This window comes from Bifidobacterium platyrrhinorum (genome assembly GCF_010667645.1).
In the GTDB taxonomy this organism is placed as follows: Bacteria; Actinomycetota; Actinomycetes; order Actinomycetales; family Bifidobacteriaceae; genus Bifidobacterium; species Bifidobacterium platyrrhinorum.
The window spans coordinates 1-53,270 of record NZ_WHZV01000005.1; the positions used below are offsets into that span (position 1 = coordinate 1).

General features: G+C 62.0%; 73 protein-coding genes and 1 CRISPR repeat array. Of the genes, 48 read left to right on the plus strand and 25 right to left on the minus strand.

The features are described 5' to 3' along the window. The 6 genes from GFD21_RS06340 to GFD21_RS06365 all read right to left on the minus strand — a co-directional run. Window positions 1–458 (minus strand): transposase-like zinc-binding domain-containing protein (locus GFD21_RS06340; RefSeq protein ID WP_449727612.1); only part of this gene is annotated, 458 nt, incomplete at its 3' end. Between the two features lie 183 nt (window positions 459–641). Then, window positions 642–3,435: a CRISPR direct-repeat array (repeat unit 29 nt; unit sequence GGAATCATCCCCGCGTAGGCGGGGAGCAC). 239 nt (window positions 3,436–3,674) lie between these two features. Beyond that, window positions 3,675–5,213: a glutamate synthase subunit beta gene (locus tag GFD21_RS06345; RefSeq protein WP_163197098.1), complete on the minus strand. Its 1,539-nt coding sequence runs from the start codon at window positions 5,211–5,213 to the stop codon at window positions 3,675–3,677. A gap of 2 nt (window positions 5,214–5,215) precedes the next feature. Beyond that, window positions 5,216–9,787 (minus strand): glutamate synthase large subunit, encoded by a 4,572-nt coding sequence (gltB, locus tag GFD21_RS06350; RefSeq protein WP_163197099.1) that lies wholly within the window; start codon window positions 9,785–9,787, stop codon window positions 5,216–5,218. Window positions 9,788–10,015: 228 nt separating this feature from the next. Further along, window positions 10,016–11,053, minus strand: coding sequence for a LacI family DNA-binding transcriptional regulator (locus GFD21_RS06355; protein WP_163197100.1), 1,038 nt, complete (start codon window positions 11,051–11,053; stop codon window positions 10,016–10,018). 127 nt (window positions 11,054–11,180) lie between these two features. Next, entirely contained in the window at window positions 11,181–14,534 is a 3,354-nt protein-coding gene (locus tag GFD21_RS06360; RefSeq protein WP_163197101.1) for an ABC transporter permease, read from the minus strand. A gap of 2 nt (window positions 14,535–14,536) precedes the next feature. Beyond that, window positions 14,537–15,238: an ABC transporter ATP-binding protein gene (locus tag GFD21_RS06365; RefSeq protein ID WP_163197102.1), complete on the minus strand. Its 702-nt coding sequence runs from the start codon at window positions 15,236–15,238 to the stop codon at window positions 14,537–14,539. 274 nt (window positions 15,239–15,512) lie between these two features. On the opposite strand from GFD21_RS06365, the gene GFD21_RS06370 reads away from it, so the two are divergent. Continuing rightward, entirely contained in the window at window positions 15,513–16,127 is a 615-nt protein-coding gene (locus GFD21_RS06370; protein WP_163197103.1) for a TetR/AcrR family transcriptional regulator, read from the plus strand. A 60-nt stretch (window positions 16,128–16,187) separates the two neighbouring features. Here the strand turns inward: GFD21_RS06370 and GFD21_RS06375 are convergent, their stop codons facing one another. Beyond that, the gene (locus GFD21_RS06375; RefSeq protein ID WP_163197104.1) at window positions 16,188–17,456 is read right to left on the minus strand and encodes an NADH:flavin oxidoreductase/NADH oxidase family protein; all 1,269 of its coding nucleotides are present in this window, start codon (window positions 17,454–17,456) and stop codon (window positions 16,188–16,190) included. A gap of 99 nt (window positions 17,457–17,555) precedes the next feature. Here GFD21_RS06375 and GFD21_RS06380 point away from each other — a divergent pair, with 99 nt between their 5' ends. After that, entirely contained in the window at window positions 17,556–18,128 is a 573-nt protein-coding gene (locus GFD21_RS06380; protein WP_163197105.1) for a TetR/AcrR family transcriptional regulator, read from the plus strand. Between the two features lie 39 nt (window positions 18,129–18,167). Here GFD21_RS06380 and GFD21_RS06385 read toward each other — a convergent pair whose 3' ends face one another. The 5 genes from GFD21_RS06385 to GFD21_RS06405 all read right to left on the minus strand — a co-directional run bounded on the left by GFD21_RS06385 (window position 18,168) and on the right by GFD21_RS06405 (window position 24,003). After that, the gene (locus tag GFD21_RS06385; RefSeq protein ID WP_163197106.1) at window positions 18,168–19,589 is read right to left on the minus strand and encodes a DHA2 family efflux MFS transporter permease subunit; all 1,422 of its coding nucleotides are present in this window, start codon (window positions 19,587–19,589) and stop codon (window positions 18,168–18,170) included. A 31-nt stretch (window positions 19,590–19,620) separates the two neighbouring features. Continuing rightward, the gene (hemW, locus tag GFD21_RS06390) at window positions 19,621–20,859 is read right to left on the minus strand and encodes a radical SAM family heme chaperone HemW (protein WP_163197107.1); all 1,239 of its coding nucleotides are present in this window, start codon (window positions 20,857–20,859) and stop codon (window positions 19,621–19,623) included. Next, window positions 20,859–22,739, minus strand: a complete 1,881-nt coding sequence (lepA, locus tag GFD21_RS06395; RefSeq protein ID WP_163197108.1) for a translation elongation factor 4 — start codon at window positions 22,737–22,739, stop codon at window positions 20,859–20,861. Before lepA ends, hemW begins: the two co-directional genes overlap by 1 nt. A 125-nt stretch (window positions 22,740–22,864) precedes the next feature. After that, on the minus strand, window positions 22,865–23,125 hold the full coding sequence (gene rpsT, locus GFD21_RS06400) for a 30S ribosomal protein S20 (protein WP_163197109.1): 261 nt from the start codon (window positions 23,123–23,125) through the stop codon (window positions 22,865–22,867). Between the two features lie 104 nt (window positions 23,126–23,229). Next, window positions 23,230–24,003: a trimeric intracellular cation channel family protein gene (locus tag GFD21_RS06405; protein ID WP_163197110.1), complete on the minus strand. Its 774-nt coding sequence runs from the start codon at window positions 24,001–24,003 to the stop codon at window positions 23,230–23,232. A gap of 259 nt (window positions 24,004–24,262) precedes the next feature. On the opposite strand from GFD21_RS06405, the gene GFD21_RS06410 reads away from it, so the two are divergent. From GFD21_RS06410 to GFD21_RS06435, 6 genes are all read left to right on the plus strand, one after another. Continuing rightward, on the plus strand, window positions 24,263–25,690 hold the full coding sequence (locus GFD21_RS06410) for a tyrosine-type recombinase/integrase (RefSeq protein ID WP_163197111.1): 1,428 nt from the start codon (window positions 24,263–24,265) through the stop codon (window positions 25,688–25,690). Continuing rightward, window positions 25,687–26,109 carry a hypothetical protein gene (locus tag GFD21_RS06415; RefSeq protein WP_163197112.1) on the plus strand — a complete coding sequence of 141 codons (423 nt, stop codon included), beginning with the start codon at window positions 25,687–25,689 and terminating at the stop codon, window positions 26,107–26,109. The genes GFD21_RS06410 and GFD21_RS06415 overlap by 4 nt, the downstream gene beginning before the upstream one ends. A 196-nt stretch (window positions 26,110–26,305) precedes the next feature. Next, window positions 26,306–26,758, plus strand: a complete 453-nt coding sequence (locus GFD21_RS06420) for a hypothetical protein (RefSeq protein WP_163197113.1) — start codon at window positions 26,306–26,308, stop codon at window positions 26,756–26,758. After that, complete coding sequence (locus tag GFD21_RS06425) at window positions 26,755–27,183, plus strand: hypothetical protein (protein ID WP_163197114.1); 429 nt, start codon at window positions 26,755–26,757, stop codon at window positions 27,181–27,183. Before GFD21_RS06420 ends, GFD21_RS06425 begins: the two co-directional genes overlap by 4 nt. A gap of 740 nt (window positions 27,184–27,923) precedes the next feature. Continuing rightward, window positions 27,924–28,208: a hypothetical protein gene (locus GFD21_RS06430; RefSeq protein ID WP_163197115.1), complete on the plus strand. Its 285-nt coding sequence runs from the start codon at window positions 27,924–27,926 to the stop codon at window positions 28,206–28,208. A gap of 784 nt (window positions 28,209–28,992) precedes the next feature. Next, a complete protein-coding gene (locus GFD21_RS06435) occupies window positions 28,993–29,169 on the plus strand; it encodes a hypothetical protein (protein ID WP_163197116.1) in 177 nt (58 codons plus the stop codon). On the opposite strand, the gene GFD21_RS06440 is transcribed toward GFD21_RS06435, so the two are convergent. Continuing rightward, window positions 29,163–29,384 (minus strand): hypothetical protein, encoded by a 222-nt coding sequence (locus GFD21_RS06440; RefSeq protein WP_163197117.1) that lies wholly within the window; start codon window positions 29,382–29,384, stop codon window positions 29,163–29,165. The genes GFD21_RS06435 and GFD21_RS06440 overlap by 7 nt on opposite strands. Before the next feature lie 286 nt (window positions 29,385–29,670). Between GFD21_RS06440 and GFD21_RS06445 the strand changes: the two genes are divergently transcribed. From GFD21_RS06445 to GFD21_RS06640, 40 genes are all read left to right on the plus strand, one after another. After that, the gene (locus GFD21_RS06445) at window positions 29,671–29,910 is read left to right on the plus strand and encodes a hypothetical protein (protein ID WP_163197118.1); all 240 of its coding nucleotides are present in this window, start codon (window positions 29,671–29,673) and stop codon (window positions 29,908–29,910) included. Beyond that, complete coding sequence (locus tag GFD21_RS06450; RefSeq protein WP_163197119.1) at window positions 29,907–30,809, plus strand: prohibitin family protein; 903 nt, start codon at window positions 29,907–29,909, stop codon at window positions 30,807–30,809. The genes GFD21_RS06445 and GFD21_RS06450 overlap by 4 nt, the downstream gene beginning before the upstream one ends. Before the next feature lie 425 nt (window positions 30,810–31,234). After that, window positions 31,235–31,540, plus strand: a complete 306-nt coding sequence (locus tag GFD21_RS06455) for a hypothetical protein (protein WP_163197120.1) — start codon at window positions 31,235–31,237, stop codon at window positions 31,538–31,540. Then, window positions 31,530–31,793, plus strand: a complete 264-nt coding sequence (locus tag GFD21_RS06460) for a hypothetical protein (RefSeq protein WP_163197121.1) — start codon at window positions 31,530–31,532, stop codon at window positions 31,791–31,793. The genes GFD21_RS06455 and GFD21_RS06460 overlap by 11 nt, the downstream gene beginning before the upstream one ends. After that, the gene (locus GFD21_RS11335; RefSeq protein WP_163197122.1) at window positions 31,786–31,980 is read left to right on the plus strand and encodes a DivIVA domain-containing protein; all 195 of its coding nucleotides are present in this window, start codon (window positions 31,786–31,788) and stop codon (window positions 31,978–31,980) included. The genes GFD21_RS06460 and GFD21_RS11335 overlap by 8 nt, the downstream gene beginning before the upstream one ends. Further along, entirely contained in the window at window positions 31,964–32,788 is an 825-nt protein-coding gene (locus GFD21_RS06470) for a PD-(D/E)XK nuclease-like domain-containing protein (RefSeq protein WP_163197123.1), read from the plus strand. The genes GFD21_RS11335 and GFD21_RS06470 overlap by 17 nt, the downstream gene beginning before the upstream one ends. A gap of 17 nt (window positions 32,789–32,805) precedes the next feature. Further along, on the plus strand, window positions 32,806–33,411 hold the full coding sequence (locus GFD21_RS06475; protein ID WP_163197124.1) for a hypothetical protein: 606 nt from the start codon (window positions 32,806–32,808) through the stop codon (window positions 33,409–33,411). Next, entirely contained in the window at window positions 33,392–34,186 is a 795-nt protein-coding gene (locus tag GFD21_RS06480; protein ID WP_163197125.1) for a hypothetical protein, read from the plus strand. Before GFD21_RS06475 ends, GFD21_RS06480 begins: the two co-directional genes overlap by 20 nt. Before the next feature lie 172 nt (window positions 34,187–34,358). Next, window positions 34,359–34,868, plus strand: coding sequence for a single stranded DNA-binding domain-containing protein (locus tag GFD21_RS06485; protein ID WP_163197126.1), 510 nt, complete (start codon window positions 34,359–34,361; stop codon window positions 34,866–34,868). A 339-nt stretch (window positions 34,869–35,207) separates the two neighbouring features. Further along, on the plus strand, window positions 35,208–35,414 hold the full coding sequence (locus GFD21_RS06490; protein WP_163197127.1) for a hypothetical protein: 207 nt from the start codon (window positions 35,208–35,210) through the stop codon (window positions 35,412–35,414). Next, on the plus strand, window positions 35,411–35,605 hold the full coding sequence (locus tag GFD21_RS06495; RefSeq protein WP_163197128.1) for a hypothetical protein: 195 nt from the start codon (window positions 35,411–35,413) through the stop codon (window positions 35,603–35,605). Before GFD21_RS06490 ends, GFD21_RS06495 begins: the two co-directional genes overlap by 4 nt. 17 nt (window positions 35,606–35,622) lie before the next feature. Beyond that, window positions 35,623–36,219, plus strand: coding sequence for a hypothetical protein (locus tag GFD21_RS06500; RefSeq protein WP_163197129.1), 597 nt, complete (start codon window positions 35,623–35,625; stop codon window positions 36,217–36,219). After that, window positions 36,212–36,370 carry a hypothetical protein gene (locus GFD21_RS06505; protein ID WP_163197130.1) on the plus strand — a complete coding sequence of 53 codons (159 nt, stop codon included), beginning with the start codon at window positions 36,212–36,214 and terminating at the stop codon, window positions 36,368–36,370. The genes GFD21_RS06500 and GFD21_RS06505 overlap by 8 nt, the downstream gene beginning before the upstream one ends. Beyond that, entirely contained in the window at window positions 36,367–36,648 is a 282-nt protein-coding gene (locus GFD21_RS06510; protein WP_163197131.1) for a tight junction protein ZO-3, read from the plus strand. The genes GFD21_RS06505 and GFD21_RS06510 overlap by 4 nt, the downstream gene beginning before the upstream one ends. Beyond that, window positions 36,645–36,803 carry a hypothetical protein gene (locus GFD21_RS06515; RefSeq protein ID WP_163197132.1) on the plus strand — a complete coding sequence of 53 codons (159 nt, stop codon included), beginning with the start codon at window positions 36,645–36,647 and terminating at the stop codon, window positions 36,801–36,803. Before GFD21_RS06510 ends, GFD21_RS06515 begins: the two co-directional genes overlap by 4 nt. A 142-nt stretch (window positions 36,804–36,945) precedes the next feature. Continuing rightward, on the plus strand, window positions 36,946–37,341 hold the full coding sequence (locus GFD21_RS06520) for a RusA family crossover junction endodeoxyribonuclease (RefSeq protein WP_163197133.1): 396 nt from the start codon (window positions 36,946–36,948) through the stop codon (window positions 37,339–37,341). 5 nt (window positions 37,342–37,346) lie between these two features. Continuing rightward, window positions 37,347–37,586 carry a hypothetical protein gene (locus GFD21_RS06525; protein WP_163197134.1) on the plus strand — a complete coding sequence of 80 codons (240 nt, stop codon included), beginning with the start codon at window positions 37,347–37,349 and terminating at the stop codon, window positions 37,584–37,586. Continuing rightward, on the plus strand, window positions 37,583–37,984 hold the full coding sequence (locus GFD21_RS06530; protein WP_163197135.1) for a hypothetical protein: 402 nt from the start codon (window positions 37,583–37,585) through the stop codon (window positions 37,982–37,984). Before GFD21_RS06525 ends, GFD21_RS06530 begins: the two co-directional genes overlap by 4 nt. Continuing rightward, window positions 37,981–38,247, plus strand: a complete 267-nt coding sequence (locus tag GFD21_RS06535; RefSeq protein WP_163197136.1) for a hypothetical protein — start codon at window positions 37,981–37,983, stop codon at window positions 38,245–38,247. Before GFD21_RS06530 ends, GFD21_RS06535 begins: the two co-directional genes overlap by 4 nt. A gap of 2 nt (window positions 38,248–38,249) precedes the next feature. Beyond that, window positions 38,250–38,501, plus strand: coding sequence for a hypothetical protein (locus GFD21_RS06540; RefSeq protein ID WP_163197137.1), 252 nt, complete (start codon window positions 38,250–38,252; stop codon window positions 38,499–38,501). Continuing rightward, on the plus strand, window positions 38,498–39,169 hold the full coding sequence (locus tag GFD21_RS06545; RefSeq protein WP_163197138.1) for a hypothetical protein: 672 nt from the start codon (window positions 38,498–38,500) through the stop codon (window positions 39,167–39,169). Before GFD21_RS06540 ends, GFD21_RS06545 begins: the two co-directional genes overlap by 4 nt. Then, window positions 39,159–39,320, plus strand: a complete 162-nt coding sequence (locus tag GFD21_RS06550) for a hypothetical protein (protein WP_163197139.1) — start codon at window positions 39,159–39,161, stop codon at window positions 39,318–39,320. Before GFD21_RS06545 ends, GFD21_RS06550 begins: the two co-directional genes overlap by 11 nt. Then, on the plus strand, window positions 39,317–39,511 hold the full coding sequence (locus tag GFD21_RS06555) for a hypothetical protein (RefSeq protein ID WP_163197140.1): 195 nt from the start codon (window positions 39,317–39,319) through the stop codon (window positions 39,509–39,511). Before GFD21_RS06550 ends, GFD21_RS06555 begins: the two co-directional genes overlap by 4 nt. Before the next feature lie 21 nt (window positions 39,512–39,532). After that, window positions 39,533–39,727: a hypothetical protein gene (locus tag GFD21_RS06560; protein WP_163197141.1), complete on the plus strand. Its 195-nt coding sequence runs from the start codon at window positions 39,533–39,535 to the stop codon at window positions 39,725–39,727. A 227-nt stretch (window positions 39,728–39,954) separates the two neighbouring features. Further along, window positions 39,955–40,362, plus strand: coding sequence for a DUF3310 domain-containing protein (locus tag GFD21_RS06565; protein ID WP_163197142.1), 408 nt, complete (start codon window positions 39,955–39,957; stop codon window positions 40,360–40,362). Next, a complete protein-coding gene (locus GFD21_RS06570; protein WP_163197143.1) occupies window positions 40,359–40,586 on the plus strand; it encodes a hypothetical protein in 228 nt (75 codons plus the stop codon). Before GFD21_RS06565 ends, GFD21_RS06570 begins: the two co-directional genes overlap by 4 nt. A gap of 56 nt (window positions 40,587–40,642) precedes the next feature. After that, complete coding sequence (locus GFD21_RS06575) at window positions 40,643–41,593, plus strand: hypothetical protein (RefSeq protein WP_163197144.1); 951 nt, start codon at window positions 40,643–40,645, stop codon at window positions 41,591–41,593. After that, window positions 41,590–42,156 (plus strand): hypothetical protein, encoded by a 567-nt coding sequence (locus GFD21_RS06580; protein WP_163197145.1) that lies wholly within the window; start codon window positions 41,590–41,592, stop codon window positions 42,154–42,156. Before GFD21_RS06575 ends, GFD21_RS06580 begins: the two co-directional genes overlap by 4 nt. 70 nt (window positions 42,157–42,226) lie before the next feature. Next, complete coding sequence (locus GFD21_RS06585; RefSeq protein WP_163197146.1) at window positions 42,227–43,123, plus strand: hypothetical protein; 897 nt, start codon at window positions 42,227–42,229, stop codon at window positions 43,121–43,123. Further along, window positions 43,120–43,986 (plus strand): phage antirepressor N-terminal domain-containing protein, encoded by an 867-nt coding sequence (locus tag GFD21_RS06590; RefSeq protein WP_163197147.1) that lies wholly within the window; start codon window positions 43,120–43,122, stop codon window positions 43,984–43,986. Before GFD21_RS06585 ends, GFD21_RS06590 begins: the two co-directional genes overlap by 4 nt. Window positions 43,987–43,999: 13 nt before the next feature. Beyond that, window positions 44,000–44,242, plus strand: coding sequence for a hypothetical protein (locus GFD21_RS06595; protein WP_163197148.1), 243 nt, complete (start codon window positions 44,000–44,002; stop codon window positions 44,240–44,242). Then, complete coding sequence (locus GFD21_RS06600) at window positions 44,239–44,472, plus strand: hypothetical protein (protein WP_163197149.1); 234 nt, start codon at window positions 44,239–44,241, stop codon at window positions 44,470–44,472. Before GFD21_RS06595 ends, GFD21_RS06600 begins: the two co-directional genes overlap by 4 nt. Further along, complete coding sequence (locus GFD21_RS06605) at window positions 44,469–44,636, plus strand: hypothetical protein (protein ID WP_163197150.1); 168 nt, start codon at window positions 44,469–44,471, stop codon at window positions 44,634–44,636. Before GFD21_RS06600 ends, GFD21_RS06605 begins: the two co-directional genes overlap by 4 nt. 3 nt (window positions 44,637–44,639) lie before the next feature. After that, window positions 44,640–44,858, plus strand: a complete 219-nt coding sequence (locus GFD21_RS06610; RefSeq protein WP_163197151.1) for a hypothetical protein — start codon at window positions 44,640–44,642, stop codon at window positions 44,856–44,858. Further along, window positions 44,858–45,085 carry a hypothetical protein gene (locus tag GFD21_RS06615; RefSeq protein ID WP_163197152.1) on the plus strand — a complete coding sequence of 76 codons (228 nt, stop codon included), beginning with the start codon at window positions 44,858–44,860 and terminating at the stop codon, window positions 45,083–45,085. Before GFD21_RS06610 ends, GFD21_RS06615 begins: the two co-directional genes overlap by 1 nt. Before the next feature lie 493 nt (window positions 45,086–45,578). Beyond that, complete coding sequence (locus GFD21_RS06620; RefSeq protein WP_163197153.1) at window positions 45,579–46,082, plus strand: hypothetical protein; 504 nt, start codon at window positions 45,579–45,581, stop codon at window positions 46,080–46,082. Further along, the gene (locus tag GFD21_RS06625; RefSeq protein WP_163197154.1) at window positions 46,079–46,342 is read left to right on the plus strand and encodes a hypothetical protein; all 264 of its coding nucleotides are present in this window, start codon (window positions 46,079–46,081) and stop codon (window positions 46,340–46,342) included. The genes GFD21_RS06620 and GFD21_RS06625 overlap by 4 nt, the downstream gene beginning before the upstream one ends. 270 nt (window positions 46,343–46,612) lie before the next feature. Next, a complete protein-coding gene (locus tag GFD21_RS06630; RefSeq protein ID WP_163197155.1) occupies window positions 46,613–46,879 on the plus strand; it encodes a hypothetical protein in 267 nt (88 codons plus the stop codon). Next, a complete protein-coding gene (locus GFD21_RS06635; protein ID WP_163197156.1) occupies window positions 46,876–47,349 on the plus strand; it encodes a hypothetical protein in 474 nt (157 codons plus the stop codon). Before GFD21_RS06630 ends, GFD21_RS06635 begins: the two co-directional genes overlap by 4 nt. Continuing rightward, window positions 47,346–47,735 (plus strand): DUF2513 domain-containing protein, encoded by a 390-nt coding sequence (locus GFD21_RS06640; protein WP_163197157.1) that lies wholly within the window; start codon window positions 47,346–47,348, stop codon window positions 47,733–47,735. Before GFD21_RS06635 ends, GFD21_RS06640 begins: the two co-directional genes overlap by 4 nt. Before the next feature lie 122 nt (window positions 47,736–47,857). Here GFD21_RS06640 and GFD21_RS06645 read toward each other — a convergent pair whose 3' ends face one another. The 12 genes from GFD21_RS06645 to GFD21_RS06700 all read right to left on the minus strand — a co-directional run bounded on the left by GFD21_RS06645 (window position 47,858) and on the right by GFD21_RS06700 (window position 53,257). Then, window positions 47,858–48,214, minus strand: a complete 357-nt coding sequence (locus GFD21_RS06645; protein WP_163197159.1) for a hypothetical protein — start codon at window positions 48,212–48,214, stop codon at window positions 47,858–47,860. Next, a complete protein-coding gene (locus tag GFD21_RS06650; protein ID WP_163197160.1) occupies window positions 48,208–48,651 on the minus strand; it encodes a hypothetical protein in 444 nt (147 codons plus the stop codon). Before GFD21_RS06650 ends, GFD21_RS06645 begins: the two co-directional genes overlap by 7 nt. Window positions 48,652–48,892: 241 nt before the next feature. Further along, window positions 48,893–49,231, minus strand: a complete 339-nt coding sequence (locus GFD21_RS06655) for a hypothetical protein (protein WP_163197162.1) — start codon at window positions 49,229–49,231, stop codon at window positions 48,893–48,895. 97 nt (window positions 49,232–49,328) lie between these two features. After that, entirely contained in the window at window positions 49,329–49,505 is a 177-nt protein-coding gene (locus GFD21_RS06660) for a hypothetical protein (protein WP_163197164.1), read from the minus strand. Continuing rightward, the gene (locus tag GFD21_RS06665; protein ID WP_163197166.1) at window positions 49,505–50,041 is read right to left on the minus strand and encodes a hypothetical protein; all 537 of its coding nucleotides are present in this window, start codon (window positions 50,039–50,041) and stop codon (window positions 49,505–49,507) included. Before GFD21_RS06665 ends, GFD21_RS06660 begins: the two co-directional genes overlap by 1 nt. Before the next feature lie 147 nt (window positions 50,042–50,188). Further along, window positions 50,189–50,497, minus strand: a complete 309-nt coding sequence (locus GFD21_RS06670) for a type II toxin-antitoxin system YafQ family toxin (protein WP_318643739.1) — start codon at window positions 50,495–50,497, stop codon at window positions 50,189–50,191. Continuing rightward, entirely contained in the window at window positions 50,494–50,802 is a 309-nt protein-coding gene (locus GFD21_RS06675) for a type II toxin-antitoxin system RelB/DinJ family antitoxin (protein WP_163197170.1), read from the minus strand. Before GFD21_RS06675 ends, GFD21_RS06670 begins: the two co-directional genes overlap by 4 nt. A 291-nt stretch (window positions 50,803–51,093) precedes the next feature. Continuing rightward, window positions 51,094–51,420, minus strand: coding sequence for a hypothetical protein (locus tag GFD21_RS06680; protein ID WP_163197171.1), 327 nt, complete (start codon window positions 51,418–51,420; stop codon window positions 51,094–51,096). 16 nt (window positions 51,421–51,436) lie between these two features. Next, the gene (locus GFD21_RS06685) at window positions 51,437–52,255 is read right to left on the minus strand and encodes a hypothetical protein (protein WP_163197173.1); all 819 of its coding nucleotides are present in this window, start codon (window positions 52,253–52,255) and stop codon (window positions 51,437–51,439) included. Window positions 52,256–52,425: 170 nt separating this feature from the next. Further along, a complete protein-coding gene (locus GFD21_RS06690; RefSeq protein ID WP_225431712.1) occupies window positions 52,426–52,770 on the minus strand; it encodes a hypothetical protein in 345 nt (114 codons plus the stop codon). Further along, complete coding sequence (locus GFD21_RS06695; RefSeq protein WP_163197175.1) at window positions 52,767–52,964, minus strand: hypothetical protein; 198 nt, start codon at window positions 52,962–52,964, stop codon at window positions 52,767–52,769. The genes GFD21_RS06690 and GFD21_RS06695 overlap by 4 nt, the downstream gene beginning before the upstream one ends. Beyond that, the gene (locus tag GFD21_RS06700; protein ID WP_163197177.1) at window positions 52,964–53,257 is read right to left on the minus strand and encodes a hypothetical protein; all 294 of its coding nucleotides are present in this window, start codon (window positions 53,255–53,257) and stop codon (window positions 52,964–52,966) included. Before GFD21_RS06700 ends, GFD21_RS06695 begins: the two co-directional genes overlap by 1 nt. Window positions 53,258–53,270 lie beyond the last annotated feature (13 nt).

Genomic DNA, 53,270 nt, shown 5'->3' on the forward strand with positions numbered 1-53,270 from the left:
GTGATGAGCACGTCGGGCGCGGGGATGCGTGAGAACAGCGCCGTGTACGCGGCCTTCGACTCGTGCTCGCACCACTGGAGGCCCAGCACCTCGCCGGTCCCGCCGTCGATCGCGATGATCAGGCACCAATCATGGTTCATGTACGTGCCGTCCGCCATCACCGTGTGATGCCTCACCGCGCACGGCGGAATCACGGGTCGGATGTTCCAGCACCATTGGATGCGTTTGCGGAACGCGCGCGGCCCCGGACCCATGTCACCCTGCGTCCTGCCGGAAAGCAGCCAGTCGAGGAAGGCCCGCAGGTCGGCGTCATGCTTCCTGTCCGTCCTGGGCGCGGTGGCCCCCAGTGAGCAATCCACGCACTTCCAGCGTTGGGAGCCGGCGGCCGTCCTCCCGTTCTTCCTCATCGGTTTTCCGCATACCGGGCACAGCCGGTCCCTCTTCGACTTCGTCCTCATGCACCCATCGAACAGGCACCGGACGGCCGGACCGGCGGTCTTTAACACGACATCGTGTTAAAACCACCCCGACACGCCTACTGCCACAAGGCCAAACCCCAGTCATAAACACCACGTTTGGTTCCTATAGCCCCGCGTAGGCGGGGAGCACTTTACATTTTTATCACCATGCTTCGCGGAAGCGGGATCATCCCCGCGTAGGCGGGGAGCACATGGTGAAGGTCTCTCGTTGCCTTGGCGTGACGGGATCATCCCCGCGTAGGCGGGGAGCACGATCGCATCGACTCGCAGTCGTCGAAGAGCGCGGGATCATCCCCGCGTAGGCGGGGAGCACCACGTGAGCGACATCATCCAGTCGGAGAAGTGGGAATCATCCCCGCGTAGGCGGGGAGCACTTGTTGGCTTCGGCCGGCCCGTACGACAGGAGGGAATCATCCCCGCGTAGGCGGGGAGCACCCTACCGCTGCGCTGATGACGTTCACGATGCCGGAATCATCCCCGCGTAGGCGGGGAGCACTCTACCGGAATCCAATTGTAGACGACCCCATTGGAATCATCCCCGCGTAGGCGGGGAGCACGACTACACGCCCGACGACATCGTCCACTGCAAGGAATCATCCCCGCGTAGGCGGGGAGCACCTTCGTCCGGAGGCGATGAGCCAGCTGCCGGCGGAATCATCCCCGCGTAGGCGGGGAGCACGGGATGAGCCTGGCGATGGTGAGTTCGAAGTCGGAATCATCCCCGCGTAGGCGGGGAGCACGACGCGAAGTATGGTCGTTCGTTCCTGAACGCGGAATCATCCCCGCGTAGGCGGGGAGCACCTAACCCCTGTGAAGCTGAACGCGCACGACGTGGAATCATCCCCGCGTAGGCGGGGAGCACCCGGCCTCGACGTGCCCGTCGAGGAAATTGTCGGAATCATCCCCGCGTAGGCGGGGAGCACTGTTCGACCGCGCTGTTGGTCTCGCCCTTGACGGAATCATCCCCGCGTAGGCGGGGAGCACGAGGCGAGGTCGGCGCCGAGCCCGATGAGCTCGGAATCATCCCCGCGTAGGCGGGGAGCACTGATGGCCGCGACGGCGCCGATGACGCCGACGAGCGGGGTGAGCCACGACGAGGAATCATCCCCGCGTAGGCGGGGAGCACTTATTCGTTCGCGACGGCGAGGACCGCGAACGGGAATCATCCCCGCGTAGGCGGGGAGCACGCGCCGTTCGGCCTTGTGTCCTTCGCGCTTATGGAATCATCCCCGCGTAGGCGGGGAGCACTCGACGTGCCCTTGATGACGACCAGGCTGCATGGAATCATCCCCGCGTAGGCGGGGAGCACCCATCCGCGCCGGCGATGCAACCTTGTCCATCGGAATCATCCCCGCGTAGGCGGGGAGCACTAGACGGTGCGACGCCCGTCGTCGTCCTCCACGAATCATCCCCGCGTAGGCGGGGAGCACTTTCCGCGCCCTGCTCGTACTGTCTGGTATCGAGAATCATCCCCGCGTAGGCGGGGAGCACGAACTGCCCAGCCTCGACATGAGCCCCTACTGGGAATCATCCCCGCGTAGGCGGGGAGCACGCCGCGTCCAAGTCAGCCCATGCGAGGATTGCAGAATCATCCCCGCGTAGGCGGGGAGCACAGGCGCTCGGTCATGGTAGGCTAGACACTGACGGAATCATCCCCGCGTAGGCGGGGAGCACCACCTGTGTCATACTGTCTCCTTACTTCAAATGGGAATCATCCCCGCGTAGGCGGGGAGCACCTGCCTTCGGTCAGGGTGATTGTCCATAGGCGGGAATCATCCCCGCGTAGGCGGGGAGCACTCATGGACGCAATGGACGACGGTCAGAAGGAGCGAATCATCCCCGCGTAGGCGGGGAGCACTATCGCCGTTGGACAGTCCACCGACGACGACGAGAATCATCCCCGCGTAGGCGGGGAGCACGCGAAGTTCGACGCCCGACCGTTCCTCGTCGGGGAATCATCCCCGCGTAGGCGGGGAGCACGCCGTTGAGTTGGTTCTGTTTATCTCCGGCTGGGAATCATCCCCGCGTAGGCGGGGAGCACATCGGGCCGAGACCGCGCAGGCGGCCGGGCACGGAATCATCCCCGCGTAGGCGGGGAGCACGCTGACGGTCTGGGTTGGCACAGCGGGTTCGGGGAATCATCCCCGCGTAGGCGGGGAGCACCACGAGGCCGTGGCCGCGGCTTGGGACAGGTCGGAATCATCCCCGCGTAGGCGGGGAGCACGTCCAGGGCGACATGGTCACCCTCGACGAGGCGGAATCATCCCCGCGTAGGCGGGGAGCACCGCCCCCAACTGCTCACCATCATCGGCAGCCGGGAATCATCCCCGCGTAGGCGGGGAGCACGCTGGCGAGTATTTGGACGTTGCACCATCCAAGGAATCATCCCCGCGTAGGCGGGGAGCACTCCGAACACGGTTTCCACGCCGCCCACGGACTGGAATCATCCCCGCGTAGGCGGGGAGCACCTTACCGCCGGCGTCAATGCTTTCGTCGACGCGGAATCATCCCCGCGTAGGCGGGGAGCACCTCACGAGGCTTGCGGCGAAGCTCGTGACCTGGGAATCATCCCCGCGTAGGCGGGGAGCACGATGATGTAGCCCTGCGTGCCGGCGGTCAGCTGGAATCATCCCCGCGTAGGCGGGGAGCACCGCTGTAGTCGCTTAGTCCTACTGCCGCTTAGGGAATCATCCCCGCGTAGGCGGGGAGCACACCACGGCGATGTCGGCGCCGGCGTGCAAGGCGGAATCATCCCCGCGTAGGCGGGGAGCACCCTGGGGTGGGGCTTAGATGGTGGTGAGCCACGGAATCATCCCCGCGTAGGCGGGGAGCACCTGGTTGTCGGTCAACCGGTCCGCCATCAACAGGAATCATCCCCGCGTAGGCGGGGAGCACCCGGACACGACCCAATCCAACCGGCTTGTTTCGGAATCATCCCCGCGTAGGCGGGGAGCACACTTGAAAATCCCTTATATACCAATGATATGGTACATGGCTTGCGGATTTTTCATTCGGTTTCGGCGCGCCTGGAGCTGCGGGAGGCTCTCCGGGAAACCTCACCTCATATGCAACGGGGTCTCCCGACACCGGTTTTACATAGTGTCGGGAGACCCCGAAACGACTCAGCCTCCAAGCAGATGTTCACCGTCGACGCAACGGACGAATTCCTCTTATCCGGCCAATATCAGTCAAGCATCAACGCGGCAGCATCATCGGACGCGTGCTCGCCTTGATTGGCGCCGGCAGCTCGCTGGTGTGCTCGCTGGACAGGTACTCGTCGACGGCGGCCGCGCAGGAGCGGCCTTCGGCGATGGCCCACACGACGAGGCTCTGGCCTCGGCCGGCGTCGCCGCACACGAACACGCCGTCCTGCGAGGTGGCGAACTTGTCGTTGCGGGCGATGTTGCCGCGCTTGTCGAGTTCGACGGGCAGCTGGTCGACGATGGTCGTGGTGTCCGGGTGGAGGAAGCCCACGGAGATGAGCACCAGGTCGGCGGGCAGCACACGTTCGGTGCCGGGCTGGCGGGTGAACGGGCCGTTCTCGCCGGGCGCGACGGACACGACCTTGAGGCCGGTCACATGGCCGTGCTCGTCCGCCACGAAGCCTTCCGCAGTGGTGGAGTTCTCGATGTGGATACGCTCCTGCTCCTCGTCGGAACCGATGAAGTTCACCGAATCCGTGGAGTACAGGTACTCGCCGCCCTCGGCCATCGACGTGGTCTTCTGGTAGAGACGGGCGAACGTCGGCCACGGCTGGTTGTCGGGACGTGTCGAAGGCTCCTTCGGCATGATCTGCAGCACGGTGACGTCCTTCGCGCCCTGGCGGATGGACGTGCCGAGGCAGTCGGAGCCGGTGTCGCCGCCGCCGATGACGATGACGTGCTTGTCCTTGGCGGTGATGTCGTGTTCGAGCGGGGCGCCGTAGATGCGACGGGTCGCGTCGGGCAGGAAGTCCATCGCGAAGTGGATGCCGTCGAGCTCACGGCCGGGGATCTTCATGTCGCGCGGCACGCGGGAGCCGATGGCGACCACGACCGCATCGTACCGGTCGCGCAGGTCGTCCCAGCTGATGTCCTTGCCGATCTCCACGCCGGTCTCGAAGCGGGTGCCTTCGGCCTCCATCTGCTTGACGCGTCGGTCGAGCAGCGTCTTCTCGAGCTTGAAGTTCGGGATGCCGTAGCGCATGAGGCCGCCCAGCGCGTCGTCCTTCTCGTAGACGACGACGGTGTGGCCGGCACGGGTGAGCTGCTGCGCGGCGGACAGACCGGCGGGGCCGGAGCCGACGACGGCGACGGTCTGGTCGGTGAGTCGCTGCGGAGGCATCGGCTTGACGTAGTCGAGATCCCATGCCTGGTCGATGATCGTGCACTCGTCGTTCTTGATCATCGTCGGCGGCTGGTGGATGCCGAGCACGCACGCCTGCTCGCACAGGGCCGGGCAGATGCGTCCGGTCACTTCGGGGAAGTTGTTGGTCAGGCTCAGACGCTGGTAGGCGTCCTCCCACTGCTCCTGGCGGACCAGATCGTTGAATTCGGGGATGAGGTTGCCCAGCGGGCAGCCGGTCATGCAGAACGGGGTGCCGCAATCCATGCAGCGGGCCGCCTGTTCGGTGGTCCATGACTGCAGACCGGATTCGGCGTGCACGTCGAACCAGTCCTTGATGCGCTGCTCGACCGGACGCTCGGCCAGCTCGCGGCGGGTGCGGACTTTCAGGAATCCTCTCGGGTCGCCCATGTTCAGCGCGCTCCTTCCATGACGTGCTCGTACACCTGCTCCCAGGCGCCGGGCGTATTGAAATCGATGTGTGCGGCTTCCGCGTCGGCCATGGCCTTCTCCATGGCGATGAAGTGCTTCGGCACGACGTGCGTGAAGCGCTTGGCGTTCTCGTCCCAGTTCTCGAGCAGCGAGGCCGCGAACTCGGAGCCGGTCTCCTCGGCATGCTTCTTGACGAGCGCGCGCACGAGGTCGGAGGTCTCCGCGTCGAGCGGCTCGAACAGCAGCGCGCCGGACTCGACGCCCTCCGGGTTGACCTGCTTCATGTCGAGGTCGAGCACGTACGTGTTGCCGCCGGAGAAGCCGGCGCCGAAGTTGCGGCCGGTGGGTCCGAGCACGACGACGGTGCCGCCGGTCATGTACTCGCAGCCGTGGTCGCCGACTCCCTCGACCACGAAGGTCGCGCCGGAGTTGCGCACGGCGAAGCGTTCGCCGGCGCGGCCCGCGACGAACATCTCGCCGGAGGTGGCGCCGAAGCCGGTCACGTTGCCCGCGATCACGTTCTCGTGTCGGTCGAAGGTGACGCCGTCCTCGGCGCGGACGATGAGGCGTCCGCCGGACAGGCCCTTGCCGGCGTAGTCGTTGACCTCGCCGTACACGCGGATGGTCTCGCCGCGCGGGATGAACGCGCCGATGGACTGGCCGCCGGAACCGTGCAGGGTCATGTCGATGGTGTCGTCGGGCAGGCCGGCGGCGCCGTAACGGCGGGTGATCTCGTAGCCGACCATCGTGCCGACGGTGCGGTTGACGTTGCGGATCGGCACGTCGATGCGCACCGGTTCCTTCTCCTCCAACGCCGGCCGGGCGAGTTCGATGAGGCGGTTGTCGAGCGCCTTCTCGAGCTCGTGGTTCTGCGGCTCGGTGTTGTGCAGGATGGTGCCGGGCACCGGGCCGGCCTGCTTGAGCACGTTGGACAGGTCGATGCCGTCCGCCTTCCAGCGCTTGATGGCCTCGTCCTGGTCGAGGCACTCGACGTGGCCGACGGCCTCCTCGAGCGTGCGGAAGCCGAGCTGGGCGAGGATCTCGCGCACCTCCTCGGCGATGAACATGAAGAAGTTGACCACGTGCTCGGGCTTGCCACGGAAGCGGGCGCGCAGCTCCGGATCCTGGGTGGCGATGCCCTGCGGGCAGGTGTTCTTCTGGCAGGCGCGCATCATGACGCAGCCTTCGACGATCAGCGCCGCGGTGGCGAAGCCGAATTCCTCGGCGCCGAGCAGGGCGGCGATGACGACGTCGCGGCCGGTCTTGAGCTCGCCGTCGCACTGGACGACGATGCGGGAGCGCAGGCCGTTGAGGATCAGCGTCTGCTGCGTCTCGGACAGACCGATCTCCCACGGGGTGCCCGCGTGGCGGATCGCGTTGAGCGGGGCCGCGCCGGTGCCGCCGTCATAGCCGGAGATGAGCACCACGTCGGCATGGCACTTGGCCACGCCGGCGGCGATGGTGCCGACGCCGAACTCGGAGACGAGCTTGACGTGGACGCGGGCCTTCGGGTTCGCCATCTTCGCATCGTTGATCAGCTGCTTGAGATCCTCGATGGAGTAGATGTCGTGGTGCGGCGGCGGGGAGATGAGCTCCACGCCCGGCGTCGCGTGACGCACGGTGGCGATCCACGGCGGGACCTTCGCTCCCGGCAGGTGGCCGCCCTCGCCAGGCTTGGCGCCCTGGGCGAGCTTGATCTGCAGGTCGGTGGCGTGCACGAGGTAGTCGGAGGTGACGCCGAAGCGCGCGGAGGCGATCTGCTTGATGCGGCTGTAGCGCAGCGGATCCTCGATGCGGTCGTCGGATTCGCCGCCCTCACCGGAGTTGGAGCGTGCGCCGATCTTGTTCATGGCGATGGCGAGCGTCTCGTGCGCCTCCTGGGAGATGGAGCCATAGCTCATCGCGCCGGTGGAGAAACGCTTGACGATCTCGCTGGCCGGCTCGACCTCGGAGATGTCGATCGGCTTGCGGTTGTGGTTGAACTTCATCAGGCCGCGCAGCGTCATCAGACGGTTGGAGGTGTCGTCGATGTGGTGCGTGTACTTCTTGAACATGCCGTAATCGCCGCGCTGGGTGGACTGCTGCAGCAGGAAGATGGCCTCCGGGTCGTTGAGGTGGTCCTCGCCGGTGCGGCGCCACTTGTACAGACCGCCGGTGCGCAGGTTGCGGTGCGGGGATGCGGTCCACTGGTTCGGGTAGGCGACGCGGTGGCGGGAGGCGACTTCCTCGGCGATCTCGTCGAGGCCGACTCCGCCCACGCGGGTGGTGGTGCCGGTGAAGTACTCGTCGACGACATCCTGGCTCAGGCCCACAGCCTCGAACAGCTGGGCGCCGCGGTAGCTCATGATGGTGGAGACGCCCATCTTCGCCATGATCTTGAGCACGCCGATGGACAGGGCCTTGGTGAGGTTCTTCACGGCGGTGGCCGGGTCGACCTTCACGTAGCCTTCGCGCGACAGGTTCTCGACGGATTCGAACGCGAGGTACGGGTTCACGCAGGCCGCGCCGTAGGCGATGAGCAGCGCCACATGGTGGATCTCGCGCACGTCGCCGGCCTCGACGGCCATGGAGATCTGCGTACGGGTGTGACGGCGCAGCAGGTGGTGCTGCACCGCGGAGGTGAGCAGCAGCGACGGGATCGGACCCCACGTGTGGTTGGAATCGCGGTCGGACAGCACGATGAAGTTGCTGCCGTTCTCGATGGCCTCGTCGATCTCGGCGAAGATCTCGTCCAGACGCTCCTTGAGCGCCGCACCGCCGCCGGCCACCTGGTAGAGGCCCTTGACGACGTACGGACGGTAGTAGCCGCCGAGGATGCGCGCCTTGTCGAGGCGCTTGAGCTGCGCCATCTCGTCGGAGTCGATGACGGGCAGCGGGATGAGGATCTTCTTCGCATGCAGTTCGGAGTCGGCGAGCAGGTTCGGCTCGGGGCCGATCGCGGATTCAAGGCAGGTGACGATCTCCTCGCGCTCCCAGTCGAGCGGCGGGTTGGTCACCTGGGCGAACTTCTGGTGGAAGTAGTCGAAGAGCATGCGCGGACGCTTGGAGAGCGCGGGCAGCGGGGTGTCGTTGCCCATGGAGCCGAGCGGCTCCTTGCCGGTGTTGGCCATCGGGGTGAGGACGATCTTGAGATCCTCCTCGGTGTAGCCGAAGGCGCGCTGGCGGCGCTGCACGGACTGGCCGGAGTGGTTGACGTGCTCGCGGGCGGGCAGGTCGCTCATCTCCACGGAATTGCCCTCGACCCACTTGCGGTACGGATGCTGGGCGGCGAGGGACTTCTTGATCTCCTCGTCCGGGACGATGCGGCCTTCGGCCGTGTCGACCAGGAACATCTTGCCGGGCTCGAGACGGCCCTTGGCGACGATGTGCTCCTGCTCGGTCTCGGGCAGGACGCCCGCCTCGGAGGCGAGCACAAGGTAGCCGTCGTCGGTGAGCTGCCAGCGGCCGGGGCGGAAGCCGTTGCGGTCGAGCAGTGCGCCCACCTGGGTGCCGTCGGTGAAGACGATGTCGGCCGGGCCGTCCCACGGCTCGATGAGCGTGTTGTTGTACTCGTAGAACGCCTTGAGATCGGGGTCGAGATCGTCGTTCTTCTCCCAGGCCGGCGGCAGCATCATGCAGATGGCGTGCGGCAGGGAGCGGCCGGCGAGGTGCAGCAGTTCGAGGCACTCGTCGAAGGTGCCGGAATCGGAGTAGCCGGGCGTGGTGATCGGCAGCAGCGGCTTGAATTCGCCGAGCAGTTCGGAGCTCAGGCGCCCCTCGCGCGCGGACAGCCAGTTGCGGTTGCCCTGGATGGTGTTGATCTCGCCGTTGTGGGCGAGCAGGCGGAACGGCTGGGCGAGCGGCCAGCTCGGGAACGTGTTCGTTGAGAAGCGGGAGTGGACGATGGCGATGGTGGCCTTCATGCGCTCGTCGACCAGATCCGGGAAGAAGTGGGTCAGCTGCATGGTGGTCAGCATGCCCTTGTACGTGATGGTCCGGGCGGACAGGGAGGCGAAGTACACGCCCACCTCGTGTTCGACGCGCTTGCGGATGCGGAACGTCCTGCGGTCGAGTTCGATGCCGGCGAGGCCTCCTTCCGGATCGGCCAGGACGAGCGTCTTGAAGCTCGGCATGGCGGCGAGGGCCTGAAGGCCGAGCCCGTCCGGGTTGGTGGGCACGACGCGCCAGGCGAGGACCTCGAGGCCCTCCTCGCGGGCGATCTTCGCGATGGCCTGCTCCTGCTGGCCGGAGGTCTCGATGTCTCGGTCGAGGAACGCGATGCCGGCGGCGTAGTGGCCGGCGGCGGGCAGCTCGGCCGGCACGGTGGCGCGCATGAACTCGTCCGGCATGCTCATCAGGATGCCGGCGCCGTCGCCTGTGTTCTCCTCGGCGCCGACCGCGCCGCGGTGGTCGAGGTTGACCAGCACCTCGATGGCGTCCTTGACGATCTTGTGTTCGGGGCGCTTGTTGAGCGTGGTGACCATGCCCACACCGCAGGCGTCATGCTCGTTGGAGGGGTCGTACATTCCATCCGGAGCGTGGACCGTGAGATCAAGCGGGGCTTTGAATGTCACCGAAATCACCTCAATTGGTATCGGGCGCGCGGAAACGCGCCACTTGGGTCAGTTGCTGTTGACAGCGTAGCGTCGCGTTATGTCCGCGGCGTTTCGCTGTCCATATACCGAGTTGTGAGAAAAGTCAATACCCAATTTTAGCCATTTCGGCAGACCGGTCCGTCGGATGCGGGTTGACGGTGTGTCACCTGCGTTGACGGGACACCGTCCGACCCCGAGGGGCCTTCGTCAGCGCCACGGCACGTATACGGTTTCGGAGGCTCGCAGGGCCGGCTGTCCCTCGACCACCTCCACGCGGGGGTCCGGCGGTTCGACGCCGTCGCGCTTGGCCTTCACCTGCTCGTAGAGCATGCGGAAGGCGCGCTGCCCCATTTCGAGGTAGTTCTGGCCGTAGCTGGTGAGTGCGGGCGACCACATGGAGGCGAAGTTCCTGTCGTCGAAGCCTACGACGCTGACATCGTCCGGCACCTGCCGTTCCTGTTCCTTCAATCCGCGGATGACGGCGATGGCGGTCTCGTCGTCGCCGGCGAAGACCGCGGTCACGTCGTCGCGCTCCCCCAGCCTGCGACCGGCCTCGACGGCCTCCTCGAGGTCGCGCGACACGACGATCGGCTCGTGGATGACGGCTCCGCGCTCCTTGAGCGCGTCATGCCAACCATCGGTGCGGGTGTTGTCGGTCGGCCCTTTCGGACGGGTCACATGGAAGACGGTCTCGTGGCCCATGTCGAGCAGGTGCATGGTCATCCAACGCCCGGCCTCGCGTTCGGCATTGACGATCTGGCGGTCGGCGTCGCCGAACCCGCCTCCGACGACGACCAGCGGCAGGTCCTTCGGCAGGTAGTCGAGCGCCTTGATGCCGGCGCGGTCGTACTGGTAGACGATGGCGCCGGCCGGGCGCACGGACAGGCCCATCCTGACGCGCGCCTCGACCGAATCCATGTCGGATTCGTCCAAGGAGACGATGTTCATGAGGAACCGGCATGCACGCGCCGCCCTCTCCACACCGTGATTGGTCTCGGAGGTGGAGAACGCCTCCGGATTGGCCGCGAAGACCACCACCGTGTCCATTTCCCGGTTGGACAGGGCGCGCGCGACGACGCTCGGCTCGTAGCCGAGCTCCTCGATGGCCTTGGCGATGCGCGCGCGTTTCTCCTCGGAGACCTTCACGGTGCCGTTGAGATAGCGGGAGACGGTGGGAGCGGAGACGCCGGCGAGTTTGGCGACGTCCTTGATCACCGGACGGGAATGCCCCGTGCTCCTCGCCATGCGCGTCTCCTCCCGCCGTGCTCTCTCGTATACAACGCCCTAGTTAAGGGGGCGAACCGGACATAGGGGCGAACCGGAGAACCGTGGAGGGCGCCCCGGGTCCGCCCCGGTCCTCCCCGCCCGGCCCTCACTCCACCGATTTGAGCGCGGCGAGCATGTCCACGTCCCTGAGTCTGCGGTAGACGACCGCCCCCAGCACGGCGAGCACCATGCCGACCACCACGACCGGCGCGACGAACGCCGGCCACCCGAGCGCCGGGTCGAACATGACCTCGTCGGGCGGCACCTCGGTGATGATGTACCGGTGCAGCCCCGCGCCGATCCCGTATCCGGCGAGGATGCCGACCGCGGAGAGCACGATGGTCTCCCGGTAGATGTACATGGTCGTCTCGTTCGAGTGGAAGCCGAGCACCTTGACGGTGGACAGTTCGCGGATGCGTTCGGACACGTTGAGGTTGGTGAGGTTATAGAGGATCACCACGGCAAGGAGCGCGGCCACGAGGATGAGCACCTCCATGATCTGGTCGAGCGAATCGACGATCGTGGCCACCTGGTTCTTCGCGGTGATGTTCTGCACCACTCCCCTGACGCCGTCGTCGCGCATGAACGAGGCGCCGACGCGTCCGGCGTTCTCCGTGCCCGGATCCTTGAGCCGGACCATGTACGCGTTCGCCCGCCAGTTCCCGCCGAACACGCGCTCGTAGCCGCCGGACGACATGAACATGAAATGTCCGATGTACATCTCGGTCACGCCGTCCACGCGCACCGTGCGCCGCGCGCCTTCCGCGTCGGTGACGGTCACCGTGTCTCCCTCCTTCACGCCGAGCATCGAGGCCATGCGTTCGGAGATGACGGCGCCCCGGTCGGTGAGCGTCTGCGGCTGGTGGCCGGAGCGGGATCGCAGCGTCATGTACCGGACGAAGCTGTACGCGTCGTCGGTGGCGATCATCGTGATGTCCTGCTTGTCGCCCTGCCTGCCGCCGGTCGTCGTGACCTCCTCGTAGCGGATCGGCGTGGAGGAGGCGACGGCGTCGCGTTTCATCATCCGCTTCACGGATGCGCGCTGCTCGTCGTTGTTGTCGCTTTTCTCCGCGACGATGAGGTCGTAGTGGACGATCTCGTCGAACTGTCGTTCGCTGATCTGCCCGATCGATCCCTGCACGCCGAGGCCGGCGGTGAGCAGGGAGACCGCGCCGGCCACACCGAGGATCGTCATGAGCCCGCGGGACTTGTAGCGGAACAGGTTGCGCGCGGTCACCTTGCGGGTGAAGCTCAACCGGTTCCATAACGGCGTGAACCGTTCGAGCAGGATCTTCGAGCCCTTGGCCGGAGGCTTGGGCAGGAGCAACGCGGCCGGCTTCTCCCTCAGCTCGCGCATGGCGGCCAAGGTGGCGGGCACGACGGCGCTCACCCATGCGAGCAGGAACGCGACCGCGGTGACGGCGGGGTGGAACGCCAATGCGATGCGCGGCATCGTGAACCCGTCGGAGTAGGCGTGGTCGACGATGAGCGGCAGCAGCGTGTGGCCGGCGATGACGCCGACGACCGTGCCCAGCGTGGAGGCGAGGAATCCGTAGCAGGTGAACTTCCTGAGGATGTCCGCGTCGCCGTAGCCGAGCGCCTTGAGCGTGCCGGAGTTGACGCGTTCCTCGTCGACCATGCGGCCCATCGTGGTGAAGGTGACGAGCGCGGCCACGAGGTAGAGGAACACGGGGAAGATCGCGGCGAGTTTCTCCACGATGTTCGCGATGATCTCGTACACGCGGTAGCCGTTCGAGGTCAGTCCTTCGCGTCGGCCGTCGATCGAATAGGCTGGCACTTCGAGCGTGTCGATCTTCTCGCGGGCGAGGGCGATGTCGCGTTCGGCCTTTTCGATCTTCTTCTCGGCCGCGGGTTTGGCGGCGTTGAATTCGGCGAGTTTCGCGTCGTACTCGTCCTGCGCCTTCTCGAGACTGCGCTGGCCTTCGACGAGTCGGGAAACGCCGGATCCCGTCCCGTCGGAGCCGCTGCCGGCCAACGTGGATACGGCCGCGCCGAGTTCGCTTTGCTTGGCGGCGAGCTGGTTGCGCGCGGCCGCGATGGCGGCGGCGTTGTCTTGGTATTCCTGCGATCCTTGTTCGAGCCGCGACGCCCCGTCGTTCCATTGCGCGAGCGCGGCGTTGTAGTCGGCGAGTTTCGCGTTATACTGCGCGACGGCGTCGTTGTAGGCGGCGAGCGCCTTGTCGTACTGCGCCTTGGCGCTGTCGTACGCGCCGCCGGTCAGGCCGCTCGATTCCCATTGCGCGAGGAGCGCGCCTATCTTGTCGAGTACGGCTTTGGCGGCGTCGAGCTGGGTGCGCGCCTGGTCGAGTCGGCTTTTCGCCTGGACGAGCCCGGTCCATGATTCGTCGAGTCGGCCTTGGCCTTGGGCGAGTTGTTGGGCTCCGGCGGCGAGCGCGGTCTGCGCGGCGTCGAGCTGGGAGTCGGCGGAGGCGATCTGCGCGGTCGCTCCGGCGAGTTCGGCCACGGCGGCGGATGCCTGGTCGGTGGCTTGGATGGTGCCGTCGGCGAGTTGGTCCTTGCCGTTTTCGATCCGGGTTTTCGCGTCGTCGAGTTGTTGCTGCGTGTCGGCGAGCTGCTGTTTGGCGTCGTCGACCTTGTGTTGCGCCTTGTCGATCTGCGCGCGTCTCTCCTCGCGGATGGAGGCGGCGCGTGCGTCGGGTTGGTTGGCGAGACGTTTGGCCAGTATGGTCTTGTGCGCGTTCACCCGGTCGCGGTAGTCGGCGGTCCAGTAGTCGACGCCGCGGGTGTCGCGGAAGGTGACGCGGCCGATCATCGTCACGTCGGAGTCGAATACGGTTTTCGTGACGACCGCGTAGCCGTCGAGTTCGCCGGTGCCGGCGGTGGATTGGCCCATATTGAGGTTGGAGACGGTGTCGCTGGCGTCGACGAATCCGACGACGGTGAAGCCGCTGCGCTTGAGTACGGTGTCGCCGGCGATGTCGGGGCGTTCGGTGAGTTTGATGGTGCTGCCGACCGCGTATGTGTCGCGTTCCGCCCGGTCGAGCGCGATTTCGTTCGCGTGTTCGGGTAGACGGCCTTCGATCACCTCGTAGGTGGAGACCTTGTCGGGTTTCGAGGCGACGCGCAGGCTGTGGTCGGAGCCCCGGATGACGACGTCCTTGAAGTAGCCGAATTCGGCCTGTGCGACGCCGTCGGTCGCGCGGATGATCCTCTCGTCCTCGCGGCTCAGTCCGTAGTCGCTGATGACGGTGACGTCGGCGAGGTTGTGGCGGTCGTAGAAGTCGGTGCCGGCGATGCGCATGTCGGGTCCGGTGACGAACAGTCCGACGAGCGCGAACGAGCCAAGGGCCATGAGGCTCACGATGGAGAGGAACCGGCCTTTGGACTTGCGCAGGGTGATGCGGATGTCCTTCCACAGCATCCGTTTGCGCGGTTGCGCCGCGCGGCGCTTGCGGCGTGTGCGGGAACGGTATGCCATGCTCACCACTCCAGATCCTCGATGTCCATCGGATGCGCGTTGGTCTCGATGGATTTGACGCGTGCGTCGTGCATGTGGATGACGCGGTCGGCGATCGGCGCGATGGCCGAGTTGTGGGTGACGATGACGACGGTGGCGCCTTTCTCGCGGCTCTGGTCCTGCAGGATCCTCAGGACCTGTTTGCCGGTGTTGTAGTCGAGCGCGCCGGTGGGTTCGTCGCACAGGAGGATCTTCGGGTTCTTGGCGACGGCGCGGGCGATGGCGACGCGCTGCTGTTCGCCGCCGGAGAGCTGCGCCGGGAAGTTGTCGATGCGGTGTTGGAGGCCGACGTCGACGAGCGCCTGCACCGGGTCCTGCGCGTCACGCACGATCTCGGAGGCGAGTTCCACGTTCTCGCGCGCGGTGAGGTTGGCGACGAGGTTGTAGAACTGGAATACGAAGCCGATGTCGTAACGGCGGTAGTCGGTGAGCTGATGGGCGGTGTAGTTCGAGATGTCCTTGCCGTCGATGATCACCTGTCCCTCGGAGTTGGTGTCCATGCCGCCGAGGATGTTGAGCACCGTCGATTTGCCGGCGCCGGATGCGCCGAGGATGATAGCGAGTTCGCCTTTCCCGATGCCGAAGCTCACGTCGTTGTTGGCCGTGATCGTGGTGTCTCCCATGTGGTACCGCTTGAAGCTGTGCACCATTTCGATGTATGCCATCGTCCGCCTTTCCCGTGTTCCCTCGGTTTCCCTTGTCGGGGGCTGTCGGCGAAGCCGGCCGAGGGGTAGTCGCAGGTCGTCGCCTGCGCTACATGAATGAACAACGTGTTGATTGTGTTGTCACGATGGTAGGGACGCATGGGAACGGCGGTCAATGAACGATTCCCCCGATTCCGTTCAGATTGGACACATCGGCGGAAAGTGGTGATTCACCACCTATATCGACAACACGTTGATATAATTCGACATAAGGTTCAACGAGGATGGGAGGGGCATGGCGGGCAAACGTCACACGAAGACGGAGTCGAAGATCAAGGCGGCGTTCACCACGCTCGTGCAGTCGAAGGGATTCGACGCGATGACGGTGAGCGACATCGCCCGCACGGCCGGCATCAACCGCGGCACGTTCTACATGCACTATCTCGACAAGTTCGATCTGCGCCAGCAGCTCATCGACGACACGATCGCCGACCTGACGGCCATCCTCGTCGACAACGGCGATGCCGGGGCCCGTACCGTATCCGGCGCCACGGGCCGGGCGATCTGCGACGCGTTCCGGACCGAGTCGATCTCCGCCGCGTTGCGCTACGTGCGCGACGACTACGCGTTCTTCAACGCGATCTCCCGCTCCGGCAACGACATGCAGCTCTACGACAAGCTGAAGAAGGTGCTGAAGCAGCTGATCGTCACGCAGGCGCAACGGCTCGGCGCCGACCCGCAGTCCGCGTACAACGGCATCCCGGCGGACTACGCGATGGAGATCCTCGTCTCCGCCGTCTCCTCGATCATCTGGCTGTGGATCCGCCGCGGCTGCAAGGAGACGCCCGAGGAGATCTGCCGCATCATCGAGAAGAACAAGACCACCGCCCCCATCGACGTGCTGTGGTGACGCGCCAGCCCATCGCCGCAACCATGCAGGAACGCATCGCCGGCATGCCGGGCACGGTCGTCACCGCCGGCCCTTGCGACGACGCGGGGTGAGGGCGGCGGGGCCATGCCGCTTGATGGCGAACATGAGCGCCCTGAGTCCGCCGATGCGCAGGTCGGGGCGTTCGCCCCGCGCGATGCGGTTCATCTGCAGTTCGAACCAGCTGATGACGAGGATGCCGCCGAACGCCTTGTCGAGCGGCTTGATGCCGGTCGTCACGCGCGGCAGGTCGACGGACCCGTCCCACCGGTCGCGGATGATGCGGTTCGGCAGGTCGGGCACGAGCGCCAGAGGGCGGGCGATGCCGATCATCTGCGTGATGCCTTCGTCCAGCGCGTGTTCCATGTCGCGCGCGTTGCGGAAGCCGCCGGTCAGGGCGACCGGCACGGTCAGTTCGCCTTTGACGAGGCGTGCGAAATCGGTGAAGTAGACGCCGCGGCGGCGGTCCTCCGCAGCGCCGCCGTTGGTCCGGATGACCGGCCTGGCGTAGGTACCGCCGGAGATGTCGATGAGATCGACGCCGCGTCTCTCCAGCTGCTTCATGACCCAGATGGATTCCTCCTCGCTGAAGCCGCCCGGCATGCCGTCCTGCGCATTGAGCTTGACGGCCACGGGGAAATCGGGGCCGACCGTCTCGCGCACCGCGTCGAACACGTCGAACAGGAACCGGGCGCGGTTTTCGAGACCGCCGCCGTATTCGTCGGCACGCCGGTTGTCGAGCGGCGAGAGGAACTGGTTGATGAGGTAACCGTGCGCCGCGTGGATCTCTACGCCGGTGAAGCCCGCCTTCTTCGCGATGCGCGCCGTGGCGGCGAACCGACGCACGATGTCGCGGATCCGCTCGTGGGTCAGCTCGGTCGGTTCGGCGAAGAACCTGCCGTATTCGCCGTCGACGCCGCCGGCGCTCGGGGCGAGCGGATGCGGGTTGACGGTGATGGGCGACTGGCGGCCGGGATGGTTGATCTGCATCCAGCAGTGCGCGCCATGCTCGGTGCCGGCGGCCGCCCATCGGCGCAGCATGTTCAGGTCGCGTTCGTCCTCGACAGCCACGTTGCCGGGTTCGCCGAGCTGGTTGCGGTCAACCATCACGTTGCCGGTGACGAGCACGCCGGCCCCTCCCCTCGCCCACGTGCGGTAGAGGTGCACATGGGCTTCGGTCGGCGCGCAGTCGCGGCCGGCGAGCGCCTCGTTCATCGCGGACTTGTAGAACCGGTTCTTCACTCTCACGCCGCAGGGCAGGGTCAACGGTTCGGCGATCGGCGTCGCGATCGCGGTCTTGTCGTTCGTCATGACTCCAACTTTCCATACGTCCATGTTTGTACAGTTGTCTAAGTTATCATAAAGTTTGACATCTGCAAAATTATGGACGATAGGCTATGCTGGATTGCCATGAAGAAGGACCTCAACGCCAAACTCACCCGTGGCACGCAACGAACGCTCGACGCGTTCTTCGACGCGATGACCGCCTTGCTTACCGAAAAGCCGTTCACCGGCATCAGCGTCAACGCGCTGTGCGAACGGGCCGGTTATCCGCGCGCCACGTTCTACAACTATTTCGAGGACCGCGACGACCTGCTCGACTACTGCTGGATGGCGTTGTCCAGGCAGGCGAATCTCTCCGATCTCTCGTCATCGGACCCGGAGCATCGAGTGGATACGGCGCTCGACGCGATGGCCGGCCTATTGGAGTCCAACGCGGACATGCTGCGCGCGGTGCTGGAGCATAATCCGCCCGAAGGTCCCCTGTTCTCCAGTCTGCACATGTTCATCGAACGGAAGGCCCACGAGATCATGCGCACCTGCGTCGACCGAGACCGGTTCGACCTGCCGGCCGACCTGATCGCCGACCATTACGCGAACACGGTGATGCTCGTCCTTGATTGGGCGTATCTGCGCGGTCATACGCTCACCCGCGAACAACTGCATGACTATACGCACACGCTGCTGGGCGGCGTGGAGTGAACACGTCCGACCATCATCGATGCCGACGAACGCGAATCGTCAGGCGGCGCGACGCCCGCCCTCCCCGCCGCGTAGGAACACGAGCGGGATGATGATCAGCGGGACGGCGCACGCGCCCATGGCCAGATACGTCAGGTTCAGGCCGTGCATGTCCGCCGCGGCCATGGCCATGCCGCCGACGTGCGCGGATGCAGCCAGCGCGGTCATCATCCCGACGAACACGGCTTGTCCAATCGCGCCGGCTATGGTGCGCAACGCGGTGAGCAGCGCGTTCGCGTCGGCGAGACGCCCCTCGCCCGCGGCGCTCGTGCCCCATGTGACCAACGGCATCATCAGACAGCCGATCGCCAGCGAACGCGCCACGTTGACCGTGGCGGCCACCCAGATCGACGCCGACAACGGAAGCAGCCCCATGCACAGGTTGCTGGCGGTCAGGCAGATGCCGCCCAAGAGGAACAGCCGCTTCACGCCGAACCGGTCGTAGAGGCGGCCGGCCATCGGGCTGATGATGGCCATGGCGAGCGAGCCGGGCAGGCTCACCAATCCGGCCATCGACGCCGAACCGCCTTTGATGGTCTGCACGTAGAGCGGCAGCATCACCGACGACCCCATCATCGCGAAGTACAGCAGCATGCTGCCGATTACGCTCAATGCGAATCCGCGGTGACATAGGATACGCATGTCGAGGAACGGGCGCTCGCGCTTCAGCTGCAGCATCACGAACCATATGGACGCCGCGATGCCGAGTACCAACGGCGGCAGGACCATCATGCTCGTGAACGGCATGGAGCCGATGTTGCCGACGCCGAGCGTCACGCCGCCGAACGCGACGATGCCCACCGCGAACGACAGCATGTCGAAGGACCGTTCGGACGTTTTGAGTAGGTCGCCGAACACGAGGCACGCGGCGGCCAGCGACACCGCCATCACGCCGATCACCAGGTAGAAGATGGAACGCCAGCCGAACGCGTCGACCATCAGACCGGACAGCGTGGGCGCGATCACCGGCGTGACGCCGACGGCGAGGCCATACCAGCCCATGACCGTGCCGCGATTGTCCGGGTAGATGGTCATGAGCACGACCTGCGCCATCGACATGAGCAGTCCGTTGCCGCACGCCTGTACGACGCGGCCGACCATGATGACGGCGAACGGCACCGGGGCCACGCAGACCAGCGAGCCGACGATGAACAGCACGGCGCCCACGAGATACAGCGGCTTGGTCGGGAACCGGGTGATGAGGAACGCGGTCAGCGGCATGACGATGCCCATGGCGAGCGAATAGCCGCTGGTGAGCCATTGGCCGGTCTGCATGGTGACGCCTAGATCGTGCACGATGGGCGGCAGGGCCGTGGTGAGCGCCGTGGCCATGATGGTCGTGGCGATGCACGAGAGCATGATGTTGACGAAGATGAGCGCGCGACGGCGGTCGCTTAGCGAGGTAGGTTCAAGATAAGACATGACGTTGTCTCGTATGGTTCCGTTCCGGGGTTCACACGCCGGCGAGGTCGAAGACGCGTTCGATGACGGCGTCGTTGAGCAGACGCCCCTTGCGCGTGGGGACGATGCGGGTATGGTTCCTTGCGTCGGATTCGATGACGACGAGCCCTTCCTCGACCATCGGCAGCAATTGCGCGGCGTCAATGGGACGCAGGGGCATGGAGCCGTCCACCCCGCGCGCGGAGGCGATGGCCCCGTTGATGCGGCCCAGGTCGAGACCCTCTCGGATGCGCAGGCCGAGCATGATGAGCTCCTCGAGGTTCTCCCCCGGCGTGATCTCCTCACTGCCGCCCCACGGGACGCGACCTTCGTTGATGGCGGTACCCCACAAGCGCGGATGGGCGATGTCCCACGCACGCAAGGCATGCTCCGCGGCGTCGTCCCCGGAGGAGACGGCGTTGTAGTGCGAGTGCGCGCCGGGGCCGAGTCCGGCCCAGTCGACGTTGCGCCAGTAGCCGAGGTTATGTCGGCTCTCATAGCCGGGTTTCGCCCAGTTGGAGACCTCATACCATGCGAGTCCGGCGGCCGTGAGCAGTTCGTCTGCGATTTCGTATTTGGCGGCCTCGTCGTCATCATCCGGCTTGGGCAGGGTGCCGGCCGCAATCCGACGGCCCATCTTGGTGGTTGGTTCGACGGTGAGTGCGTAGGCGGAGATGTGGTTGACGCCGAGATTGACGGCGGTACGCACCGACGTGCGCCAATCGTCGAGGCTCTCCCCGGGCGCGCCGTAGATGAGGTCGACGCTGGAACGCAGGCCGGCCTTGTCCGCCGCATGCACGCCGGCCTCGACGTTTGCGGGCGTATGCGTACGGTCAAGGGTCCTCAGCACATGCGGTACGGCGGACTGCATGCCGAAGGAGATGCGAGTGAAACCACCTTCGGCGAGACGGTTGATGTAATACTCGTTGACGGTGTCCGGATTGGCTTCGGTGGTGATCTCCGCGTCCGGCATGACGCCCCAGATGCGGCGAATCGCATCCAGCATGGTCACAAGATCATCGGCGGACAGAATGGTGGGTGTGCCGCCGCCGAAGAACACGGTGTCCACCGACGGCTCCTCGATGCCGTGCGCGAGCTGCCATTCATGTGTGAGTTCCATCTCGCGCACGACCATGTTCGCGTAGTTGCCGCGCGATGCGCCCGCTCCGAGGTCGCGCGCGGTGTACGTATTGAAATCGCAGTACCCGCAGCGCCGCATGCAGAACGGCACGTGGACGTAGACCTCGAACATCAGCCTTCGGTCTTCTGGGCGGCGCGGATCTTGTCCTTGGTGTCGCGGTCGTTCGCGTCCTCGCCGGTGGACAGGGCGGCGATGAACGCCTCCTGCGGCACCTCGACATGGCCGAGCATCTTCATGCGCTTCTTGCCGGCCTTCTGCTTTTCGAGAAGCTTGCGCTTACGCGTGATGTCGCCGCCGTAGCACTTGGCGAGCACGTCCTTCCTGAGCGCGCGGATGTTCTCGCGCGCGATGATGCGCGAGCCGATCGCCGCCTGGATCGGGATCTCGAACTGCTGGCGCGGGATGAGCTCACGCAGCTTCTTCGTCATCATCACGCCGTAGCCGTACGCCTTGTCGCGGTGCACGATGGCGCTGAACGCGTCCACCTTCTCGCCCTGGATGAGGATGTCCACCTTGACGAGGTCGGCCGACTGCTCGCCGTCCTCGTGGTAGTCGAGCGAGGCGTAGCCCTTGGTGCGGGACTTGAGCTGATCGAAGAAGTCGAACACGATCTCCGCCAGGGGGATGCGGTAGTGCATCTCCACGCGGTCGGTGGAGATGTACTCCATCGTGCCCATCTGGCCGCGGTGGTCCTGGCACAGGTCCATGACCGCACCGATGAACTCCTTCGGCGTGATGATGTCGGCAGCGACCATCGGCTCGACGATCCTCTTGATCTTGCCGTCCGGGAACTCGCTCGGGTTGGTGACATGGTGTTCGCTGCCGTCCTCGCTGGTCACCTCGTAGGTGACGTTCGGCGCGGTCTGGATGAGGTCGAGGCCGAACTCGCGGCTGAGACGCTCGGAGACGATCTCCATGTGCAGCAGGCCGAGGAAGCCGCAGCGGAAGCCGAATCCCAGCGCCACGGACGTCTCCGGCGTGTAGACGAGGGCGGCGTCGTTGAGCTTGAGCTTGTCGAGCGCCTCGCGCAGTTCGGGGAACTGGGCGTTGTCGATCGGGAACAGGCCGGAGTAGACCATCGGCTTCGGGTCGCGGTAGCCGGGCAACGGCTCCGTGGCGGGACGCACGGCGGAGGTCAGGGTGTCGCCGACCTTCGACTGGCTCACGTCCTTCGCGCCGGTGATGATGTAGCCGACTTCGCCGGCGCCGAGCGCCTTCGTCGGCGTCATGTCCGGGCTGATCACGCCGATCTCGATGGGCTCGTGCGTCATGCCGATGCCCATCATGTGCACCTTCTCACGGCTGTGGAGCTCGCCGTCCTCCATGCGGATATAGGTGACGATGCCGCGGTAGGAGTCGTACACGGAGTCGAAGATGAGGGCGCGGGCGGGCGCCTCGGGGTCGCCTTCCGGCGCGGGCACCTCCATGACGATCTGGTCGAGCAGGTCGGCGACGCCCTCGCCGGTCTTGCCGGACACGCGCAGCACGTCGCTCGGCTCGCAGCCGATGAGGCCGGCGATCTCCTCGGCGTGCTTGTCCGGTTCGGCGCTCGGCAGGTCGATCTTGTTGAGCACGGGGATGATGGTGAGGTTGTGGTCGATGGCCATGTACAGGTTCGACAGCGTCTGCGCCTCGATGCCCTGCGTGGCGTCGACGAGCAGCACGGCGCCCTCGCACGCCGCCAGCGCGCGCGACACCTCGTACGTGAAGTCCACGTGACCCGGGGTGTCGATCATGCCCAGCGTGTATTCGGTGCCGTCGAACGTCCACGGCACGCGCACGGCCTGCGACTTGATGGTGATGCCGCGCTCCTGCTCGATGTCCATGCGGTCGAGGAAGCGGTCGCGCATCTCGCGTTCGGGCACGATGCCGCTCAGCTGCAGGATGCGATCGGCCACGGTGGACTTGCCGTGGTCGATGTGCGCGATGATGCAGAAGTTGCGGATCAACGACTGATCGGTGGAACCGGGCCGGTTATGCTGGGCGACCACTGAACATGCCTCCTATGGTGGGCTTGAAGTCAAACTCTCACTAGTCTACGTGACACAAGAGACCCCGCAAACCGATGGGCTTGCGGGGTCTACGGCTGCCCGCCCTCAACGGGGCGGAATCAGTCTCACAGGGCGTTGATCGCGACGGCGAGGCCGGACTTGCGGTTGGCGGCCTGGTTCTTGTGGATCACGCCGGCGCCGGCGGCCTTGTCGAGCTTGCGGGCGGCGACCTTGAAGGCGGCCTCGGCGGCGGCCTTGTCACCGGCGGCGATGGCCTCGCGGGTGGCGCGGACGGCGGTCTTCAGCGAAGACTTGACGGCCACGTTGCGCTTGTGCGCCTTCTCGTTGGTGATGACGCGCTTCTTCTGCGACTTGATGTTTGCCAATGTAACTCCAAACGACGTTTGCTATAAGGACATACGAGACGTAGATGATAGCACGGCATGCGGATAACGCGACGCGCCGTCGTCACGCGCTTTCCGCGGCGTGTTCAGGAATCGTCGTCCTCATCCCAGCGCGCCCGCCGGCCGCCGCGCCCCGACGCCTCGTCATGGGGCTTCGGCGTGATGTCCGGGCGCCGCAGGTAGCGGCCCTCACCCGGCAGATACACGTTGTGCCGTTCGACGGCACCGGGGAACTTGATGTTGTAGACGACCGACGCCATGCGCATGCCGACGATGAGCATGATGATGACCAGGTCGAGGGCGATCTCCTGCTCCGCGTTGAGCAGTCCGGACATGCGGCCCTTGCACACGAACACGGTGAGCACGCACCCCACCGCCGACGGCACCGCGTACCAGTGCTTGTCACGGATGATCATCGGCACGTCGTTGAGGAGGATGTCGCGCGTGAGCCCGCCGCCCAACGCCGTGGCCATGCCGAGGAACGCGGCGGTCATGCCCGACGTGCCCAGGTACATGGCCTTGGCCGTGCCGTTGACGGCGAACAGCCCCAGCGCCAGCGCGTCGAGCATGAGCATCGACCACTTCAGCTTGTTGATCTCCGGATGGATGATGGCTATGGCGATGCCGGATACGAGCGCCGTAAGCACCGACCACCGATCGGTGATGCCCACCGGAGGCACCTCGAGCAGCACGTCGCGCAGGATGCCGCCGCCCAACGCGGTGAGCCACGCGATGACGAGGATGACGAACAGGTCGTACTGCTTGCGCACCGCGGCCAAGCCGCCGACCAGACCGCAACAGAAGATGGCGAGGTACTCGACGCCCATGAAGAACGCATTGCTTTCCAACGCCACCTGCATGATCCGTTTCCCCCCCCCTCTCATACGAAATCCCCCGGGAACGGACGATCCCGGGGGATTTCGGCGATCATAACCAGATTATGGCCAGATCAGCATACCTTCCACATCTGCTCACTCCGTCATTCAGAGTATAATCATACCGTCGATACATGTGGGAAACGGCCATATTCCAACGTTTTCTCGTTACCGTCGGTTACTGTCAGTAACGAACGGTAACGAACTGGATGTTGACGAATGTTGACGAATGGAGGTGTCGGGCATGCCGAGGGAGAACCGGACCGGCGTCATCCGCCCCATCAAGGAGATCCAGACCAAGACGCTCTCCGGCGGAACGGTGAAGACATACGTACGCTACCGGGCGAAGGTCGACGGCAAATGGGTTACGGCCAGCTCGTACAGGGCGTGCGAAAGCAAGATAACCGCCGCACTGCGGGAGAAAAGGGAATGGGGCATGGGCCTCGACCGCTCCACCACGCTCGGCGAATACATGGACCAATGGCTGGACCTCAAACAGCGGGACATCAAACCCAACTCCTACGACTCGTACAAGAGCATCGTCAACGTGCACCTCGCCAAATACCGGAAGGTCAAACTCGCGGACGTCACCCCGTCCGCCGCCAAACGCATGCTCCGCAACATGCGCAACCTCGACGGGACCGAACCGTCCGCGAACCGCAAGCTGAACGCGTACAACGTGCTCCGTCAGATTTTCGACAGCGCCGTCGCCGACCGTCTGATCCCCACCAGTCCGATATCCTCCGACCTGCGGCCCCGCACCGAAGCGAAACTCGCCGACGTGAAGACGCTCCCCATCCACCGCAAGGCGCCGAAGCCCCTGCCATCGGAAGCCGACTCGGACAAAACCGACCATCGCAGCGGAGAGCAGCATCGCAAGGCGTTCACCGCCGACGAGGTCCGCGCCATGCTGCGCCTGTCCGCGGAGGACGTGTTCACCGGCACCCGCTTCTGGTGGAAGCTGCTCACCGGCATGCGCCAATCCGAAATCCTCGGCGTCACATTGGACGACCTGGACCTGTACCGGGACAGGAGCCTCGAACACATTGACGGGCCGGAGGTCTGGACCGGCACGTACACGATGAACTGGAAACTGGAGAAGTTGAACAAGAGGCATGGGTGCGGCGAACCCAACCGGCAGGGCGTTTACCCGTGCGGTTATAAGCGTCCCAGCTCCTGCCCGGACGCGATCTGGGTGGTGCCCGACGGGTATGACATGATCCCGTTGCGCAACAGTTTCGCCCTGACCCCGCCGAAATCACAGAGGGGCAGCATCAAACCCATCATTCCCCAGCTCGGCGCCGCCGTACACCGGTACCTCGAAGCGACCAAGGACATTCCCAACCCGTACAATTTGCTGTTCCGCACCCGCGAAGGATATCCGATCGACATGCGCAAGGACGCGTTGGCGTTCCGCGATCTCGTCAGGAGGGCCGGCATCCCCGACCCGGATTCGCGTTACGGGCATGAATGCCGGCGCAGCGTGGCGACGTTCCTGTTCGACGAGGGTGTGGACCCGGGAATCATCAAACGTCTCGTCGGCCATTCCAGCATCGAAATGAGCGACTACTACCGTGACGTGCCTACCTCCACTCTGCTTGAGAGCATGGAACGGGTCGGCGACAAGCTCGACCTGAAGCAAATCGAATGGAAGGATACGGACGAATCATGATAAGACGCAGCAGCATCATCGCGATCAACGACGGCAACCGGTACCTGCTCTACCATGACGTGAACTGGGATTGCGATTTCTTCCCCAACCATACGACCGCGGCCACGGAACCGGAGAACGTGCGACTGCTCGCCGAATACCTGTCGAACGGTTTCGACATCCCCCAAGATGATTTCACGCTCACCCGCATCGGCAGCGAAAGCCACGACAAGTACAGTACGGAGCATCACGAGACCCGCCACTACGAGTACACGCTGTACAAGGCGAACATCAAGCGCATGCCGGACGCGTGGAAGACGGACCGTTTCCATGTGGATTCGAAGGATTGCGTGTGGATGACGACCGACCGGATGCTCGCGGACCCGGTCATCCGGGAACGTAACAGTGATGTGATCGGCATGGTCCGCGACCGTCTGTGATAGCGCGGGAGCCGGCCCCCAAGATGCTCAGGGAATCCGGCTCCTACTTCCATTTCCCCCTCAGGGGTTGGCTTATGCCTTAAACATAGCGGGTCCCCATTCAGGTCGCAACTCCACCCCTCCCCTGCGTCGGCGCTCTTTCGACGCCGAACGGCTCGGCGTGTACCATCCGAGCCGCACATATGCTTGACGAATTATGAACAAGTACGGGAAGGCCAACAGGCGTAAGGCCAGACGAATCGAACGCCGCACGTCGGAAGCCTCAATAAAGCCGCAGGCGTACTCGATTCCCGTAGGGGCCGAGGATGAAGACGTCGAGTATTACTACAGTGAGCACGTGTCCATCATGCACCGTTTGAAAACGTATCGGGGCAGGGTGGTGGCATTCTCCATACAAATCAGGGAAACCGACGAAGAGCAACGCTCTCTGCATTGCATATTTAGGTACGATATGGCGATGCCGGAATCCGACCTGCATCGGCATGTGCTTCACCCGAACGGTGATAATCTTGGCGACAAAACCGTTGTCGACCGAATCCCGTCCGACGGAACGGGTTCTTCGTTCGTGGCGTCCAAGTACGAGGAATTAGCCGTTTCGATATACGATATTGTCGAAGCCCAGTATGAGAGGTGGTGTTCCGAGAAATGAGCGTTGAAAACGTCGACATCGATGTGCTGAAGGCCGTGACGCGGTTCATCAACGAGGGGAAGACTCGCCGCAACCTGCGCAAGGCGGTAGGAGGCGGCGCCGTGAACGTCGTGGCGGTTTCGTCGGAGGAGACGATCGCCAGCGTGGAACGCAAGATGAACAATACGGGCGCCTCCTGTGTGGTGCTGGGCGTGTATTATCCGAGCCGTTCGCCCGAGAACAATATTCCTCGTTGGCGTCAGGTGCAGACCGTCGTATGCGAACGCACGCGTCTGGCCGATGGTACGGATGGTTTCGAGATGTTCGACGACCTGAGTCCCGACGCGCGTATCGGCATGTTCTGCGATTATCTTTGGCAGAAGCCGGAGCGCGTGGTGGGGATTCCTGATTTCGCGGCGGTCGGCGCTGAGCTCGTAGCTGCCTGAACGCGTTCCTGTCCAGATGAGGCCGCAGTCCTTCAACTCAAACTGGTAAGCATCAACGTATCCGGTTGTTGAGCGCGGCCGGACATGCAGGGCGTCGGAACCTTCGGGGACCGGCGCCCTTTTCTTATTTCGCGCCCCTGTTTGTTCGATTGCGTGTCTACGTTGTTTGGGTGCATAATACAGTGTATGCAGTCGAACAAATGTACGAGAATCCCATTGGCGGGGTTGATGACCGTCATGGTTTATCGAACGTTTGTTCGACTGTTCTCATATGAGAAAAGGGAGTGGACCGGTCCCGCCAAGAACACAGTCCACTCCCCTAATGCATTGCCCCGCCCTGCGAAGGAGACGAGACATGAACTAGTCTAACTCAGACGTTACCCGAGTCTTTTCGACGCCTCTATATATACGGCGAGCGACGTAGTACCGAAGGCCTCCGCTATCCGATCAACGTCGGACGTACTGAAGGGGCATTCATAGCGCATGCGTTTATACCAGTAGTTCGAGGAAAACCCTGACCGCTGGAAGAACGCGATAGCCGACATCCCGCTTTGCCCCAAAAGGTCTCTGGAGACGTCGATAATCGCTCTGCTCATTGGCGTTACATCATCTTTACTGCTTCTACCCATGTACCCAAATTTAGACTAAATAGGTAAATTTTGCAATTCACTACCTATTTGAGTTGACATGTTCTATCTAAATAGGTAGAGTATGGAATCAGCAAACGGAAAGGAACTCAGATGAAGACCTCAAAGCAAATCGCATCTGGGATTGTCGCAGAGCTAGCGCGGCAAGGCCACAGCAAGGGAGACCTCGCCGACGTGTGGGGCGTTACCAAGCAAAGCGTCTACACCAAGCTCAGGAAAGGCGACTTGACCACTGACGATGTAGACAAGGCCGCATCGTTCCTAAACATCCCGTTCGTGGCCCTTGTTGCGTCTGCCTTGAACGCCCCGGTCAACCTCGCCAAGGAGGAGCGTCGTCTGAACAGTCAGCGAGCAGCACCGGTGGCAAGGGCGGCTTAACCCAGTGGAGCTACTGAATCTGCTGGTGGACGCTGCGTCAGTCCTCGGGGCGTTAGGTCTATGGTCCTGGACGGCCCGGAACGGCGAATCCACTCTTCTAGGCTGGATAGCTCTCGCTGCGACCATCTGCCTCGTCGTCTTATCCGTAATGGCTCCAGACGATCGGCCGGAAGGCTCACATCTGACGAGGTTCTTGGGTGGATTGTCCTTGGCCTGTTTCGCATTAAGAAACCTAGCCATCCTCTGAACGATGAATACAACACGTCACCGTCATCATCCGATTCAAGATAGGAGAAACGCATGGGCTGGATGAACAGGAACCGACGGTCGGAACTGTCGAAGTATGTGGCGACCAGCCGGCATGATTCACCCTCCTCGGGTTGTGCGGGAATCCGTATCGATTCACCGGGAGCCAACAACGGACATAAGTCCATGACATCCGGCATGAGTTCCGGCACGTAATCCATCCCGTACAACACGAGGTGGCGTAGATGGACGGGAGCGTACCCGGTGTTCATCAGCTTCAACTCGATCAACAGGAAATCATCACCGTCGTCTCGTCTCAACCATCCGTACCGGGATGCCGCGATCTCGATACGGCCCCGTTGCCAGTGGCGTTTCCCGTCGACGAATGTTTTGACCTCGAACCCCAATGCGACGAACGCGACGATTGCGCCAATCACTCCGAAAACCGAAGCGGCATAAGAAAGGACTTCACCCATGACCAGCATCCTACAAGCCCACAGGGAGCAGCAGTCGCCCTCCGCTGGAAAGGCGGCGTGAGATGGATTACGAGACATTCCAGTTTCTGCGGCATATCGGCCTTCGGCTCAGGGGATACGGCATCATCGCCATCGGTTTGAGCGTCGCGTTCCTTGCGTACACCGGCATGCTTGTCCATCTCAACGACAAAGCCGAGACGGACAAGCTGTACCAGCGGATGATTCCGAAACGTCAGTAGACGCGAATCGGCTTACGAGACGGAACGTCAAGCACATACCAGTACGGGACGTTCTTCGGATTCACGGTCAAGGACACGTCATTACGATCAACCACCACAGCGACCTCGATGACGGTCTCGGCCTTGAAAGCCTCCGAAATACGCCGTTCCAGCGTGTCGGCCACCTCATCATCGGACAGGCGGAATTTCTCGCCGCCTAAGACCAAATCAGCCATATATTCACCTCCTTCCTGAATCGAGAACGATGATGGCACCGATTCTATCGGCTTGAACATTCTTGTCGCGGTCGGAAACCTCCTTCCGCTGTTGCAACCCCGGCCGCGACACTTTACTGGCCCGTACCCCGGTAAGGGGTGCCTGGACACGTTTCGACGACCTGCCCGCATACTGCATTCTCCTTAGTTGGTTTGGCATGTGCTTCACGAAAAGGGTTATTTCACAGGGCGGGTTGCGGCGTTGACGGTTCGAATCCGTCACGGGCCACGAGAGAAAGGAGAAACCATGAACGTCAGAACGTACGGCCGTCACTGTTCCGGCTACCAGCATCCCGATCTTCCGTTATGGGCTCGCTACGAGCGGGAGACATCGGCCCTGCTGGTCGCAAGCATGATCGTCGGTTTCGCGTGGCTGGTCACGCATGACGCTCTCTACCATCCGATCGGCAACGTCATCGCAGCGTTCATGCTCGCCGCCCCACCACTCATATTCGCGTCCGTAATCACAGAAGGAGAAGACCAGTGATCCTGTTCATCATCGCCCTCGTCGTCATCATCCTCACGGGAATCGTCATCGTCGGAGGGTTAGGCAACAAGGACGGCCTTGCCGTCGTCGGTGGCAGCGTCGGACTGCTCGTCGGTGGCGTCCTCATGTTCCCCGCTTTCCTGTGGAGTCAGGATGTGGGCCAGTCCGCGGTCATCGTGAACTGGGGCGGCAGCATCGCCGGTCAGAACTCGGACGCGGGCTTCCATGGCAAGCTGCCCTGGCAGTCGGTCAAGAAGTACGATACGCGCAACAACATCGTCAACTTGTATAGGGATGCCAAATACAAGTACGACGGTGGCGGCGCGGAAGGTAAGACCGTGACCGTGAACGACAAGAGCGGCGCGAGCGCGGACATCGACATTCAGGTGATCTATTCGCTCGACCCGAACAAGGTCGAAGCCTTGTACCGGGATTACGGTTCGCAGACCACGTTCACCCAGTCGCTTGTCGTCAACGATCTGCGTTCCGTTGCCCGAGCCCAGTCCGGCCGGTTCGACACGTTGACCATGCTCACCGACCGTGGCGAGTACAAGTCGGCCGTGCAGAAGGCTCTCTCCAGCAAGTGGAGGAAGGCCGGGCTGACGGTCGAACAGGTCACCGTGCAGGACGTGCGGTACTCGAAGACCATCACCAGCAAGTACAACGAGGCGCAGGCCGCGGAGATCGCACGCCAGAAGGCCGTCAACGAGCAGGAGACCGCGAAGGTCGAAGCCGAGACGAAGAAGATCAAGGCCCAGGGCGAGGCCGACGCGAACCGTGTGCTCAATGAGTCCTTGACGGACAACGTGCTCAAGCAGAAGTACATCGACGCATTGGGCAACGCGAAGCAACTGATCATCACCCCGGATGGCGCTGACACGCTCATCCAAACCAAGTAAGGCTTCCCCGTCCTGGTTTCTGTCCTTTCTGGCCGGGGCGGGGCGACAAAGGCCAGTCGTTAACACCAAATAACCGAATAGTTTCTAGTCACGCCGGCGTTGTCTATCTTGTCCGAGTTTATTTCCTTCGCCGGCATCAGGGCGCAGCACGTTTGCCCCGTACCAAGATCGTGGTTCTCGTCATGACGCGGCAACGGTACGGACACGGTGCGATTCCGTGGGCGTCCACGCTCATAACTGAAAACCGTCGTCGGCAGTCTGTCGGGAACCGTCAACACAACATTGGAGGTTCCGGGTCAGAAGCACGCCCCGGCAGACGGACCGTGGAAACCAATACCTATGTATAAGGAGCCGATGATGGTCACCATCTTTCCAGGAACCAATCCTCTCGGGGGGGGGCTTGCCCTCGGGGAGGTGAATAACTGATGTCCCTGCAGAAAATCCGCTACGTCGACAAGCTGCCGAAGCCGATCAAGCGAACCAATCGATCCAAGTGGAATGAGGCCGCCGAGAGCATGAGCCGGCCGAACCACATTGGCGTGTGGGCGATCGTGGACACGAAGGACAGCTACAAGAAGGCCTATTCGCTCAAAAACAACCTTATATACAGCAAGCCTGCGTTCAAGCCGTACGTGGTGGAAGCGGCGGTTTTCAGGAACGCGCAGGGCACGTACGACGTGTACGCGCGGATCACCGGATTGAAACCGAAGGGAGAAACCAGTGGCGAGTGACGGTCTTGTGAGGGCGTTGAACCGTATCGCGGAAGCGATCGTGTACGCCGCCGAAGTGTACCGGAACGTGAACGACACGATTTACCCGGATTCCATCAAGGCGTCGGAAGTGATGGGCGTGGCCCGCGACCAGTTCAAAACCTCGTATGAGGATACGAGCAACAAGCAGGGACAGTCACGCACCTACCGGTTCAGTCGAATGATGGAACGCGAGGACCAGTTGAAGCACGAGTCGGAGGGGCGTCGTGGCTGACCTGCTGCTCACCCCACGGGACGTGCGAAACCAAGGGTTCACGACCCGACGGTGTTTCTGCCGGCATGACTGGTATGACGCGGACGAAGTGGACGCGTTCATGGAACGGGTCGAGACCACTCTCGCCGTGTTGGCAATGGAGATCAACGAGTTGAGAAAGGAGACGGAGGATGGAGCCTCGCATTGACGTGATGCCCGACAAGGAGTATTTCGCCGATCCCGCGTTGGACCAGAGCGCGTTGAAACAGTTCCTGGTCTGTCCGGCCGCGTTCGTGGACTTCCTTGACAACGGTATCGACGTGGCGCAGCGCACGTTGGACGTGGGCAGTGCGGCGCACAGTCTCGTGTTGGGCGAAGGCCCGAACGTGGAAGTGCGGTTGGACGGGCGCACGAAGGAAGGCAAACAACAGTTGGCCGACCTTGACCCGGACGAGACGATCCTGTTGTCCCAAACGGATTACGACATGGTGCACGGCATGGCCGACCGGTGCGACTGGTTCCGTTCCCATGCGGGCGTCGCCGAGGTCGCGTTGTTCGCCACGGACCCGGAGACCGGACTGGAGTTGAAGGCGAAGCTCGACTGGCTGCCCTCGTTCCCCGACTATGACGGGGTGCTGCGGCTCAGGGATTACAAGACGCATTCCGGGAACCTGGACTCGTTCGGGAAAACCGCGAAGAACCTGGGCTACATCATCCAGGCGGTGTTCTACCAGCGCATGTACCGGTGGTGCGCCGGCTATGAGGGGCCGTTGGATTTCGAGTTCATCGTCCAGTCGAAGAAACGCCCGTACCTGTACAGGCCGTTCTGTTTCAACCCGAAGGATTACGAGTGGGCTGGCATGCTCATCTCGCATGCGTTGCGCAGGATCAAGGCCATGCGGGACGCGCATCCGGACGATTGGAAGACCGTGATGGCCGGACAGGGGTTGGCCCAGTCGCCCGAGGTTATCGAATTCAACGATTGGGAGATTCCGAGTTTGGAGGTGACCGCCTGATGGTGAACGCGGGTCCTGTGAAGAACAAGAAGGCGTACGGGTACAACTACGCCGATCTTGCCGCCACGGTCGAATACATCGATTTGAACTATCCGCAGTACGAGTACCGGCAGTCCGTGAAGCCCATCATCCTGGGCGATCAGATCGTCGACTACGCGTACACGATCATCCGTCCGAAGGACAAGAGCGAACCTTGGAGCGAACCGTTGGGGTTGGTGCGTGTCGTGCCGGGCGGCATGCCCGAGAAGAAGAAACTCACCCCGCAGCAACAGTATGATGCGGCGCTCACCACCGCTTCCCGTATCAGTCTGCAACGCGCGTTCGGGCGTGCGTCCGAGGACAACGACACGAACGAGCTGCGCCAACCGGTCGACAACATCCAGGAGGTGCAGAAGCAGATCGTCATGCAGGATTGGGCGAACCGTATCGGCGTCATGCTGCAGCAGGACGGCATCAAGGACGGTGACCGGATGCTCGCGAAGGTCAGCGAGGTCATCGGCCGCAAGCTCACCAGCATCTACCAGATCACGCCCGCCGAGGCGGAACGGTTCGTCAACGAATACAAGAACACCCACAATAACAAGACCCATAAGGAGGATTCCCATGGAAGTGCGACTGCCTGAACGGTGCAAGGAGGTTCCCATCACCGAAGCGGAGGCGGGCATGTGGGCGAAGTTCACGCTCGACACGGACATTCTGGACGATGATATGAACCCGGTGTTCATCAAGGGTCGGCACCTGGCGAAGCTGTGCGACTTCCTCCCCGGAACGTTGGACGACGCGCTTGGGGAGTCCGGTATCCGCCTGTTCGCCGTAACCAACATGGTCGGCCCCAAGGTGCCGTTGTTCAGTTTGATCCACGGCGAATACAAGCCTTACCCGTATGTGTCGGATTTGCGCGTGTACCGCGTCGACCCCGTGACGGACGAGTCCACGCCGAATGAGCGTGTGGCGCGCATCGAGGACATCCAAGTGGGTGACTGGGTGTTGTTCGGCGAGAACCAGACCAGTGTGAGCGGTTTCGTGACCCGCATCAAGAAAGGTTCGTTCGCCGATGACGGGACGCGCATCGTACGGCTCGAACACCTGCCCTCCTCATACCTGTTGGGCGGTGAGAACGGTTTCGATCTGACCACCGCGTACAGGTTCAAGCCCGCCGAACCCGAGGAGCCGGAGGAGCCGGTGATTCCCGAGGAGCCTGGCTATTACGAGGATGACGGCGGCAACTGGTGGGTGCTTGACGGGCGTTCCGATTGTTTCGTGATGATTCGTGACCGTAATGGTAAGCCGTGGCTGATGCAATCCCCGGTGTTCAGCCGTGACAGGTTCACGCGGTTCATGAAGAAGGTCGAGAACCGGTCGCTTAGGCCGGTCCGTATTGGGGAGGTCGAGGAGTGAACGTGTCGAAACGGGCGGGTTGCACGTGTCAGGTGTGCGCGCCGCGTGGCGTGATGCCCCGGTGTCCCGACTGCAAGAGGCCCGCCACGGGAATCGGGAGGTGTCCGAAGGCCATGAGTCACACGTACACGTGCATCGTCAAAGCGCAGGACGGTCACAAGCTGAGGAGGAAATGATGGCGAACGAGCCGATCATCGAGTTCAAGGGCCATGTGGGCAGGATCGTGGACTTCCGTAACGGCGGCTGCATGGTCTCGGTGAGCGTGACCCCGAGTTATAAGGATAAGAATTCCGGCGACTGGGTGGACAAGGAGACCCTGTGGTTCGACGTGCGTCCCCTGTCGAACGATGCGAAGGACGCGGTCGACCAGATTCGCCAGTACAAGCAGCGGGATTTGAGCGTACGCGTCCTGGTCTCCGGCGGATTGTCGAAGGGCGTGTCCGAGAAGGACGGCGTCAAGTACGAGCATTTGGAGGTCGGCGCCCGCACGTTGGCCGTGCTGAGTGCGAAACCGAAACGCGGCGCCACCGCGAACGGTACGCTCCCACCCCAGCAGGGGTTCTCGAACGGGAACCCGTTCGGCGGCGCCCAACCCGCGCAAGGCGGCCAACAGTATCCGCCGCAGCAGCCGGCGGACCCGTGGGGTCAGGATACGGGTTGGGATGATGGCACGGCGTTCTAGTCTCCAACCGTTGCAATCCGTACGGGAGAAGGTGGGGGCGCGCGACCAGTACCGGTGCTGCCGGTGTGGCAAACGGTATCACTGGGCCGGTTTCAGTGTCCATCATCGGCATTTGCGCTCCCACCCGTATCCGCGGTTGCATGAGGCGTCGAACCTGATCTGCCTGTGCGGGGATGGTACCGCGGAAGGCGGGTGTCACGAGTGGGTGCACGCGCATCCCAAGCTTGCGAAGCATTACGGGTGGATCGTGAGCGGTTTCAACGATCACCCCGAAACCGTACCCGTCCTGACCCGCCAACACGGGTGGGTGTTGTTGGACGACCAGGGAGGTTGGACGCGATGCGATCCACCGGCCGATACATCCAGGTGACGCTGCTGGTCGCGGACCTGCTGCCCGATTATCCGGTCGAATGGGAGGTTCTGCCGCCCGACCTGTTCGACCGGCTGGTCACCGCGTGGCGTGGCTCCCGTGGCCGCGCCCGCCATCTCATCGAAACGAAGGGCCGCATGCATGTGCTGCGGCATAGGAGAAAGGAACACCAGTGAGGGAACGACCATCGTTCGACAACATCGCATTCAACAAGACGGTTCGTGTCGTGCAACGCCACGCGGGGCGGAAGGTCCGCGAGTTCAACGCGCAACCCATCGTGGGCGACTGGAACGAGGACGGACTGCAGGTCACGTTCAAACCGGTTTCCACCCGTGCCAGCAACGGCACCCTTTACCTCGACGATTAACGATAGGAGAACACGAAATGAGCGAATGGTGGGAAGGCAAGACCCTCGAGGAATTGAGGGACACCCGAATCAGGGCCACGTACACGAACGGGGTGACCCTGACGGGGAAACTGAATTGCGCAGGCGGCATCACCTTGCCGGACGACGAGCAGCTTATGGTTCTCAGCACCCCTTACGGGTCTTACGCGAGGTACAAGTGTGAGTGGATTCAATCCGTGGAACGGTTGGACGATCCCGACTATGAGCGTATCGATGACTTCGATGATGTGCATTCCGGCGACATCGCCGTGTTCACTAACGGCAACCGGCATCAGGTCGGGGACGTCGATCATGAAGACAGGATCATCAGACTCCGGATCCTTGAAACGCCGGGAAATTCCTGCTGGGCCGACGACCGCATGTTCGCTTACGCGTTGCGTCCGAAGCCTCAACTGCCGGATAAGCCCGGCCTATGGCTCGACAAGGAAGGCGATCTGTGGATGAACGAAGATGCCGGCACCCGATGCATTAGGAGCGAAGGCACCGGCTGGCAATGCGGCCCACTCGCTTCTATGAGCGAACTGAACACATGCACCCCATTCCGCCCCTGCCCGTTGGATACCGACCATGAGTGACGTGCTTGTGGGTTTCCTGGCTGCGTACGCGTTCACCCTGTTCGTCACTGGATTGTTCCTGTTCCTGCTCACGTGCATCATCCGCGAGTTCATGCGGTTCCTGCACGCGGAGTTCGACTGGAATCCGCTCTCTAGGAGGAAGCAATCATGAGAATCCGTAAGCCTTTCACCGACTGGACCGTGGAAAGCAGCATCGGACTGCTCGCCATCATCACCATCATCATCACCGGCGCCCTCATCGCCGGCATCATCGGACTCTGCGCCTACGAGCTCTCCCACCCCGAACCCGTTATGCCGAAGCAGACCGTGTCGCAGTATCTCGACAAGCAGGGCGACGTGAAACGACTCTGCCTGGTCTACAAGACCGGTGATCATGTGGACGCATTGTCCTGTGACCTGGTGGATGACATCACCGGGGGTGTGAAGTGAGCAAGCCGAGCGAACGCGCATGGAAGCTGCTGATGCAGGACCCGAACATGGACGCGGAGGAGATTCGCCGTCGTACCGGATTGCGCGTGGATGTCATCGAACTGATCCGCAGGGACGTGAGGAAACGCCTGTATTCCGGGGAGGTGCCGTTCTAATGCTGGTTCGACCGTTCTACGGTGACGAGACTCCCCCGGACGATGAACGGTGTCCCTTGTGCGGAGGCTTGTTGAACTGGCGTGGCGAATGCATGGACTGGCGGGAACACGATGATCCGACCAACTCGTACAGGGACGACTGATGACCGTCACGCTCACGTTCCCCATCCCCCGCGCCTTCTGGTTCACGGCGAACAGTCGCCTCCATTGGACGGCGCGGGCGCGCAAGACCCGACAGCTCAGGGAGTTGGGCGGTCTGGTCGGCAATTCGGAGATCAACCGGCTGCGGCTCGCCCGCCCCGTGTTCGACCGGTGCCGTGTCACGGTAGAGGTCTCGTATCCGACCGTGACACGCGCCGACCCGGCCAACACGGCCCCCGTTTCGAAAGCGTTGATAGACGGTTTGACCGACGCCGGCTACTGGCCGGATGACGACAGCCGTCATCTTGTGGAGGTCGCCTACCGGCGTTCCCCCACCCGCTGTCCGAAAGGACAGCACCTGATCACCATGACCATCACACCTATATATAAGGAGTGAGTCCGATGAAATACGAGCGTCGATGCTTGTATTGGAACCTTTTCTGGATCGTTTGGTCCGCGACGTTCATGGGCAAGGCGATCGGCGAGCATCATTGGGTGTTCGCCGTCCTGCAAGGCTGTTGTTGCTGCCTGCTCGCCGTGATCGCGGTCTTGTGGATACGCAGGTTGAGCCCGGTGACCTACCTGATCCGGATTGACAACACGAGGAACCGGCTCTTCGTCAGCGCGGAGGACCCGAAATGAGCGTCAAATTCTACATGATGCGCAAGGATATCCCCGACGATTGCAGGTACGACGTGTGCCAGGACGCGGACACGGGCGCCTATTACAGCGTCTGTTACAGCGACTATTGCGACGCCAAGGGCTATCGCGTGTCCGTGTCCTACCTGCATGAGGACGAGTTGAAGGCCGAGTATCCGGCCCTCTACCCCGCTTTCTTCGAAGGCAAGAAATGCAAGCAGGTCACCTACAGGCTCGGACTCGCATTACGTAAATGCCGGGCCAACGAGTTGAAGCATTACGTGGGCTATCTGAACACCGATGACCGCCTGTACCGCATCAACAGGATGCTGTCCGGCCTGAGCCAGGTATTGAAAATCTGTCTTGACCATCCCGATTGGAAGCTGGTGACCGAATCATGAGCGTGAGAAAACAACCCGGCAGGGCCGTCGTCTACCAGGTGAAATGCGATGCCGTGAACTGCGGAGAGGAATTCCTCATCATCGTTGACCGTCTGCGCGGGAACGAAGTGGTGGCCGTCACCGACGGTTGGAGTGACGGCGAACTGTATTGGGGGTGTTCCGGCGTGCAGGATGCTGTCGATTGCGCCGTCGACTGCGGCTGGCAGGAAGGCACCAAGGGCATTCAACGAGGACACATCTACTGCCCGCGACACAAGGAGTAATCATGAGCTACTACCTGCGAATCGACAAGCGTGAACCGCACTCCTGCCCGACGGATCGATGCCCGACCGACACGTGTCAGGCGGTGATGCACTGCGCCTGCGGCAAATGGTACGTGGCGAACGGGTATCTCCACTGCGAGCTCGGCCTATGGAGTCACAGGCCCGCATGGTGGGTGCGTCTCTTCTACCGTGACGCGTTCGACAAGCTGGAACACGATGACACCGACAAGATCTATATAGAGGAGGAATCATGACTCGTGATGTAGTGCTCTGCTTGTGCGATCTAACGGGCATCATGGCTGAACCTTGGGTTGAACACGGGTATAAGGCCGTGCTGGTTGACCCGCAGCATGGTTTAGATCGCATAGAAGGCAGTGTTCTGAAGCTGGCAAAGACAGTCGAGGAAGCCCTGCCCATCATCCAACGACTCATTGATACACGTTCAATCGCACTTGTCGCGGGATTCCCGCCTTGCACTGATCTTGCCGTCAGTGGCGCACAGTGGTTCCCACGTAAATACGAACAGGATCACATGTTCCAAGCCAAGGCAGTGGCAGTCGCGGAACAGTGTCGCACCATCGGGAAAGCTAGCGGCGCGCCTTGGATGGTGGAAAACCCGGTATCGGTGCTGTCGAACGTCTTCGGGAAACCCAGTTTTACGTTCGACCCCTATCAGTTCACGTCGTTTGAACCGGCCGACAACTACACGAAGAAGACCTGCATTTGGTCGGGGGGGGGCTTCCAAATGCCACTTCCCGCTCAAGACGACACATTGGGCGAACCCGACCCGAATCATATCTGGCATATGAGCGGCAAGGACCGCGCCAATCAGCGGAGCAAGACCCCTCGCGGTTTTGCAAGAGCGGTTTATCAGGCAAATTGCCGCGAATGGACAAAGGAGATTTACGGTCATGACGACTGACGTTATTTTCATTGTTGAGGACGTGCTGAAGCCCAACTCTACGAGCTGGATGCAGTTCAGTACCTACGAAGAAGCGGAAGCTGCTGCACGACGATATCCCGGTGTCTATGAGATTCACAAGCGCTACATCAATCAACCGGAGGAATCATGAACGGCTGGCTAGCATTGGGCGGTTTCGTTTGGGTGCTTGTCCTGTTTGCCCACGCGGTCTGCGCCCTGGGCTGTGCGATGGACGACGCGCATCTGTTCACGCCTGGCACGCAATACGCGGCCGTCATCTCATTCATTGCCGATCTGGCGTTGTTTCTGTTGTTCTGTTTCCACATGGGAGGTGCGCTATGAACGCGACAGGGAGCCGGACAGATGACCGCGCGCGGGGATGACAGGAAACTCATGAACCGGTTGGCGCGCAACGGATACACCGTGGTACGCGCCGCGAAGACCGGTCACTGGAAGGTGTACGACGGCGACGACAATCTCGTAACGGCCACGAGCGGCACACCGTCCGACCATCGCAGCCGGAAGAACTTCATCAAAGACCTGAGGAGACGATCATGAGCGGGTTCATCTGCTGCCACCCACCACGGGTTCCGGACGAGTTGGCATGCCCCCAGTATTGGCGGTGTTCGACGTGCGGCCAATGGTGGGAATGCTGGAGATATTCCACCCCGAGCCGGGTCAGCAAGATCGCCATGCTGTTCTACCACTACAGCGAGTGGCGCCACTGGCGGAAAGCCAATCGCATCAGCGCATGAGACCGATTCGACCTCTTTTAAGGAAACAAAATGACTGACAACATCAACCATCCCGAGCATTACGAATCCGGCCCGTACGAATGCATCCTGTTGACTGAGAAATGCTCGTTCAACGTGGGCAACATGATCAAATACGTGTGGAGGCACAGGCTGAAGAACCATCCCGTAGAGGATTTACAGAAGGCTCTCTGGTATGCGCGCCGCGCCAAGGAAGACTCCGAGGCGTTCGGCCCATGCCGCCGCGCATTCCGTTATACAAGCAACATGGATACGGGAACGTTCGAATGGCCGGGCACCGACTTCAAGACGTTGCTCAACATCAAAAAGAACTTCTGCCAGACGCCAGCGGAGAAGCAATTCTACGATGCGTTGATGACGGAAAACTCGGATAAGGCCATCGAAGCATTGGAAACGTTAATCAAGGAGGCGGAACAGTGAGCTTCACCGGACTGATATGCTTCATCCTTCTTGTCCTCGCTTATGTTAGCTCATGCCGGCTGGCCTACTGGCTCACTGTCATAGCGTGGGGCGAACCGGATGATAGTGAGGACCGAATGCTGAGGTACTTCCTCGCGGCGGCAGGCGGGATAATCGTCCTGTTCGTAGGATTCTGCATCATCTGGCTGTTCCTAGCGCTCGTGTTCCCCAACTCCCTCAAGTAACCATCAGCCAATCGCCCGCACCCGCAAAGGTGCGGGCTTCACTATCGGAGCTTCCAATGGCAAACGACATGGAGATTTTCGCCAAATTCAGCGCCGACCTGTGGTCAAACGAGAAGTTCTGCGCGTTCGCGGAGAAGCATGCGCGCGCGGCGATCGTGTGGGTGAAGGCCATCACGTTCGCGGTTCGCAAGCGTAGCGATGGGTTCTTCGGCGACTACGCGGCGAAGCATTTCCTCTCCGCATCCGCGCGTGATCTCGACGCGCTTGAAGCGAATGGTTTCATCGAACGCGTCGAGAACGGGTGGATGGTCCACGATTTCCTCGAGGCGCAACGGTCGAACCAGCAGATCGAGGCGGCGGCGGAACGGCGCAGGGAAGCCGCACGCAAGGCCGGTCTGGCGTCCGCCGCCGCCCGCAATTCCCAATCCGGCACGTCAACGAACGTTGAACGAACCGTTGGACGCGACGTTGAACGTTCGTTGAACGGTTCGTTGGACAGCAAAACCAACGTTTCGTCAACGTTGACCAACCCAGATAACAGATTACAGATAACAGATACCAATACCCCCTGTAGTCCCCCAACGGGGGACGCGGACGGATTGGATGAGTTCGCCCGGACTTGTTGGACCCGGTACCCGAAGCACGAGGGCAAGCCGACGGTCGCGATGAATGCCGTGAAGGAGCTCGTCTCGTCCGGCGAGATCACTCAGGAGCGACTGCTTGCCGCCATCGACGCGTACGCGGCCACGGACAAGAAACTCCAATACAGGCCCCAGTTCGTGAACTGGCTGCGTAAGGGCGAATGGCGCGACTACCTGCCGAAAACAGCCCCGAAGCAGACGGCACTTCCGGAAGACGGTTGGGTGGACCGGCATGTGGTGTGCAAGCTGCCCGACGGCGCCGACATCATGGGCGCTCAGCAACGGCTGCGTGAGCTGATCCGGTCCGGGGATTCCTGGGATGCGGCCGCAGGGAAGGTTCTTACCGAGTTCGGAGGTGAATCGTGATTGATTTGGATGATCCGCTGATCGCGGGCATGGTCGCGGAACTGCGTGAGGCGGAACCATCGCCCGAGGCGAAACGCAAGATGCACAAGCGCGAATACTACGTTGCAACGCGGGAACGTCAGTTGGCGCGGCAGAAAGCCCGCCGGCAGGCGGACCCGGAGGCGTGGCGTGCACGGCAGCGTCGCTACGATCAGGCCCGCGACCGCGAGGCGTACAACGCCGGCAGGCGGGAACGGTATCGGATGGACGCCGGATACCGGGAGCGCATGCTGGCCCAGCAGCGTGAGCATCGGGCGAACATGAGCGTGGAGGAGCGTGAACGCGAGGCCGAACGGAAACGCGAGTACGCGCGCACGCACCGGGAGCAGATTCGCGAGGCGAACCGCCGGTACATGGCCCGCCCGGAGGTGCGTGAGGCCAGGAACCGGCGACGGCGGGAACGCGAGCGTCGGATGAAGCTGGAGGAGCCGGAGAAGTACCGGGCCATGGTGGACGAGCGGAACCGGAAACGGCGGGAACGCCGCGCCCGTAAACGCGACACGCCGAAAGTGGATATGAACTGATTCACGGAGTGTAATTGGAGTGTGTGCTTCTGACTCGGAGCCCCACTGAGAAATCAGGAAAGGCAACGAGTTGGATTCGTTTACCCAAAATCACCTCTGCGAATACCGCATCTGCTATCGCGACACCCAGCCCGATCACCGCATGTGCCCCGTGCACGAGCGGAATCTCGACGACGACCTCACGTGGCTGGAAGCGAACCTGCTCGACCTGACCGAGTATCGCATCAACCGCGCGTACGGCAAGACCGGGGACGGCGGCCACGGTTCCACCGGCGCCGCCCCCACCCCGGTCCGTGAGGCGATCTTCACGGCCCTCTACGAGTCGGACGACATGGGACGGCCCGGCATCGAACCCCTGCTGTTCGAATGGGCGCGAGCCCTCGCGTTGAACGTGACCGTAACGGACGGGCTCCCCCATATCGCGCACCGGTTGCACGACTCCCCCCGCCTCCTGGAATCCGAGGGCACGCCCGTGTACGCGGAACTCCTGCACCATGACGCGAACACGCTGCGCCGTCTCGTCGAATCGGACGACCACGACATGATCGTGTACGGCCAATGCCCCGCCCCCAAGTGCGACGGACAGCTCGCCGGACAGCATGACGCCATCGAGGTCCGCTGCCCGAAATGCCGCAGCGTGTGGAGCGTGAAATTCCTTCAGGCGGAACGCGCCAACCGCATCTTCCACTCGGACATCGTCGGCACCCAGACCAGTCTGTTGAAGCTGCTCGCCCAATGCGGCATCGCGGTCAAACCGGCCACGATGCGCTCGTGGGTGAAACGCGGCAAGCTCCACCAGTGCGGCGAAACCGACTCGAGCAAACCCGTCTACCGGTTGGCCGAAGCGTACAACCTTGCCACCGGCAGCATGCGCGCACCAGACAAAACCGACCCGGACGCGGGCGACATCTGGAAACTCATCGACAACAAGCAAACCATCATCACCGAGGAAGGACAGGGTAAATGAACACCATCCAGAACATCCCGTTCCACGGGGACACCATCGAAGCCATCGCGCAGAACGGCACATGGTTCGCCTCATTGAGGCGCATGTGCGAAAACCTCGGCGTGGACTACAGTCGCCAGCTCCAGAAGCTCAAGGAGAAGCCGTGGGCAGTTGTGGACATTATGCCTACAACTGGCGCTGACGGCAAAACCTACCAGATGACGATGATCGACCGGCGCACCACCACCATGTGGCTCGCAGGCATCAACGCGGGCAAGGTGCGCGAAGACCTGCGCGCGAAGATCGAAGCCTACCAGTGCGAGGCGGCCGACGCGTTGGACGAATACTTCAACGAGGGCGCCGCCATCCGCCTGAACGAAGGCGACACCGAGGACGACATCATCGCCAAGGGCATGCTCGCAGCCGGACGCAAGATCGAACAGCTCAAAACCCAGCTCGAACAATCCCGCGCCGAAGTCGAGAAGCGCGGCCACCAGCTCGAACAGGCGCACGAGAACCTCGGTTCGCTCGGCCGGCAGCTCACGGAACAGCAGCCGTACGCGGCCATCGGAGCGCAGTTCGTCCAGTTGGACGGCACCATCAGTGTCCGCGACGTGTCCCGCAACTTCCAGCAGATCGACCCGAAGATGACCGCGACCCGCGTATACGAAATCCTGCGCAAGTACGGGTACGTGGTGAAGCACGGGTGCGCGCCGACCGTGAAGGGAGTCAAGCCCGGTTATCTCAAGCAGAAGATCGGGAAGAAGAACAACGGGAACATGGCCCGCCCGTACGCGGTGTTCACCGCGAAGGGCATCGGCTGGTTCATCACCAGGTTCATTGCCAACAAGCAGGAAACACTGGATATCCTCACCATCTACTGAAAGGAGTCGGATCATGACCGCTATCACCCAGACCACACACATCAATTTCGACGTCTACTGGAAGGCGAGGAAACTCAGCTCATGCACGGTGGACATGCCCATTACCTACGAATCGGACCCGGATTTGCTGACCCCGGACGGCACCATGACCGTGAAAGTCCTGCCGCCGGACAACGACCGCATGCTCAAGGCATTGGAAGCCGCGGGCGAAGCATTCGTGGAAGTGTTCAACAAGACCATCAAGGAGAACCAGTGAAACTCACAGGCACCGTAAGCATCCCCCTCGGCACCCACCCGTTGGGACGATCGCATGTCGGGAACATCTCACTGGATATTCCCAGTGCGCATGACGGGAAACCATCCGACGGGTACGTGGACTATGCGGGCGTCACCGATTACGTGAACAACACCGACACTATCGTGCGCGCGTTCAACAAAGCGTGCGAAGCGTTCCAAAACGCGTTCGAGGAAGCGATCTACGAATGATGTGGCAGAAATGGGTACTCGTCGGCATTTTCGCGCTTTCCGCATTGACGACCATCGGCCAGATCGGCAAGCCACGCGAACCTTTCACGAACGCGAACGGTGTATGGTCGGCGGTCTTCGCCGCAATCAGCATCGGAATCATCCTGAGCATCCCGGAGGTATGAACCATGAGCAGTTACCAGTTGCCGAACATTCCCGGCCATGTGGCCGGCAAGAAAGCCGTTCTCACCATCAACGACGGGGAAACCGTGGTCAAGGGGCGTATCGCCAGTGTCACCGTCGCGTCGGACGGCCTCATGTCGTCGGGCACCATCGCGTTCGACAGCGGATGCGTGCCCGCGAACATTCGCGAGGACGTGCCGCACGTGCTGGAGGTCGAGGACTGATGGCGAAACTTACCGCGAAGAAACGCAACAGGATGAAGTCGAGCAGCTTCGCGCTGCCCGGTAAACGCGCGTATCCGATTCAGGACAAGGCTCACGCCGTATCGGCCTTGAGCCGTGTCGCCCAGCACGGCACGCCCGCCGAGAAAAAGAAGGTGCGCGCCGCCGTCCACAAGAAGTATCCCAGTATCCAGATCAGCGGCATGACGAAGAAGCGGAGGAAGAAGTGAGCCTGTTCCACAAACGCGATGATTGCTCATACATCGCGCAAGAGCCGTCGCCGTCCGACGTATATGTGCTCCCATGTCCCATTTGCAACACCAAGCCGACCGTTATTCGCCGTAACCCATATCCTGGCACTCCCGGCCCCAGTCGCTTGATCTGCGTCGGTAAGTGCGAGCATTCTTGCAGTGTCGTCCAGTTCGACTGGGGCGACACCTCCCCGTCGAGATGGAACTCGGCATGCGAACGCCTACGGCACCTCATCGACGCCCCCACCCCCGCGTGCCCATTGTGCGGGGAACATCCTCACGTCGAAGCCCGTGGAGTCGCGTCAACGGTCCCGCAACTGTTGTGCGCGTGCAACGACCCGCTACCGGATTACCGGGAATATTTCGACATCTACATGCGCAAGCAACAGTGGCTGAACCGCTGTGGCACTATCCGCAAGCAGCAGAGTCAGGTGAAAACGCTCGAGGAAATCATCGCCAACAAGGAGGGAAAGTGAGCAGGAAGATTCGCGTCGCGTGGGAGGATTTGAAGCCCGGCGACCTGATTCATGTCAAGGGCGCCACGAACACATATGAGTTCCTTCGCCGCACGTCCACCGACGCACACGTGGAAGTGCGGACGCCGGGTTTGGGGTCGGGGTGGCGCGGCCTCTCCTATTCTGTGCCCGGCCAAGGCACGGTCTACGAGTTCAAGAGCGGGCCGACGGTTATGGCCGTGGTCGCATACGCGGATTTCGACTACGCGACCCGTCCGGCCCCGAAGCCCCCGCGGGTCAAGCCGCCGACCGGTTGGGGGGAATACTGGCTGCTGAACCACTACGGCTGGCATCGGTTCGTCGTCACTCTCGCCAAACTCAGCAGCCTTGGCGGTGGGTGGTTGTACGTGTTTGACGATTGCGCGTTCAACGACTGGGACACGCTCGTAGCGAACCTGTTCCCCGAGGAGGTTCTGTCGGCGGAGGAGTATTACTCGCGCAAATCCAAGGGGGCGTTATGACCGTTATCTCCCCCGACCTGCTCGCCATGAAGCATATCGGCAAACAGGTCCTCGTCAGCAAGACGGACGGGTCGAAAATCAGCGGCACGCTCAACGCGTTCACGCTACGCGTGCAGTGCGAAATCGACCGGCTCATCGCCGTCTCGGGGCAGACCGTCAGGAAATCCGACACTGTGAGGCTCGGCGACAGCGAATGCATCATCGGCAGCACGCGCGTCCGCTTGGACCCGGGTGACGAAATCATCGTGGAGGACCAGTGACCGACCCCGGCGTGCGACTCGCATTGCTCGCCAGCGACCTGAGCATTGAACTCCGCCGAATGGACCTGAGCCTGCGCCGGGCCATACGCGTACTCAAGCGGATAGGCAAACAAGCGCGTGCCGCCCACTATCGCACGGCCGACATGGCGCGCAGGGCGGACACCCTCTACTGGGTGAGGAGGCTGCGCTAGTGGAATCCCTGCCCGCCGCCGTGTTCTTCCTGCTGCTCGGCACGCTCGTCATCATCGAATCAACCCGAAGGAGGTGACCATGACACCACGCCAACGCGACTACCAATCCGCCAGCGTGATCCGCAATATCGTGAGCCAACTCGACGTGGCCTCGGCCCGCACCGGCCTACCCGTGCGCGAATTGGTCACACGCGCACGCAACGGACACGCGCACGTGACCACCGACATGCACGGCCACGACTACACACCGTTCGACCCGCACAGTCGCACCGTCGAACACACCGTGACAGTACCCCTCCCCGACATGCGGTTATGGGACAAAGCAAAGGAGAACCTGGGACTATGAGCAATACAGCCAAAGGCGCCATCTATGTCGCCCCGCATGCGCAACTTCCCGATTGCGAGAACGCGTTCTTCGCGAACACGTTACCGATCGGGCACTTCATCGACACGGAAGAAATCGAACGCGAACTCCACGAATCCTATCCGTCACCGAGGCGGCTGTTCTCCACCATCGCGAACACGCAGTGCGCCCGGTTATCCCGTGGCCTGAACGCACCAAAGCGCGAGGAACCGTCCGCACATGAAACCATCACCGGAACATGTTCAGTGAAGGCCGACGCGGAAACGCTTAAACGACTGTTCCAACTCACAGCGGAACCACCCGTCTACGATGTGCAGTTCCGCCGTAACGGCATCCTCTACAAGCGTGTGAAATGCCATGTGGAATCGGCCGAAGACGGACTGTCATTCAAACCCACGACCGGGGATATCACCGGTGGGACGATAATCATCGAGGAGACCACTACAAAATGATGCGCGACATGGACTTGATACGTTCACTGCTTTTCGATGCGGAGAACGACGGCGGTTCCACGGCAAGGGATTTCACCGGCTACTCTCGCGGCCAAGTCGTAAGCCATCTGTTATGGCTGCAAGAAGCCGGCTTAATCGACGTGTCCGTGGGCATGAACACTTTCACGGCACCGTTGACCGACGGCAACGCGGTTGAGATCGAAGATGGCCGCAGCTTCTATTCCGCGCTGACTTGGGACGGGTGCGAGCTGCTGGACGCGATAAGATCGGACGCATTGTGGAGAGCATTGAAACGCCGTCTCGGTGAGAACGACATGCCTTCCGTATCGTTCAACCTGATTCGATTTCTCGCGGACAAGATGGCTCGCGACAAACTCGGTGTGTAAGCCACGCCCCGGCGAAACCGGCCACACCCCACCTCGAAACCGTGCGAAACACGCTAATCAACGCGTTCCGCACGGTTTCGTGCAACCTGCACACGATTGATAGAATCGACCCCACCTGAATCCTATTCCACGTTAGCCATCCGCCAGTGAACGGTCACGCCGTCGCCCTCGAGAACCCACGCCGCCAACGTGACGACACGATTCCTGAAGGATGTTTCCCATTTCCGGCCCGCGTAGATCGGCAACGTCACCTCGTCGCAACCCTTGAACTTGTCAAGAATCGCGTCCACCTGGTCGTCGCGTTTCCGCGCCAACGTGTCCAACGCCTTCCACGTGTTCGGGTGAATCGGGGATTTCCCCAAGCATTGCCGGCGCAGCGATTCCGCGTTACGAATCCCCAACAGGTGGCACACGTCGGCTTGGGAGAACCCCAACGACTCGTACAGGCCTTTCAAATCCGCACCGGTCCTAGTCACCAATACCACTCCCCCACCTCGCCACGGGTCACACCGGACATGTGCAACAGGATGCACGCGCGAACCATCTCGTCCGAGAACGCCCCGTTGCGACGGTAGAGGGTACGAGTCCGCATGGCCCCGTCCCCCCAGCTCGCCTTCTCGTCAACCAGCAGCACACTACAACGATGATGGTGCCCGAATCCGCTCGTCCACTCCCATTCGAGCAGCCACGCGCTCGTGTACGGCGCCGTGTCGAGCACCAATGACTCGGCGCTGGGCGACACGGTGTCGTAAAACACCTCGTCAACCATCTTGTCATCCACGCGCCGCATCGACCAGGTCGGGCCGATGGCGTTGGGAAGCGGCTCGTACAGCGGCTTCCCGGTAATCGCTTCGATGACGGCACGCAACGACTCCACGTCATCAATGTCCACGAGCTTGTCGTCGGTCAGTTTCATTGTTTCCTCCTTTGGAACGCACAGTAGATACACCCCGCCTAAGCGGGGAGCACTATCGATTGTCGACAGTGGAAAACACTGTCTCCGAATCATCCCTGCCAGAGCAGGGAACAGTACATAATCGCACCCCTTCACGGGGTCACCCCCGCAAACGCGGGGAACATTGCCTTCTAGTATACACGCCGGCAGTTCATGTCCTACCGGCGTGCCGGGCGGCAAACGCGAGCCAACATTGGCCGCGTCACGATTCAGGCACGGGAACGGGGTCTCCGTTATCATCCACCCCGTCTTCGCAACACTCCCAAACGAGCGTTTTATCCAGCCTGCCGCCGGGGAACAACACGGTTTTCACCCAATCCCGGAACGTCCCAAGCTCATCGTCAGCGATGTCGGGACATGACGGCGCGTGCGCGCAGATCGCCGCCACGGGATCATCCTGTTTCGCCACCCAATCGGTGAATGAATCATATTCGTCGCGGGCAATCGCACTACGCGAATAATCAATGCGCGGCGGGGTCAAGCGCCACACCTTCCAAGCGACGTACGTCATTCCGCCCAGTTCACGGTTCTTCCGGCTCAATTCAATGTCCTTTCGATGCTGGGGCACGGCACGACGCCGCGCCCCGTATGGTTTGCTAATTCTCAAAAGGGCATGCACTCGGTATGCCCTCACATTATCACTCTTCGCAGAGCGCGTCGTATTGCCTGCACACGTCGGCGGCGAACTTGGCGAGATCGCCGGGCGAAAGCACGTAATCCTCGCCCGGCATGTCTGCCTTGTCATAGAACGGCAGTGTCTCATACAAGGCGGCGCGCATACGCGCAATATTCGTCTTCCGGCTACCCCTCGCCATCATTCCTCCTCCGAAACATACATGTTCGAGTAATCAGGCTCCCCGGCGACAGGCTCCCAGTTCATGTCTAAGTCGTCGCAGTGCCGATTGAACCAGTCCTCGGCTTCTTCACAATCCATGCCGGCCGGCGCCTCGAATGTAGCCTGCTCGGTGACGATGCAATCCCTCGTGGCGACATACGTGGTCATGGGCGGTTCGATAATCTCGGCGGCCAACATGTAGGCACGGCTCAGCCCCATGCGTACACTGACCATACGCAGGTACGCAGAGTCAATAGATTCGCCGTCCGCCAACATGGCCTTCACATCATCTTCGGCATTGAAACCATACTCATGCAGGCGATTGCACTCGTCACGCACCTGCTCCAGCGAATCCACCTGGAAAGAGAACTCGCGGCCGGTCGGTTCGCCGTCCACGATCCAGTCGTCCAGTATCCACAGAACACACCCGTCGCCTGTCTTTTCGATGGTTCCGATGCGGCGTTCGCGAAGCATTCCGTCAAGCATTGCGAGCTGTTCGTCAAACGATTTTTCCATTGCTATTGTTCCTTTTCCGTGTTTTGGGACAATAGAACGCCCCTAACGGCTGTCCTATTGTCCGGTTTATCGTTGTATCGCCCTACAGGGCATAAGAAAACCGCATCACAGGCACGTCCATGATGCGGTTCGATGTATTCCCGACGGCTAAAGAACCTCTCCTTGGAACAGGTCGGAGTGCGAGCCGATGCGCACCATGCGAATCACGGTGCGGTCGGCACGCTTCCAATACAGCACCAGCACGTCGATGTCGCCGGCCAGATGAAACTCCCAATGCCCGTTGTAATTGCCGCCGGCATTGTCCAGAACATGGGGACGATACCCCTCCGGCAGGGTACCGTATTCCTGAAGATGATCTATCGCATCGTCCAAATCATCCATCAGCTCAGGATGGATGCGGCTCAGGGTGGTGTAGTCCGCGTCGAACTGCGGCTCGAAAACGATGCGATAGGTCACTTGCCCCCTCTCCTCAGCCGACGCAGGTGGGCTCGGGCCGACCCCTCGGTGTCGCATACGGTGGAATCGTCCGGGATGACGCCCAATTCCTTGGCTTCAGCCTCCACCATCGCGCGTCGCGTCTCTTCAGTCGGCGTCAACCGCACGCCCGTGTAACGGCGCGGTTTGAACGGCACGCCATCCTCTTCAAGCGACTGACGTAGAAACATGTTCACTGCAGTGCTCAGACTCATGCCCATGGACTCATACAGGGCGGCGGCACGCGTTTTCACGTCGTCATCGACATTGGCAATCACTTTAGCCATAACAACCTCCTAACGGTAATCAGATGGTATAAATCATATACCAAAAAGGTAAACAAAAGGGCAATGTTGCCGCCCGGCGAAAGCGAGGAAAAACCGGGCGGCAAGACTTAGAACAGGGACGGCGTATACTCGTCATCCGGCAAGGACGTGTACGCAAGCACGGTAAGCACCATGTCCATGGTGTGCTCGCGCATCGCCAAGGAAACGGCCGCAACGTTGCGTTGCGTCGGCAGGTATCCTCGCGCCTGTAGGACACGGCTTATCGTATCGGTCGAGACTTCCACTCGCATGTCACGCCTCCCAGCCAAGAATATCGTCAATCTCGTGCCCGATAGCGCAGATATACCGGTCGTACACGGTGGAATACTTCTGCGAGTACGCTTCGCACGCGCGCTCGTCCAGCATGTCCAGACTCAACCCGGACTCTTTAATCAGCAGTTCCATGGTGTCGGGGCTCGGCGGCGCCATGGGCTGACCGTCCGCACCTTCCAAGGCGCGCATGGCCGCATCCCGCACCATGTCCACGTACTCACCATGCCCGGAAAAACGCATGTCGCCCGGCAATCCTTGGGCCGCCTGAATAATGTACCGGCCGGCCATTTCACGGATCTCGCTCATAATCCACTCTCCCCTGTCAGGCTGCGAAGCCGAGTTTTGCGACATGCGTGGCAATCTCGGCCTCAAGACTCTTATCGGTGCCGGGCGTATACCGGTCACGGTAGGCGATGACACACACGCCCTTGGATGCGGCCACGTACGCGACCTTGCGCCCCTGACTGCGGAACGCTCGGATAGAACCCAATCCGGCGAATTGGGGTAAATCCTTGGCGCGCATCATGGTCGGCAGGGTCGCGTACGACACGGCCGTACCGGTAGGGGTCGGCGGCACTTCGGGAATCTCCATCGTGTCCGCCTCAGGCTCCGCAAAATCATCCGCCAACGAGTTGTAATACTCGTCCAGCTCTTCGGCACTCGGCTCGTAATCGGCCCACGTGGCCTCATACGCGGCCTCAATCGTCGCGTCCGCCTGGACTTCAGACGTCGCATAGGGTTTCGGATACTGCTTCGCACTGTAATATTCGTCGGCGCCCTGCAATCTCCACCCCTCGTCCATGCTGGTGAGACCATCCAAATCGCCTACCCTTTTCGCGTCCATCGCCTCGGGGATATGCACCATGAAATGCATGTCGGCGTACGCGTACTCGGGTATGAGAATCCACGCGTGATCAATGTCCTTACCGTCCAACGTGGCGCGCATGGACCGCAGCAAATCCTCATACTCATTGCCGCGCGCGGCTATCGACCATGCGGTGCCCGCGCTCGTCTGCCGCAAAGCCCACGCGCGACGCACATTATGATTCAAATACCGCACGTCGTAGGTTTTATTGTCCTTACGCAAGCGCATCCAAAGTCCGCTAATATCCTTGGGTGAATGGCCCTGCGTCCTAGTCATGATTTTCCTCGCTTTATCCAAGGGTGCGGCGTCTTCACCGCACCCGTATGAAACAAATTTTCAAAAGTCAGCCCATGCAATACACGAGCCCGAACGGTATTTCCAAGACGACGGCCGCGTAAACGGCCACCGTCAACATGTCCGACACCACATCCCACAGGCGACGCATATCACACCGTCCCCTCTTCAGTGGCTTCGGTATAAAAAACATAGTCGGCGTTGTCCGTGTCGAACATTTCATCGAGAAACTCGCTCAAGCCGGCCAAATCCTCGGTGTTCAGAATCTCGGCGATGCGCGAAGCCTCGACACCGTTTCCTTCCACCATGTACGCGGTCTCGGCCCAATACGGCTCACCGTCAAACGCTGCCATGTACTGTTCCTCGGTCACATAACCGGAGTCGCCCAGCCTGTAGACGCCTTGGTACGGCTCGAAATTCTCATAATCGCAGAGAGGGAACAGCCGGGCGTCAACGCGCTCCACCATGTCCATAACATCTTTAGCGGTAATCATCATGCCACCGTCCTGTCATTGCCCTGGGCCATACGCGTCCAATCGTCCGCGTCGATCTGCTCGCAATCGTCCAAACCATGCTCACGCATGTAGTCACGGGCTTCATCGGCCCAAGCGTCCACATCCCAGTCAGACACCGGAAAACCGCTGTTTTCGATGAAGTCAGTGATAAACACCTTGATATCGTGCAGATTCATCAGGCCGCCACCTTGGCGAACGGCGTGGTGGTCAACGCCTTGAGCTGCTTGTAGGCGAGCATGAACGACGCGGCGTCGCGATCACTGTCCACACAATCGTGCGTAATCGAGTAGACGGTAGCCAAATGGGGGGAAAGCTCGTTGTAATTGTCATCGAACTCACGTGCCAACTCACCCATGTTGGGCCAGTTGTCGGGATGGTCGTACATGTCCCGGTAGATGAACCCGGCTTGAGCAATGAGGATGTTGGCGAACATGACGGCCGACTTGCGGTCAACAGGCATTGAAACCATGATGCACCTCCAT

Excerpts from the sequence above, each read along its gene's own strand:
- GFD21_RS06610 (WP_163197151.1), top strand. The coding sequence starts at position 44,640 with ATGAGCAGTTACCAGTTGCCGAACATTCCCGGCCATGTGGCCGGCAAG.
- GFD21_RS06435 (WP_163197116.1), top strand. The coding sequence starts at position 28,993 with ATGGATTACGAGACATTCCAGTTTCTGCGGCATATCGGCCTTCGGCTC.
- GFD21_RS06555 (WP_163197140.1), top strand. The coding sequence starts at position 39,317 with ATGAACGGCTGGCTAGCATTGGGCGGTTTCGTTTGGGTGCTTGTCCTG.
- hemW (WP_163197107.1), bottom strand. The coding sequence starts at position 20,859 with ATGTTCGAGGTCTACGTCCACGTGCCGTTCTGCATGCGGCGCTGCGGG.
- GFD21_RS06545 (WP_163197138.1), top strand. The coding sequence starts at position 38,498 with ATGACTCGTGATGTAGTGCTCTGCTTGTGCGATCTAACGGGCATCATG.
- GFD21_RS06415 (WP_163197112.1), top strand. The coding sequence starts at position 25,687 with ATGATAAGACGCAGCAGCATCATCGCGATCAACGACGGCAACCGGTAC.
- GFD21_RS06520 (WP_163197133.1), top strand. The coding sequence starts at position 36,946 with ATGACCGTCACGCTCACGTTCCCCATCCCCCGCGCCTTCTGGTTCACG.
- GFD21_RS06605 (WP_163197150.1), top strand. The coding sequence starts at position 44,469 with ATGATGTGGCAGAAATGGGTACTCGTCGGCATTTTCGCGCTTTCCGCA.
- GFD21_RS06575 (WP_163197144.1), top strand. The coding sequence starts at position 40,643 with ATGGCAAACGACATGGAGATTTTCGCCAAATTCAGCGCCGACCTGTGG.
- GFD21_RS06630 (WP_163197155.1), top strand. The coding sequence starts at position 46,613 with ATGACACCACGCCAACGCGACTACCAATCCGCCAGCGTGATCCGCAAT.
- GFD21_RS06485 (WP_163197126.1), top strand. The coding sequence starts at position 34,359 with ATGATGGCGAACGAGCCGATCATCGAGTTCAAGGGCCATGTGGGCAGG.
- GFD21_RS06385 (WP_163197106.1), bottom strand. The coding sequence starts at position 19,589 with ATGTCTTATCTTGAACCTACCTCGCTAAGCGACCGCCGTCGCGCGCTC.
- GFD21_RS06625 (WP_163197154.1), top strand. The coding sequence starts at position 46,079 with ATGACCGTTATCTCCCCCGACCTGCTCGCCATGAAGCATATCGGCAAA.
- GFD21_RS06695 (WP_163197175.1), bottom strand. The coding sequence starts at position 52,964 with ATGAATCTGCACGATATCAAGGTGTTTATCACTGACTTCATCGAAAAC.
- GFD21_RS06430 (WP_163197115.1), top strand. The coding sequence starts at position 27,924 with ATGAAGACCTCAAAGCAAATCGCATCTGGGATTGTCGCAGAGCTAGCG.
- GFD21_RS06500 (WP_163197129.1), top strand. The coding sequence starts at position 35,623 with ATGAGCGAATGGTGGGAAGGCAAGACCCTCGAGGAATTGAGGGACACC.
- GFD21_RS06445 (WP_163197118.1), top strand. The coding sequence starts at position 29,671 with ATGAACGTCAGAACGTACGGCCGTCACTGTTCCGGCTACCAGCATCCC.
- GFD21_RS06510 (WP_163197131.1), top strand. The coding sequence starts at position 36,367 with ATGAGAATCCGTAAGCCTTTCACCGACTGGACCGTGGAAAGCAGCATC.
- GFD21_RS06470 (WP_163197123.1), top strand. The coding sequence starts at position 31,964 with ATGGAGCCTCGCATTGACGTGATGCCCGACAAGGAGTATTTCGCCGAT.
- GFD21_RS06360 (WP_163197101.1), bottom strand. The coding sequence starts at position 14,534 with ATGGCATACCGTTCCCGCACACGCCGCAAGCGCCGCGCGGCGCAACCG.
- GFD21_RS06380 (WP_163197105.1), top strand. The coding sequence starts at position 17,556 with ATGAAGAAGGACCTCAACGCCAAACTCACCCGTGGCACGCAACGAACG.
- GFD21_RS06410 (WP_163197111.1), top strand. The coding sequence starts at position 24,263 with ATGCCGAGGGAGAACCGGACCGGCGTCATCCGCCCCATCAAGGAGATC.
- GFD21_RS06650 (WP_163197160.1), bottom strand. The coding sequence starts at position 48,651 with ATGAAACTGACCGACGACAAGCTCGTGGACATTGATGACGTGGAGTCG.
- GFD21_RS06535 (WP_163197136.1), top strand. The coding sequence starts at position 37,981 with ATGAGCGTGAGAAAACAACCCGGCAGGGCCGTCGTCTACCAGGTGAAA.
- GFD21_RS06660 (WP_163197164.1), bottom strand. The coding sequence starts at position 49,505 with ATGGCGAGGGGTAGCCGGAAGACGAATATTGCGCGTATGCGCGCCGCC.
- GFD21_RS06505 (WP_163197130.1), top strand. The coding sequence starts at position 36,212 with ATGAGTGACGTGCTTGTGGGTTTCCTGGCTGCGTACGCGTTCACCCTG.
- GFD21_RS06615 (WP_163197152.1), top strand. The coding sequence starts at position 44,858 with ATGGCGAAACTTACCGCGAAGAAACGCAACAGGATGAAGTCGAGCAGC.
- GFD21_RS06345 (WP_163197098.1), bottom strand. The coding sequence starts at position 5,213 with ATGGGCGACCCGAGAGGATTCCTGAAAGTCCGCACCCGCCGCGAGCTG.
- GFD21_RS06480 (WP_163197125.1), top strand. The coding sequence starts at position 33,392 with ATGGAAGTGCGACTGCCTGAACGGTGCAAGGAGGTTCCCATCACCGAA.
- GFD21_RS06700 (WP_163197177.1), bottom strand. The coding sequence starts at position 53,257 with ATGGTTTCAATGCCTGTTGACCGCAAGTCGGCCGTCATGTTCGCCAAC.
- GFD21_RS06675 (WP_163197170.1), bottom strand. The coding sequence starts at position 50,802 with ATGGCTAAAGTGATTGCCAATGTCGATGACGACGTGAAAACGCGTGCC.
- GFD21_RS06425 (WP_163197114.1), top strand. The coding sequence starts at position 26,755 with ATGAGCGTTGAAAACGTCGACATCGATGTGCTGAAGGCCGTGACGCGG.
- GFD21_RS06355 (WP_163197100.1), bottom strand. The coding sequence starts at position 11,053 with ATGGCGAGGAGCACGGGGCATTCCCGTCCGGTGATCAAGGACGTCGCC.
- GFD21_RS06550 (WP_163197139.1), top strand. The coding sequence starts at position 39,159 with ATGACGACTGACGTTATTTTCATTGTTGAGGACGTGCTGAAGCCCAAC.
- GFD21_RS06440 (WP_163197117.1), bottom strand. The coding sequence starts at position 29,384 with ATGGCTGATTTGGTCTTAGGCGGCGAGAAATTCCGCCTGTCCGATGAT.
- GFD21_RS06685 (WP_163197173.1), bottom strand. The coding sequence starts at position 52,255 with ATGACTAGGACGCAGGGCCATTCACCCAAGGATATTAGCGGACTTTGG.
- GFD21_RS06405 (WP_163197110.1), bottom strand. The coding sequence starts at position 24,003 with ATGCAGGTGGCGTTGGAAAGCAATGCGTTCTTCATGGGCGTCGAGTAC.
- GFD21_RS06365 (WP_163197102.1), bottom strand. The coding sequence starts at position 15,238 with ATGGCATACATCGAAATGGTGCACAGCTTCAAGCGGTACCACATGGGA.
- GFD21_RS06565 (WP_163197142.1), top strand. The coding sequence starts at position 39,955 with ATGACTGACAACATCAACCATCCCGAGCATTACGAATCCGGCCCGTAC.
- GFD21_RS06530 (WP_163197135.1), top strand. The coding sequence starts at position 37,583 with ATGAGCGTCAAATTCTACATGATGCGCAAGGATATCCCCGACGATTGC.
- GFD21_RS06595 (WP_163197148.1), top strand. The coding sequence starts at position 44,000 with ATGACCGCTATCACCCAGACCACACACATCAATTTCGACGTCTACTGG.
- GFD21_RS06420 (WP_163197113.1), top strand. The coding sequence starts at position 26,306 with ATGAACAAGTACGGGAAGGCCAACAGGCGTAAGGCCAGACGAATCGAA.
- GFD21_RS06640 (WP_163197157.1), top strand. The coding sequence starts at position 47,346 with ATGATGCGCGACATGGACTTGATACGTTCACTGCTTTTCGATGCGGAG.
- GFD21_RS06490 (WP_163197127.1), top strand. The coding sequence starts at position 35,208 with ATGCGATCCACCGGCCGATACATCCAGGTGACGCTGCTGGTCGCGGAC.
- GFD21_RS06525 (WP_163197134.1), top strand. The coding sequence starts at position 37,347 with ATGAAATACGAGCGTCGATGCTTGTATTGGAACCTTTTCTGGATCGTT.
- GFD21_RS06540 (WP_163197137.1), top strand. The coding sequence starts at position 38,250 with ATGAGCTACTACCTGCGAATCGACAAGCGTGAACCGCACTCCTGCCCG.
- GFD21_RS06370 (WP_163197103.1), top strand. The coding sequence starts at position 15,513 with ATGGCGGGCAAACGTCACACGAAGACGGAGTCGAAGATCAAGGCGGCG.
- GFD21_RS06665 (WP_163197166.1), bottom strand. The coding sequence starts at position 50,041 with ATGGAAAAATCGTTTGACGAACAGCTCGCAATGCTTGACGGAATGCTT.
- GFD21_RS06560 (WP_163197141.1), top strand. The coding sequence starts at position 39,533 with ATGACCGCGCGCGGGGATGACAGGAAACTCATGAACCGGTTGGCGCGC.
- GFD21_RS06455 (WP_163197120.1), top strand. The coding sequence starts at position 31,235 with ATGTCCCTGCAGAAAATCCGCTACGTCGACAAGCTGCCGAAGCCGATC.
- GFD21_RS06680 (WP_163197171.1), bottom strand. The coding sequence starts at position 51,420 with ATGAGCGAGATCCGTGAAATGGCCGGCCGGTACATTATTCAGGCGGCC.
- GFD21_RS06690 (WP_225431712.1), bottom strand. The coding sequence starts at position 52,770 with ATGATGATTACCGCTAAAGATGTTATGGACATGGTGGAGCGCGTTGAC.
- GFD21_RS06375 (WP_163197104.1), bottom strand. The coding sequence starts at position 17,456 with ATGACGAACGACAAGACCGCGATCGCGACGCCGATCGCCGAACCGTTG.
- GFD21_RS06590 (WP_163197147.1), top strand. The coding sequence starts at position 43,120 with ATGAACACCATCCAGAACATCCCGTTCCACGGGGACACCATCGAAGCC.
- GFD21_RS06635 (WP_163197156.1), top strand. The coding sequence starts at position 46,876 with ATGAGCAATACAGCCAAAGGCGCCATCTATGTCGCCCCGCATGCGCAA.